This window comes from Methyloversatilis sp. NSM2, assembly GCF_038066675.1.
GTDB lineage: Bacteria > Pseudomonadota > Gammaproteobacteria > Burkholderiales > Rhodocyclaceae > Methyloversatilis > Methyloversatilis discipulorum_A.
The window spans coordinates 859938-917608 of the sequence record NZ_JBBUKV010000001.1; the positions used below are offsets into that span (position 1 = coordinate 859938).

Sequence of the window (57671 nt, forward strand, 5' to 3'; positions counted from 1 at the left end):
CTCAGCGTGCGCGCGCGGCCGTCTTCTGCGTAGACCTCGACTGTCCATGGCGAGGTGATGCGTGCATCGCCCTGCACGCACTCGACACCGAGCGCGCGGTAGCGTTCGACCGAGTCGTGCGGCTCTATCGTACGTACGACGCGCGCGACGCGTTCCATCACGTCGGCAAAATCGAAATCGACCGGCGCCGACTTCATGCCCAGCGACTGCGCCTTCGCCGCGTGCGCGATGAAGCGCGCCGAGCGGATGAGCGCCTTCGACGGCACGCAGCCGGTGTTCAGGCAGTCCCCGCCCATGCGGTGCTTCTCGATCAGCGCGACGCTGGCCTTCACGGCAGCCGCGATGTAGGCGGTGACCAGCCCGGCGCTGCCGCCGCCGATCACCACCACGTTGTGGTCGAAGCGCGCCGGCCGCGGCCAGCGCTTGTAGACGGCGCGGGCGCGCACGATGTCTATCAGCCTGCGCGCAATCAGCGGGAACAGGCCGAGCAGTACGAAGGCGCCGATCAGGCCGGGCGACAGGATGCCGGCGAGCGAGTCGATCTGCGCGAGCTGGGTGCCCGCATTCACGTAGACCGCGGTACCGGCCAGCATGCCGACCTGGCTCACCCAGTAGAAGGTGCGTGCCGGCAGCCGGGTCAGTGCCATCGCCAGGTTGATGACGAAGAAGGGGAAGGCCGGCACCAGACGCAAGGTGAACAGGTAGAGGGCGCCGTCACGCTCGATGCCGCGGTTGATCGCGTCGAGCGACTTGCCGACCCGGGTCTGCACCCAGTCGCGCAGCAGGAAACGCGCGATCAGGAAGGCGAGCAGGGCGCCCAGGCTGGAGGCGAAGGACACCAGCGCAAGCGCCACCCAGAAGCCGAACAGCGCGCCGCCGGCCAGCGTCATCACCGCGGCGCCGGGCAGGGACAGCGCGGTAACGGCGACATAGACCACGAAGTAGATCGCTGCCGCCGCCCACGGCGCAGCGGCGACGCGCTCGTTCAGCATCTGCTGTTGCGCCTTGAACCAGGCGAGATCGAAAAAGCGGCCGAGGTCGAACACGAAGAAGGCGCCGACCAGCGCGAGCAGGATCAGCAGCAGCGCCAGCTTGCGGGCATTCATGGCGCCGCCTCGCGCAGCGTCCATGCTGGACCGTGCAGGATGCGCTCACGGTAGTTCAGTGCGGCTGGCGAGCCGGCCGGCCACTGGCTGTCGAATTCGTCCAGCCAGCGTGCGCTGTCGTAATGCAGCGGAAGGGCGTCGACATGCACACCGCGGAGGCGGGTACCGTAAAGAGGGCTGTGCGGCGACGGCGCTACGGCGATGCGCGATACGACGCCATGCAGCGCGTCGCGAAAATTGGGCATGCCGGCGGCGCCATTGTTGATCACGACGCCTTCGTTGAAGCGTGCCAGCGCGGGCAGGCAGGTGTGGCTGCTGGCGAACACGTCGCAGCGGGCGGCGGCGAAGGCCGCTTCGTGCGCCGTACGCTGGGCCGGGTCGTGCAGCGCGCGTGCGTCGAAGGTCCAGCCAGCCAGTGCCTCGGCGTCGCCATGCACCACCCCGACACGTACCTCGCCGACGCGCACCGCGCGCCAGTAGTCGAGCGCCGCCAGTTCGCCGCGCCACATCGGATCGTGACGCACGGTCTGCGACAGCCGGGCGTGGATCAGATTCGAGCGGGTGACCACCGCTTCCGGCACTTCGTCCGGGTAGGCGCAGCCGCAACCGGCGTCGCCTGCGTCGTCGGCCAGTTCGGCTTCGACATTGCCGGCGATCGCATCGAAGGCGAGCACGCGGCGCTGCACGTCGGCAAAGTGGGCGGCGTCAATGTCGAACCAGTGGAAGTCGCCGTTGAACAGCACGCGCACCGGGCCGCGCTCCGCCTCCACTAAACGGGCGAGCGCGTCGAGCGCGGGACGGTTGCCGTACAGGCCACCGACCACGTACAGCGTGTCGGCCGCGAGGTCGTGCGCGGTACTGGCGAGTGCGCCGGCGCCGTAACGATAGTGCAGCGGGCAGCTGCGACCGGGCCTGCCGTGCGCGATGTCGTCGTCCATATTCATGTCACCCGTCGTGTCAGCAGGGCGGGCAGCAGGTAGCCTGCCGTGCACAGCAGCAGCCCGTAAAGATTGACGCCGAGCAGCTTGGCGTACTTGCCGCTGCCGATGGCCCAGCTGTCCGGTATCAGGCCGGCGGCGAGCAGCACGCCGAGCACCATGCCGGTCCAGAAGGCGAGATGGAAGGACCACGCGGCGGCGCGTGTGCCGGGCTGCGTGAAACCGGCCAGCAGGAAGATGGGCGCCAGGCCGATCACCATGGTGCCGCTGATCGTCGTCGCCTTCAGGATGTCGGTGCCAGCGATCATCGGAATGTTGCCGAGCAGCGCGATCGCCGCCATCGCCAGCATGCCGACGCCGATGGCGCGCGCCGGCTCCGGGCGGCCGGCCAGCTGCGGCAGTTCCTGCGCGACGTGGCGGGCAACCGAAGAGAAGGTCGAGTCCAGCGTCGAACCGGCGGCCGCCACCATCACGATGGTCATCACGAACAGCGCAGCCGGCCCCATGCTGCGGGCGAGCGCGGCCGGCACGTTGTCGCCGCCGGCGATGTCTTCCAGCCGCGCGTGCACACCCACCAGCGAAAACAGCAGGATGCAGGCGAAGCCGAGCAGGCCGGCCCAGACGAAGGCGCGCAGCATGCGGCGCTCGTCGGTGATGAAGCCGCGATCGGTCAGCACCGGATCGTGGAAGGGATAGGACAGTACCTGTAGCGCGGCCACCAGCAACAGGTCGACGCCCGTGTCGAAGCGCCAGTCGCCGGTCGACAGCAGCGTCGCCGGTCCGTGCGTGGGCAGCACCATCAGCATGACCACGGCGAAGAAACCGACGAACAGCACGGTCTGCAGCACGTCGGTGTAGATGGACGAGCGCAGTCCGCCCTTCAGGCTGTAGAACAGCGTGGCCGCGGTGAACAGCAGCGCTGCGCCGATGAAGCCGGCCGAACCCGCTTCGCCGTAGTAACCGCCGACCACCGAGGTGTTGCTCCACACCTCGTTGAACAGTCGCACCAGAATGGCCAGCGAAAAGGCCAGCGCGGCGAGGCGGCCGTGACGGGTGATCAGGAAGGACAGCAGACCGGTCGCCGCATACCGGCGACGCAGCCGCAGGATGGCCCAGCCGGCGAGCGGGATGGACAGCCAGTAGGTGGCGTAGGCGAGGCCGCCGACGATGCCGTAGGTGGCGCCGAGGTTCGCCGCGTTAGTGATGGACTTGGCGAATATCCACGAAATGAAGATGCTGGCGCCGAGCGCCCATGTGGCGGCCGGACGGCCCGCTTCGTCGTGGCCGCGGAAGAAGCCGGCGTGTCCGACCGCGCGCGGCGACAGCGCGTACATGCCGGCGCCGTACAGGATCAGGAAGCCCCAGAAGGCGGCGCCGAACAGCAGAGGGTCGTTCATCGCGGCGCGTTCAGTTCAGTGCGCCGCCACAGGACGAACCCTGTCCGGCGGTACAGCCATAGCAGTGATCGGCCACCACCACCGGATTGCCATCGAGATCGCGCCCCAGCAGTTGCGACAGATGGGTGCGCGGCCGTCCCTCGATGCGCAGCGGCAACCCCAGCATCTGGTTGAAGTCGCAGTCGTACACGTGGCCCTGCCAGTCCACGCTCAACTGGTTGCGGCACATCACGTTCTGCAGGTTGTCGTCACGGTGGGCGCCGCGCAGCAATTCCATGTAGCCGGAGAACAGACCCTTGGACACCAGCGTCGAACCGAAGCGCTGGATCGGCATGTTGGCCAGCGTCAGCAGGCGGGTAAACACGATGCCGTATGCGCGCCCGAGGTGCTCGCGATACGCCCCTTCCAGCTGGGCCTGCGGCGGTGGCAGTGCGGGGCCCTGCGGGTTGAACACCAGATTCAGTTCGAGACCGCCGTCCGCCCGGCCGTAGCCGAGCGCATTCAGTTGCTTCAGTCCGGCGATGCTGCGTGCGAACACGCCGCTGCCGCGCTGCCGGTCGACGTTGTCCTCCAGGTAGCAGGGCAGCGACGCGGTCACCTGCACGCTCTGCTCGGCCAGGAAGGCCGCCAATCCCTCGTGGCCCGGTTCGGACAGGATGGTGAGGTTGCAGCGGTCCATCACCGACACGCCGAGCGCGCGCGCCTCGACCACCAGCGCGCGGAAGTGCGGATTCATTTCCGGTGCGCCGCCGGTCAGATCGAGCTGACGAACGTCGCTGGCGCGGATGAAGTCGAGCACGGCGCGGATGTTCTCGGCGCTCATCTGTTCGGTGCGCGTCGGGCCTGCATTCACGTGGCAGTGCAGGCAGCTCTGGTTGCAGGTGTAGCCCAGATTGACCTGCAGCACTTCGGTGCGATGGCGGCGCAGTGGCGGGAAGTCGGTGCGGGACAGCAGCGGCAGGGTGGCGTGCATGCGGAGAAGTCCTCGATGTCTGTGCGGCAGCAGACCGCCTGCGGGCGGAAAACCTTACGGCCGGGCTGCAGTATGCTTCGCCGGCAGCGGGACACGTCATCGACGCTCCCGGGCTAACGACCGGAGGAAAGAAAGAATGTTCAAGGGCATATTGCTGGAGCAGGGCGAGGGCGGCAAGACGATCGCCAGCTTGAAGGATATCGACGACGCAGCGCTGCCCGAAGGCGATGTGCGCGTCGCCGTCAGCTGGTCCAGCCTCAATTACAAGGACGCGCTGGCCATCACCGGGCGCAGCCCCATCGTGCGCAAGTGGCCCATGGTGCCGGGCATCGATTTCGCCGGCACGGTGGAACAGAGCAGTCACCCGCTGTGGAAGGTGGGCGACCCGGTCGTGCTGACCGGCTTCGGCGTCGGCGAAGGTCACTGGGGCGGTCTGGCACAGCGCGCTCAGGTGAAGGGCGACTGGCTGGTCGGCCTGCCGGCGGGGCTGGATGCGAAGCATGCGATGGCGGTCGGCACCGCCGGTTTTACCGCCATGTTGTGCGTGATGGCGCTGGAACGTCACGGCCTGCAGCCGGGTGATGGCGAGGTGCTGGTGACGGGCGCCAGCGGCGGCGTCGGCTCGGTTGCCGTGGCGCTGCTCGCCAGGCTCGGTTACCGCGTGGTGGCCAGCACCGGCCGGCTGGAGGAGACCGATTACCTGAAATCGCTGGGCGCCGAATCGGTGATCGACCGCGCCACGCTGTCGGCGCCCGGCCGGCCGCTGGCGAAGGAGCGCTGGGCGGGCGTCGTCGACAGCGTCGGCTCGCACACGCTGGTCAATGCCTGCGCGGCGACGCGCGAGAACGGTGCGGTGGCGGCCTGTGGGTTGGCGCAGGGCATGGATTTCCCGGCCACGGTGGCGCCCTTCATCCTGCGCGGCGTCACGCTGTACGGCATCAACAGCGTCACCGTCGCTCGCGCCCCGCGCGAGGCGGCCTGGGCACGCATCGTGCGCGACATGCCGATGGACCTGCTGGACCGCATCACGCAGGTGGTGCCGCTGGCCGATGTGATCACCGTGGCCCCGCGATTCATCGATGGTCAGGTGCGCGGCCGTCTCGTGGTCGACACTTCGGTGGTCTGAGGAGCACCGGCGGCGCGGTTGCCAAGCACTGTTGCGGCGCACTAATTTTGACGCTCATCAAGTACTTGGCTAAACTGCGCCGCGATTTTGCAGGAATCCACTTCAACCCATAAGAAGAGAGACTCGATGAGCGCCAGGACCCTTCTTGCTGTCGTAGCCGTCTGCGCCAGCCCGCTCGCCTTCGCTGCCGAGGGCAATGCCGACGCAGCCAAGGACAAGATTTCGATGTGCGTCGGCTGTCACGGCATTCCGGGCTACCAGACCGCATTCCCGAAGACCTACAAGGTGCCCCGCATCGGCGGTCAGTACCCGGAGTACATCGTTGCCGCGCTGCAGGCCTACAAGAACGGTGACCGCAAGCACCCGACGATGACCGGTATCGCTGCCAGCCTGACCGAGCAGGACATGGCCGACCTCGCTGCCTACTACGGCGCCCAGAAATAAGGAACGCAGGCCATGATGAAGAAATTCGCATTCGTTGCGCTCGCCGCCATGGTGGGCATGTCCGTCGCCCACGCTGGCGATGCCGCAAAGGGCAAGGAAAAGTCGGCTGCCTGCGCCGCCTGTCATGGTGCCGACGGCAACAGCCCGGCACCGGCGTTCCCGCGCATCGGCGGTCAGCACGAGGACTACCTGCTGCAGGCGCTGCAGCAGTACAAGAAGGGCACGCGCAAGAACGCCATCATGGCGGCTCAGGTCGGTGCGCTGAGTGATCAGGACATGGCCGATCTGGCCGCCTACTTCGCGTCGCAGGCCGGTCCGCTGGTCACCCGTCGCTGAGTTTGCGTCTCTGCTCCAACAAAAAAGCCGGCATTGCCGGCTTTTTTGTTGCCCGCCGGCCGTGCGGCGCCGTTCAGAGCTTGAGGCGTCCGCCCGGGCAGTAACCGGCCTTTTCGAGCCGGCTCAAGGTCGGTGCGAGATTCAGCGTGGTCTGCGCGCGCAGCTGGCGCGCACGCTCGCGCAAGGTGTCGAGCGACAGGTCGATCACCTCGGTGCCGCCGGCGACGCAGATCGCATTGCCTTCATCCAGTGACGGCAGCACCAGCGCACGCCCGTCGTGGGCGTCGATCAGGCGCTGCGCACTGGCGCGGAAGCCGCGCGTGCGACCGAACATGTTCAGACTGACGCGCCCGTCGGCGGCAAGGTGCGCGCGGCAGTGCTGGTGAAAGGCGGCGGTATCGAGCGCATTGGCGCGTGCCCGGTGGTCATAGCCATCGACCAGGATGAAGTCCCATTCCGACTCGGTTTCGGCGACAAACTTCGCGCCGTCGCCGATGACGATGCGCAGACGCTCATCCTCGGCCGGCAACCGGAAATGCATCGCCGCGACGGCCGGCATGCGCGGATCGATCTCGACCACGGTGATGTCCGACTGCGGGCAGTAACGATGCAGGAACTTGGTGACCGAGCCAGCACCCAGCCCGATCACCAGCACGCGCGCAGGCCATGCGTCGTGCGGCGCGAACAGCAGCGGCAGCATCATTTCGCGCGTGTACTCGAGCTCGAGCGCGAACGGGCGCGCGACGCGCATGGCGCCCTGCACCCATTCGGAACCGAAGTGCAGGTAGCGCACGCCGGCCGCCTCGGACACGTCTATCGAGTTGCGCGGTGTCTTCGTGCGGCCGCTGCCCAACAGCGACGCGAGGTTCAATTGCGCTGCTCGGGCAGCACGATGTTGACTTCGAGTACCTCGTAGTTGTCCTGCTTTTCGAGCTGGACCTTGATGTCTTCCGGGTTCACGCGCACGTATTTCGAAATCACCGCGACCAGTTCCTGCTGCAGCGCCGGCAGGAAGTCGGGCGCCGAGTTCGATCCGCGCTCGCGCGCGATGATGAGCTGCAGGCGTTCCTTCGCGATCGAGGCGGTCTTCTGCTTCTGGCCGAAGATCAGGGAAAGCAGGGACATGCTTACTTCCCTCCGAACAGGCGCTTGAGCAGGCCGGGCTTTTCGTAGTCGACGAAGCGCAGCGGGCGCTCTTCGCCGAGGAAGCGCGCAACCACGTCCTCATACGCCTGGGCGACGTCGCTGCCTTCCATGTGGATGGCCGGCGTGCCCTGGTTCGAGGCCTGCAGCACGATTTCCGATTCCGGGATCACGCCCAGCACCGGGATGCGCAGGATTTCCTGCACGTCGACGTGGCTCAGCATTTCGCCTTCGACGGCGCGCTTGGGCGAGTAGCGGGTGACCACCAGATGTTCCTTCACCGGCTCGCGGCCGTCGCGCGCGCGGCGCGATTTCGACTGCAGGATGCCAAGTATGCGGTCCGAGTCGCGCACCGAACTGACTTCCGGATTGGTCACGATGACCGCCTCATCGGCGAAGGTGAGCGCCATCACCGCGCCGTGCTCGATGCCGGCCGGCGAGTCGCACACGATGTAGTCGAAACCCATGTCGGCGAGGTCCTTCAGCACCTTCTCGACGCCTTCTTCGGTCAGCGCGTCCTTGTCGCGCGTCTGCGAGGCGGGCAGCACGAACAGGTTTTCGCAGTGCTTGTCCTTGATCAGCGCCTGGGTCAGGTTGGCTTCGCCGTGGATCACGTTCACGAAGTCATACACCACGCGGCGTTCGCAGCCCATGATGAGGTCGAGATTGCGCAGGCCGACGTCGAAATCGATCACCGCGGTCTTCTTGCCGCGCAGTGCGAGGCCGGACGAAAACGCGGCGCTGGTCGTGGTCTTGCCCACGCCGCCCTTGCCGGATGTGACGACTACGATACGGGTCACTGTGTTCTCCCTCTTGTGATTCAGGTGGTCGCCAAAGCGGCGACGGTCAATACCTGTTTGTCCGAATGGTCTTCCAGGCGCACGTGCGCCGGTCGGCGCAGCAGTTCGCCGCTGGCCGTGTGTTCGAAGGTCCTGTACACGCCGGCGATCGACACCAGTTCCGCCTCGAAGCAGGTGGTGAAGATGCGCGCCTGCGTGTCGCCCGAGGCGCCGGCCAGCGCGCGGCCGCGCAGCGGCGCGTAGACGTGGATGTTGCCGTCGGCGATCACTTCGGCGCCGGCGCTGACCATGGCCAGCACCACCAGATCGCAGCCACGCGCGTAGATGCGCTGACCGGAGCGCAAGGGCTTGTCGATGATTTCGGTGCGCCGCTGGGCCTGCGTGACCACGGCTTCCGGCGCGCTTGCGACCACGGGCTCGGGTGCAGGTGCAGGTGCAGGTGCCGGGGCCGGCGTTTCGGGCGCGGATTCCGGTGTGGGTGCCGGTACGGCGCGCGGCGCGCTCTCGGCTGCCAGCACGGCCATGCCGAGCGCGCGCGCTTCGTCGGCCGCCTCATCGCACGCGGCCTGCACGGCCACGGCGGTCAGCGCGTGCCGGCCAAGTGCGTCGCGGATGGCTGGCAGGTCGGGGCGGGCGTCGGCCGGCAGTTCGCTGCAGTCGATCACCACCGGTTCGCCGGAGAAGAAGCCGGGCATGTTGCCGAGCCGTGCGTCGAGCGCCGCGGCGATGGCCGAGCTTTCATCGCTGCGCAGCACGGCACGCATCGCTTCGAGCGTGGCGCTTTTGAGTTCTATGGCCGAAGTATCGGGCTTGCGCGCCATGGGGAGTCCGCGGGAAATGTCGAAAGTCTACTCAGTGCCCGACCTGCGGGCAACACGGCTCTTCAATGCACTGCAGCCGGCGGATCGCCGAACAGGCGGGCGATGTCGGCCGCGCTGAAGCGGTAGTCGTGATTGCACATGTCGTCATGGATGTGCAGCTCGCCCTTCTCGGCGAGGATGGATTCGACCTCGGCGCGGCCCAGCGACAGCACCAGCCGACGGACCTTTTCCTCGTCGCGCGGGCAGTGATGGCGGGGCGTCTGTGCTTCGAACACGCGGATGCCGCCTGCCTGTATCTCCTCGTGGAACAGTCGTCCGAGCAGCGTTTCGCTGTCCAGCGTCTTCAGTTCGTTCGGCGTCACCGTGGCGGCCAGATGGCACACCCGCGCCCAGCCGTCGGGATCGCGCTGGTCGGCGCCCGGGAGTTTCTGCAGGAACAGTCCGCTCGCCGTATCGCCGTCGGCAGCCAGCCACAGTGCGGTGGGCTGCTGTTCGGACTGTTCGAGGAAATGTTCGAACACCTCGGCCACCGTCGCGCCTTCGAGTGGTACCACGCTTTGGTAGGGCGTAGGCGCGCTTTCCGGCTGCATGGTCATGACCAGATGGCCGTCGCCCAGCAGTTCGGGCAGCGGTGCTTCGACCAGATCGGCCGGCGCACTCGCCATGCCGCGGATGCGCAATTGCTGGTCGCAATCGACCACCAGCATGCTCACCGCGCCATTGCCGCGCACCTGAACGGTCAGCCGGCCCGGCTGCTTGAGCTGGCCGCCCACCATCAGCGACACCACGGTCACCTCGCCGAGCAGGCGCGTCACGACGGGCCCGTAGCCGCGGCCACGCAGCATGGACTGCCAGCCTTCAGACAGGCGTACGCGGGCGCCGCGTATGTCCAGACCTTCGAACATGAAGCGCTGGATCAGGTCAGTCGCGCTCATCCGAGCACCTCCGCCCAGCGTTGCGGATCGAAACCGATCAGCAGTTCGCCGCCGTGATCGACGATGGGCCGGCGGATGGCCGACGGGTTGGCGCTGAGCAGCGCGAACGCGCGATCGGCGTCGAGGTCGGTGGTCTGGTCGGGCGGCAGCTTGCGGAAGGTGGTGCCACGCGTATTGACGACGGCCTGCCAGCCGGCGCGGCGTATCCAGTCGGCCAGGGCGTCTGCCGGCACGCCGTCCTTCTTGTAGTCATGCAGCTGGAAATCGATGTGCCGGTCGGCAAGCCAGGCGAAGGCGCGCGACATCGTGTCGCAGCGCTTGATACCGAAGACGCGAAGCATGGGGCGTACAGGGGTGAAATCCGCAGAGCGCGCATTGTACGTCGCACGGCCCGCCGCTGCTGCGGGTGACAATTGCCCTCCCGGGGCTGGCGTCATCGTGCTGCAATGGTTAAGATTTGGAAAATTTATCCGAAACAACAAACTGGCACGCGAAATTGATCGGCTTTTTAAGATCGTTCGCGGCATCAACAGTGGGAGACGTGCATGATGTTTCGACGCCCGGGCCTCTATGCCCTGACGCTGGTTTTCGGATTTTCGATGTTTGCCGCCGATGTCGCGCTTGCCGCGCGTTCGGTCGCCAGCGGCAAGCAGGTCAAGTCGGCGGTCCGCCCTGCGGCCAAGATCGCCTCCAAGAAACGTGTTTCGCCCACCGTGCAGGCCGCGGCCAAGCGCTCGGCGCCGCTTGCTGTCGCGGTGCCGGCCTTCCGCCCGCCGAAGCCGCCGGCGCAGCGTCACTATGCGGTGGATGGCAGCACCTTCTACGCCGATGGCGTACGGGTGCGCGCCGCCGGTCTGGAGGGGATTGAAATGGCGGGTGCCTCAGGCATGGCCAAGCAGCGTTTGCAGCAACTGCTCGATTCCGGTCGAGTCAGCATCGAACCGCTGGGCATGGACGGAGGTGACGTGACGCTGGCCCGGGTAAGGGTCGACGGACGCGATGTGAGCGAACTGGTCAGCACGCGCTGAGTCGTTCCAAAGAAAAAAGGCCCGGTAGTCACCGGGCCTTTTTTCTTTGTCCTGTCGTCCGAGGATCAGCCTGCGGTCAGCGCCGGGTTCCGGCTGCCGTGTGTTTCCTTCGCGGCCGGTGCCTCGTCCACCACTGCCTCGTCGGCGACCGTTTCGGCGTCGACCGGCTTCAGCTTGCGGGCGTTTTTCGGGTTGACCGTCGGCAGCACGACCTCGATCTTGTTCTGCGTCATGTAGTCGTTCATCTCGCGCCAACCGGCGAAGATGGCGGCCTTCGACGCCTTCGGGTTCAAGGCGTAACAGTCCTCGAGTGCGCGGCCAGCGTGGCGGCAGGCGCCGCCGACGGCCTTGGCCTCCAGTTCCTTCTGCGCCGCGGCGCGATTGGGATCGGGAATGGGCAACTTGTCGCACCCAGTCACGAGGACTGCGCACGCGATCAGCACGATGGAGGGGACAGCTTTCACCTTGGAAGCGCTTCCGGAAACTGGGCACACACCCGGTTTACGGCAGCGCACGCCGCTGCTTGAGCGCGCCGCCCGACTCAGAGTGCGCCGCGCGAGTACTCGGCCAGCAGCGTGTCCTGCGCACAATGCCGCGCGGCGCGCGATACCCGGCGCCGGTAGCGGCCATCCGGTTCCATTTCCCAGGACTGACTGTTGTCCAGCAGATACGGGCGCAGGCCTTCCTTCATGATGCGTCGCTTCAGCTTCGGATCGAGCACCGGGAAAGCCACCTCGATGCGGCGGAAGAAGTTGCGCTCCATCCAGTCGGCGCTGGCGAGGTAGAGCTTTTCCTCGCCGTCGGCGTGGAAGTGATAGATGCGCGAATGTTCGAGGAAGCGGCCGACCACCGAGCGTACGGTGATCTTGTCCGACAGGCCGGGTACGCCCGGGCGCAGCGCGCAGACGCCACGCACGATGAGGTCGATGTCCACGCCGGCCTGACTGGCCGCGTAAAGCGCTTCGATGGTTTCGTCCTCGACCAGTGAATTCATCTTGGCGATGATGCGGCCCTTGCGGCCGGCGCGCGCGTTTTCCGCTTCCTGCCCGATGGCGGCGATCACATTGCTGTGCAGCGTGAAGGGCGCCTGCCACAGGTGCGTCAGCGTGCCGGCGTGGCCGAGGCCAGTCAGCTGCTTGAACACTTCGTTCACGTCCTCGCCGATCTGCTCGTTCGCGGTCATCAGGCCGAAATCGGTGTAGAAGCGGGCGGTGCGCGGGTGGTAGTTGCCGGTACCGAGGTGCACGAAGCGGCGGAAGCGGTGCACGCCATCCACCTGCTCGCGCCGCACCACCATCAGCAACTTGGCGTGCGTCTTGTAGCCGAACACGCCATAGACGACATGTGCGCCGGCCTCTTCAAGGCGCGACGCCCAGTTGATGTTCGCTTCCTCGTCGAAGCGCGCCATCAGCTCGACCACGACGGTGACTTCCTTGCCCTTCAGTGCGGCGCGCACCAGCGCTTCCATCAGCACCGAGTCGGTGCCGGTGCGGTACACCGTCATCTTGATCGCGACGACCTCAGGGTCGTCGACCGCCTGCTGCACCAGGTCGATCACCGGCTTGAAGGACTGGAAGGGGTGATGCAGCAGCAGGTCCTGCTTGCGGATCATGGCAAAGATGTCGTAGCGCTTTTCCATCGTGCGCGGTACCTGCGGTACGAAGGGCGGGTATTTCAGATCGGGGCGCTCGACCCAGTCCGGCACCTGCATCAGGCGCACGAGGTTCACGATGCCCGGTGCGCGGTAGAGGTCGTCGCGCGTCAGGTTGAACTGCTGCAGCAGGAAATCCGCCATGTGCTCGGAACAGTTGTCCGCGACTTCCAGCCGTACGGCGTCGCCGTAATGGCGTTGCGGCAGTTCGCCCTGCAGCGCCTGGCGCAGGTTCTTCACCTCTTCCTCGTCGAGAAAGAGGTCGGAATTGCGGGTGACGCGGAACTGGTAGCAGCCGAGCACGTTCATGCCTTCGAACAGGTCGCCGACATTCATGTGCATGGCCGACGACAGGAACACGAAGCCGTGGTCAACGCCGGTCAGTTCCTTCGGCAGCTTGATCACGCGTGGCAGCGCGCGCGGCGCCTGCACGATGGCGTAGCGCGAACTGCGGCCGAAGGCGTCGCGGCCTTCCAGCTCGACGGCGAAGTTCAGACTCTTGTTCAGCACGCGCGGGAAGGGGTGCGAGGGGTCGAGCCCGATCGGCGTCAGCACCGGCATCAGTTCGCGCATGAAGTAGTCGCGCACCCAGTCGCGTTGCGCTTCGGTCCAGTCGCCGCGGCGCAGGAACACGATGCCTTCCTTTTCCAGCAGCGGCAGGATGACGTCGTTGAGCAGCGAATACTGTTCGGCGATCAGCTGATGCGCTTCGGCAGCGATCAGGCGCAGTGCTTCCTGCGCGGAGCGGCCATCCGAGGTGACGCCACGGGCGCCCATGCGGATGTGTTCGCGCAGACCGCCGATGCGGACCTCGAAGAACTCGTCGAGGTTGCTCGACACGATGCACAGGAATTTCAACCGTTCGAGCAGCGGTACGCGCTCGTCCGCCGCCTGCGCCAGTACGCGCCGGTTGAAGGCGATCAGCGACAGTTCGCGGTTGATGAAGTGATCGGGTGCGTAGCGCGGCACCGGCAGGATGGACGGCATGATCGGTTTCTGTCTCTAAAGTTGTTGTTATGCGACCCGGTATTTTGTGACACAAGTGCTATGGAATTATTACAGCGTCCGGGCGCCTCGTGCTTGACGGCGCGCGGCTTGCGCGCTGCTACACTCCGCGCTGATCTCTTTTATTGCGCCGCCGCATGAGCTACGAACTTCTCGCCGCCGTCGACCTCGGGTCCAACAGTTTCCGGCTCCAGGTGGCGCGGGTGATCGATGACCAGATCTACCCGCTGGACGGCGTGAAGGAAACCGTCCGCCTCGCGGCCGGTCTGGGGCACGGCAAGTTGCTCGACGGGGCGTCGCAGCTCAGGGGCCTGGAGGCGCTGTCACGTTTCAACGAACGTCTGCGCGGCTTCGCGCCTGACCAGGTGCGCGCGGTGGCCACCAACACGCTGCGGGTGGCGAAGAACGCGCCGCAGTTCCTGCCGCAGGCCGAGGCGGCGCTCGGCTTCCCGATCGAGGTGATCGCCGGGCGCGAGGAGGCGCGACTGATCTACGTCGGCGTTGCCCACACGCTTCCCAATCCATCCAGCCAGCAACTGGTGGTCGATATCGGCGGCGGCTCTACCGAGTTCATCATCGGTCGCAGCTTCGAGCCGATGGCGCTCGAATCGCTCTACATGGGCTGCGTCGCCTTCAGCCTGCGCTACTTTCCCGACGGTCGCATGGACAAGAAGTCGCTGCGCGAAGCCGAACTGGCGGCGCGGCGCGAACTGGAAACCATAGAGCAGGACTACCGTTCGCTCGGTTGGGACGAGGCGGTGGGTTCCAGCGGCACTGCGCGCGCGCTGCTCGACATCATGGAACTGAACGGCTGGTGCCAGGGCGCGCTGACGCGTGAAGGCATGGACAAGCTGCGTTCGCTGCTGCTGCGCGTCGGTGACGTGAACCGTCTTGGCGTCGCCGGGCTCCGTCCTGACCGCCTGCCGGTGCTGGCCGGCGGCTTTGCCATCATGTCGGCGGTGTTCGACGCCTTCCGACTCGAACGCATGAGTTTCTCCGAGGGGGCGCTGCGGCTGGGCGTGCTGTACGACCTGCTCGGGCGCTATCACCATCGTGACCTGCGCGATGCGACGGTGCTGCAGTTCGTACGCCGCTATCAGGTGGACCAGCGGCAGGCCGATCGTGTCCACGCCACCGCGCTCAAGCTCTACCGGCAGCTTGAGCCGGACGCCAGCGACGATCATCCGGATCTGCACCTGCTGAGCTGGGCGGCGCGCCTGCACGAACTGGGCATTTCGGTGGCGCACGCCGGCTATCACAAGCACAGCGCTTACATCGTCGGCAACGCCGACATGCCGGGCTTCTCGCGCATGGACCAGGCGCGACTCGCGCGGCTGGTGCTGGCGCACCGCGGCAAGCTGGAGAAGGTGAATTCAGCCGCCGCCGACCTGCGCGACTGGCCGCTCATCCTCTGTCTGCGGCTGGCCGTGCTGCTGCATCGCAGCCGCGACGACTACGACGAACTGCCGCTGCGCCTCGACCGCAGTGGCGCGGGCTACGTCATGTCGGCTCGCGCCGAGTGGCTGTCGGCGTCACCGCTGACCGCAGCCAGCCTGCACGACGAACAGCGCCTGTGGGCGGCCATAGGCATCGAGCTGCGGCTGCGGCCGCAGCGCGGCAAAGGCCAGTCGGCCGCCTGAACGCAAGCATGGGCGTCCCGACGATCGCGTTCGAGATGTCGGGGCCGTTGCGCATTGCCGTGCTTGCCGGCGACTGGACGCTGACAGGACTGGAAGGGCGCCTCGACGCCTTGCGTGCGCAACTTGCCGCGGCCGAAGCAGGTGAGATCGAGAGCTGGAATCTCGCCGCCGTGAGCCGTCTCGATTCGCTCGGCGCCAGCGTGCTGTGGCGCGGCTGGGGCGACCGGCTGCCTGAGCGGCTGGAGGCTGATCCGCGCACGCGCAGGATGCTGGAATCGGCGGCGACGCTCGGAGTACGCCGCCGTGCCAGCGCACCGCAATCACGTTTCGGCGATTCGGTTGTCGCGCTCGGTCGCGTCGGCATCGCGCTGTGGCGGCAGCTGATCGGCATGATTGCGCTGACCGGCCAGATGCTGTTCGATCTCGCCGCCGCAGTGCGTCGCCCGCACGACGCGCCGCTGCGCGAGCTGTCGGCCAATCTGTACAAGACCGGCGTGACGGCGCTGCCGATCACCGCGCTGGTGGGCTTCCTGATCGGCGTCGTGCTGTCCTACCTGTCGGCGCTGCAACTGAAGACCTTCGGCGCCGACGTGTTCATCATCAACATCCTTGGCATCGGCATCGTGCGCGAACTGGGGCCGGTGCTGGTGGCGGTGCTGGTGGCCGGACGCTCCGGCTCGGCGATGACGGCGCAGCTCGGCGTGATGCGGGTGACCGAAGAGATTGACGCGCTGACCACGATGGGCGTGCCGGCCACGCTGCGGCTGGTGCTGCCCAAGGTGCTGGCGCTGCTCGCGGCGATGCCGCTGCTGGTGCTGTGGACCTCGTCGTCGGCGCTGTTCGGCGGCATGGTGGCGGCGTCGATACAGCTGGACATCAGCTACGGTTTCTTTCTCGAAACGCTGCCGCGCGTAGTGCCGATCGCCAATCTCTACATCGGCCTGGGCAAGGGCCTCGCTTTCGGGCTGGTGATTGCGCTGGTCGCCTGCCACTTCGGACTGACGGTCAAGCCGAACACCGAGAGTCTGTCGGCCAACACGACGCGTTCGGTGGTCAGTGCGATCACCTGCGTCATCCTGGTCGACGCGGTGTTCGCCATTGCCACGCGCCATATCGGCATGCCGACATGAACGACGCGGTCATCGACATCCGCGGGCTGGTCACGCGCTTCGGCAGCAATGTCGTGCATGACGGACTGGATCTCGCGCTGCCGGCCGGCGAGGTGCTCGCGCTGGTCGGCGGTTCGGGCAGCGGCAAGACCACGCTGCTGCGCCAGGTGATCGGCCTGCTGCGGCCGCAGCAGGGACAGATAAGGGTGTTCGGTCAGCCGCTCTTTTCCGGCGATGCGCTGGCCGACCGCCAGTTGCGGCGTCGTTTCGGCGTGCTGTTCCAGCAGGGTGCGCTGTTTTCCGCACTCAACGTGCTGGAGAACATCGCCTTTCCGCTGCGCGAGCTGCGCTGGCTCGATCGCGATGCCATCAACGATCTGGTCATGATCAAGCTGGCCATGGTCGAACTGGAACCGCAGCATGCCTGGCTGATGCCGGCCGAACTGTCGGGCGGCATGATCAAGCGGGTTGCACTGGCGCGCGCGCTGGCGCTCGAACCGGAGCTGCTGCTGCTCGACGAGCCGACAGCCGGCCTCGATCCGGACCGCTCGGAGGCTTTTGTCGCGCTGATCCGCCGCTTGCGTGATCAGCTTGGTCTGACCGTGGTGCTGGTGACCCACGATCTCGACACACTGGCTGCGCTGGCGACACAGGTCGCTGTGCTCGGCGAGCGACGTATACTCGCCTACGGTCCACTTGATCACGTCATGAAACACGATCATCCCTTCATCCGCAGTTTCTTCTGCGCCGAACGCATGTCGCGCGTGCTCGCGCGCAGCGGGAGCTGATCATGGAGAGCCGCGCCCACGCACTGGCTGCAGGTCTTTTCCTGCTGCTGATGAGCGTCGCCGTCGGGCTGGCGATCTGGTATCTGTCGAGCGGGGACGACGCCGGACAGGAGTACCTGCTGGTGACCACGGCCGATGTCGGTGGCCTGAGTCCTCAGGCACAGGTGCGCTACCGCGGCATCCGTGTCGGCAAGGTGAGAGATATTTCCATCAACCCGGACGACCCGCGCGAAATCCATGTCCGCATCTCGATTCCGGCGCGCTATCCGGTGACCGCAGGCACGCGCGCCGAACTTGGCTATCTCGGCGTGACCGGTCTGGCGCTGATCGAGATGACGGACGATGGCTCCGACCCGACGCCGCTGTCGCCGGCCGACGCGCGCATCCCGCTGCGCGGTTCGCAGTTCGGCGGACTGGGCAACAAGGCCAGCGACACGATGGACGTGATGCGTCAGGTGCTGTTGCGGCTGCATGTGCTGCTCGACGACCGCAATCTCGAACGCATAGGTGCGACGTTGGGCAGCCTGCAGTCGGCGACTGCGCACCTGGACCGGACGCTGGTCCATCTGCCGGGGGTCGCCGGCGATCTGCGTGAAACGCTGCAGCGTGCGCAGGCATTGCTGTCGGCTGAAAATCTCGAACGTAGCGGGCGCATTCTCAGTCAGCTGGAAGCAGTCAGCGCCCAGGGTGAGCCGCTGGCGCAGGAACTGCGAATCGCGCTGGCATCGATGCAGCAGCTGTCATCGCGGCTCGACGCGCTGGCTGCCAGCATGGGGCAGCAGATCAACGGCGACACCTTGCCGCGGCTGCAGACCCTGCTCGACGAGGCGAACCGCGACGCCCGCCAGTTGCGCCGTGTGCTGGGCGAACTCGAGTCTTCGCCACAGATGCTGCTGCTCGGGCGCGAGACGCAACAGCCGGGGCCCGGCGAGCCCGGTTTCGAACCCGCCGCCGGCAGAGCGCGCGACTGAGGAGCATCGGAGATGAAAGCACTTTGGGCAAGCGCGCTGCTGTCGATCACGCTGGCCGCTTGCGGGCCGCTGCTGCCGCGTTCGCCGACGCCGGAACTTCACGATCTGGGCAGCCAGCGCGCCGCGCGCCCGTTGGCGCGCGTGCCGGTGCTGACCGATGTGCGTGCGCCGAACTGGCTGGACGGCACTGCCATCCACTATCGCCTTGCGTACGAGAGCGAAACGCGCCGGCGCAGTTACGCATTGAGCCGCTGGGCGGCACCACCGGCCGAACTGCTGTCAGTCGCGCTGCGACGCATGCTGGACAGCCCGGGGGCGTCGTCGACCTGTCGTCTGGTGGTCGAGCTGGACGAGTTCATACAGGTGTTCGAGCAGCCGCAGGAGTCGGCCGCGCTGATATCCGGGGTCGCCACACTGGTCGGCGCCAACGGCAGGACCATCGTCGACCGCATCCGCTTCTCGCTGACCGAGAAGGCGACCGGTGCCGATGCGCCGTCCGGCGTTGCTGCGCTGTCGCGGGGCGTCGATGCGCTCGGTGTGCGGATCGCCGACTGGCTTGATCGGGCGGAGGCTGAAGGGCTGAGCAGGAGGTGTGAATCATGAATCCGGGAAATGCAGCGCCACGCGACAACGGTCTGCTGCAGGCGGCATTGGATCAGGTCGCCGAGACGTGCTGGGCGCGCCTGCCATGCGAGCGCGTCACCATCATGCTGGCCGACGGCGAGGGGCACGACGCAGTGCTGGGCATCGCGGCCTGGCGTGGCGAACTGGCGCAGGAAGTGGTCAATGCGCGGGTGAGCAGCGGCAGTTCGGTGGCCGGTGAGGTGTTCGCCAGCGGCCGGGCGCGGCGTGTCATCGACGCCGACGCGCCGCAGGCGGGCGGCCGGGCGCGCGGCGAGGGCGGCAGCTTCATCTGCACGCCGCTGCCGCTCGACGGACGCATACTGGGCGTGATCAACGTGCGACGCGGTCGCGGTCAGCCGGCGTTCACGGAGGAGGAGGAGGGCATGCTGGACTGCCTCGCGCTGTTCGGCGGCAAGTCGGTGCAGACCGCGCAACTTGCCTTCCTGGTCAAATCGGAGTTCGCGCAGCGGGCGCTGCAGGGCGAGGAGGTGACGGCGCTGGCGGAAGCCTTCTCGCAAGGGGCGGCCCAGCCGGCGCAGGTGGCGCGCATGCTGGCGAAATCCTTCTATCGGGAAATGAAGGCGGCCGGTTTCGGCAACAACCAGATTGTCGGCGCGGCGGGCGAGATCATCGACCAGCTGTCTGCCAGTCTGCGCAAGCACGGCCAGCGCATGGAGCGCGGCCGGCAGTGAATCATCGGCGCCGGGGCTGGCCGGCGCCGCGTCGCGTCAGCCGAGCGAGGCGCTGTAGGCGTCGGCGCTCAGCAGCTCGTCCAGTTCGGCCGCATTGTCCGGCTTGATGACGAACATCCAGGCGCCGTAGGGATCCTGATTGACCGATTCAGGCTGGTCGGCGACCGGGGCATTGACCGCGGTGACCGTCCCCGACACCGGGGCGTGGATGTCGGAGGCCGACTTGACCGATTCGATCACCGCCATCGCCTCGGTACGGGCGACGGTGCGGCCGACATCGGGCAGCTGCAGAAAGACCACATCTCCGAGGGCATCCTGCGCGTGGTCGGTGATGCCGACCGTCACGGTGCCATCCTGTTCGACCCTGACCCATTCGTGTGTGTCGGTGTAGCGAAGATTGTCCGGATGATTCATTGCTGTTTCCTGGTGGGTTTGACCGGGCAAGATTGTAGCCGCGCAGGACCGTCAGCGGCCGCCTGCTAGAATCCCAAAGTTATGAATGCCGATCTGCACTGTCACTCCTGCCACTCCGACGGCGTACTGTCGCCGGCCGCGCTCGCCGCGCGCGCCGCGGCCAATGGCGTCGAACTGTGGTCGCTCACCGATCACGACAACCTCGGCGGACTCGACGAAGCGCGCGAGCAGGCGCGTGTGCTGGGCATGCGTTTCATTAATGGCGTCGAGATTTCCGTCACCTGGCACGGCACCACCATCCACATCGTCGGGCTCGGCATCGATCCGCGCCACGCGCCGCTGGAGCAGGGACTGGCCAGCGTGCGCAGCGGCCGCGACGAGCGCGCATTGCGCATGGCCGAGGCGCTGGAAGCGCTGGGCGTGCGCGACGCCTACGCCAACGCGATGCGCCATGCCGGCAATCCGTCGCTCGTCGGTCGGTCACACTTCGCACGCGTGCTGGTCGAGCAGGGCTATGCACCGGACGTGCATGCGGTGTTCCACGACTATCTGGTGCGCGGTCGTCCCGGCTACATCGAACACCAATGGACGGCGCTGGAGCAGGCGGTGGCGTGGATACGCGGCGCCGGCGGCGTCGCCGTGGTCGCCCATCCGGGCCGCTATCGCATCTCCGGCGATCAGTTGCTGCGCCTGCTGGGCGACTTCCGCGATGCCGGAGGGCAGGCCATCGAAGTGGTGTCCGGCTCGCACGGCGAGGCCGAGGTCAGGCAATTCGCCCGGCTGGCCCGCGATTTCGGTTTCTACGCTTCCCGCGCATCCGACTTCCATGCGCCGGACGAAAGTCCGATCGATCTCGGACGAGGCGCGCATCTGCCGGCCGGTGTCGAACCGGTGTGGCATGCGCCTGAGCTCGGTTCGCGTGTCGCCTGCCTGGCCTGACGCCGCTTTTCCACACCCTCTGACGAATACATCCACGTGGCACAGCTTTTCACCGTACATCCCGACAATCCGCAACCCCGTCTGATACGACAAGCCGCCGACATCCTCCGGGATGGCGGGCTGGCGGCCATTCCGACCGACTGCGCCTGGTCGCTGGTCGGTCACGTGGGCGACGCCCGTGTGCTCGAACGCATCCGTCGCATCCGTGACGTGGACGTGCATCACCACTTCACGATGATGTGCCGTGATCTTTCGGACATCGCCAACCTCGCCAAGGTCGATAACGCTCAGTTCCGGCTTCTGAAGAGTGCGACGCCGGGACCCTACACCTTCATTCTCGAGGCGACGCGGGAGCTGCCGCGGCGCATTCTGCATCCGAAGCGCAAGACGATCGGCCTGCGGGTGCCGGACCATCCGGTCGTGTCGGCACTGCTGGAGGCGCTGGGCGAACCGCTGCTTGGCTCGACCTTGCTGCTGCCGGGCGAGGAGCTTCCGCTGACCGACGCCGAGGACATCCGCGAGCGCCTGCAGCACGAGCTCGATCTGGTGATCGACGCCGGTCACTGCGGAACGCAACCGACCTCGGTGATCGACCTGTCGTCGGGCACGCCCGAACTGGTACGCGCCGGCGCGGGCGACGTCGCGCGCTTCGGCCTGGACTGACGTGCCGGCCGCGTTCTGCTAGCATCCGCCCGCCTATGGACGAAAGCATTGCACGCTTGGCGGTCATCGTGCTGCCGGTCGTGCTTGCCATTACGCTGCACGAGGCGGCCCACGGATACGCCGCACTGATGAAGGGGGACCCGACCGCGCATCTGGCCGGCCGGATCACCGCCAACCCGTTGAAGCACATCGATCCGGTCGGCACGATACTGGTGCCGCTGGTCATGTACTTCGTTGGTGCGATGACGGGTCACGAGGGCCTGCTGTTCGGCTGGGCCAAGCCGGTGCCGGTCGATTTCTCGCGGCTGCGCCGTCCTAAACAGGATATGTTCTGGGTGGCTGCGGCCGGCCCTGCCGCCAATCTGGTGATGGCATTGGGCTGGGGGCTGGCAATGAAGCTGGCGCTCGGCATGCCCGGTCACTACTTTGCCGAGCCGCTGCTGCTGATGGCCAAGGCCGGCATACTGATCAATCTGGTGCTGATGGTGCTGAACCTTCTGCCCATACCGCCGCTCGACGGCGGACGCATCATGGTGAGCCTGCTGCCGCGCGGTCTGTCCATGGTGTTCGCGCGCATCGAGCCTTACGGCATGTTCATCCTGATCGCGCTGCTGGTGTCGCACGTACTCGACGACATCCTGCGTCCGCTGCTCGTGCTGGCGAACGCGCTGCTGATGTCCCTGCTTTTCTGAACCGGATGAATCGATAACATGTACGCAGAACGCGTTCTTTCCGGCATGCGCCCCACCGGTCGCCTGCATCTTGGTCACTACCACGGCGTGCTGAAGAACTGGGTCAAGCTGCAGCACGAATACCCCTGTCTGTTCTTCGTCGCCGACTGGCACGCGCTGACCACCAATTACGAAGACACGCAGGTGATCGAGCGCAGCGTGTGGGACATGCTGATCGACTGGCTGGCTGCTGGTGTCGATCCCAACCAGGCGACGCTGTTCATCCAGTCGCGGGTACCGGAGCACGCCGAGCTGCATCTGCTGCTGTCGATGATGTGTCCGCTCGGCTGGCTTGAGCGGGTGCCGACCTACAAGGACCAGCAGGAAAAGCTGGCGGACAAGGACCTGGCGACCTACGGCTTCCTCGGCTATCCGCTGCTGCAGTCGGCTGACATCCTGATCTACCGTGCCAATCTGGTCCCGGTGGGCGAGGACCAGGTGCCGCATGTCGAACTGACACGCGAAGTGGCGCGTCGCTTCAACCATCTGTATGGGCGCGAGCCTGGTTTCGAGGACAAGGCGCGTGAGGCGGTGAAGAAGCTGGGCGGCAAGCGCGGCAAGCTGTACGAGGAACTGCGCCGCCTGTACCAGCAGGACGGCAAGGAAGACGCGCTGGCGCAGGGCAAGGCCCTGCTCGAAGAGGCGCAGAGCCTGAGTCTGGGCGACCGCGAGCGTCTGTACGGCTATCTGGAAGGCGGCGGCAAGATGATCCTGGCCGAGCCGGGCGCACTGCTGACCGAGGCGGCCCGCATGCCGGGTCTGGACGGGCAGAAGATGTCCAAGTCCTACAACAACACGCTGATGCTGCGTGAAGAACCCGAGGTCGTCACGAAGAAGATCCGCGGCATGATGACCGACACCCAGCGGGTACGCCGTACCGATCCGGGCGATCCGGACCGCTGCCCGGTGTGGCAGTTCCACGTGATCTACTCGGACGACTCCGTCAAGCAGTGGGTGCAGGAAGGTTGCCGCTCGGCCGGCATCGGCTGCCTGGAGTGCAAGCAGCCCGTGATCGACGCGGTGCTGAAGGAACAGGCGCCGATCCACGAGCGCGCGAAGCAGTACGAGGAAGATCCGATGCTGTTGCGCAACATCGTCGCCGATGGCTGCGAACGCGCGCGCAAGCTGGCGTCGGAAACGATGCGCGACGTGCGCGAGGCCATGGGCCTGAACTACGCCTGATGTCCGGCGAGGCGCTCATGGCTGAACCGGTGCCGGCCGAAACGGCTGCGCCACCGGCGCGCCTGTATGGCGAGGCGCTGGAAAAACTTCCGCTCGACCTGTACATTCCGCCCGACGCGCTCGAAGTGTTCCTGGACGCGTTCCAGGGGCCGCTCGATCTGCTGCTCTACCTGATACGCAAGGCCAACGTCGATATTCTCGACATTCCGATGGCGCCGCTGACCGCGCAATACCTCGTCTACGTCGAGGCGATGCGCTCGCAGCGCCTGGAACTGGCGGCGGAATACCTGCTGATGGCCGCCATGCTGCTCGAGATCAAGTCGCGCATGCTGTTGCCGCGGCCGCCGCGCGAAGCGGCAGACGAGGGCGAGGATCCGCGCGCTGAACTGGTACGCAGGCTGATCGAGTACGAACAGATGAAGGCGGCCGCGCTGGCGCTGGACGCGATTCCGCGCATTCAGCGTGAGCACGAGTGGGTCGGCGTGCAGGTGGCCGAACGGCTGGTCGAGATCCAGCCGAACGTGAGTGCGACCGATCTGCAGCTGGCTTGGCTGGCGCTGATGCGCCGTGCCGACATGACCCGCCATCACAAGGTGACGCGTGAGGCGCTGTCGGTGCGTGAGTTCATGTCCGGCATCCTGCGCCGGCTGCACGAAGAAGGTGATCTGCGCTTCGACCAGTTGTTCGAGGTTGGCGCGCCGGCCGCCCAGATGGTGGTGAATTTTCTCGCGATGCTCGAACTGGCCCGCGAGAACCTGATTGAACTGCTTCAGCTCGAAGCCTTTGCGCCGATTTATGTCCGAACTGCCCGAACAGCCGCAGTCGCCGAGCCCGTCTGAGGTCAAGCGCGTACTCGAAGCCGCGCTGCTCGCCAGCCAGGACGCGATGAGCACCGGCGAACTGCGCAAGTTGTTCGAACAGGAGCTCGACCACGCGTTGATCCGTCGTCTGCTCGACGAGCTGCGCGAGGACTGGGCGGGGCGGGGCATCGAACTGGTCCAGGTGTCGTCCGGCTGGCGTTTCCGCACCACCGCGGACGTTCAGCCCTACCTGGATCGACTGAAGAATGAAAAGCCCGCGAAGTATTCCAGAGCGGTGCTGGAAACGCTGGCGATCATTGCGTACCGCCAGCCGGTGACGCGCGGCGACATCGAGGACATCCGCGGTGTGGCGGTGTCGCCGGGCATCATCAAGGCGCTCGAAGGGCGCGGCTGGATAGACAGCGTGGGTTACCGCGAAGTCCCCGGCCGGCCGGCGCTGTATGCAACGACACGACGTTTTCTCGACGATCTGGGCCTGCGCACGCTCGCTGAGCTGCCGCCGTTGGCCGAACTACAGAAGGTGATGGAATTCAATGATGCAAGGTAGACGCAGACCGGGCGCCGGCGGCGAGGTCAATGGCAATGTGGCCAACTATCGCTCGCAGGACAGCAAACCCAAGCGGCGCGGCCCGGTGGTGTTCAACGAGCCGCAGAAGCTGCACAAGATGCTGGCCGACATGGGCCTGGGTTCTCGCCGCGAGCTGGAAGACTGGATCGTCGCTGGCCGTATCAGCGTCAATTCGCTGCCGGCGCACGTGGGTCAGCGCGTCGGGCCGGAGGACAAGGTCCGCGTCAATGGCAAGCTGATCCACATCCACTTCGCCCAGCGTGCCCCGCGCGTGCTGATCTATCACAAGCCGGAAGGCGAAATCGTGTCGCGCGACGACCCGGAAGGCCGGCCGTCGGTGTTCGACAAGCTGCCCAAGGTGGGTGGTGGCCGCTGGATCGCGGTCGGTCGCCTCGACTTCAATACTTCGGGCCTGCTGGTCTTCACCACCAGCGGTGAGCTGGCCAACAAGCTGATGCATCCGAGCTACGAGCTCGAACGTGAGTACGCGGTGCGGCTGATCGGGGAGCTGACGCCGGAACAGGCGAAGAAGCTGACCGACGGCATCGAGCTCGAGGACGGCATCGCCAAGTTCAATTCGCTGGCCGACGGCGGTGGCGAGGGTTCGAACCACTGGTACCGCGTCACGCTGTCCGAAGGCCGCAACCGCGAGGTGCGCCGCATGTTCGAGGCGATCGGTCTGACGGTGAGCCGCCTGATGCGTGTGCGCTATGGCCCGTTCGAGCTGCCGCGACGTCTGGCACGCGGCAAGTCGGAAGAACTCAAGGCGGATCAGGTCGAGAAGCTGTTGTCGGTGGTGCCCGCCAAGGGCAAGCAGCGCAAGGGCCCGGCGGAAGACGCCCGGCCGCCGGTCGACGGCGAGACGCCGGCATCGCCCAAGCGCGGCCGTCGCCGCGGCCCGCGCAAGCCGCGTGAAGCCGGTGAGGGGGGTAACCGCGCCGCGCCGCAACAGGGCGCGCCGCAACAGGGCGCGCCGTCGCCGAAGGGCGGCGAGGGCGACGCCCCGGCGCGCAAGCGCGCACCGCGCCGCCGTCGCCGCTCGTCGGCCAAGCCAGCGGCAGGCGGCGGCGAGGCCTGACGACATACCACCGTTGGGCGGGGCCGTCCATCCTTGCAGCTTGAGGGGATGGATGGCCTCTGTTACACTCCTCGGCTTGTTGCGCTGGCCCGGCCGGCGTTTTTCGATGGGCGGTCAGCCCATTTTTTATTTGTACATCCGGAAGTGTGTTGCTGGGATGAGTGTTGCGGAACTGATCGAGCAGGCGGTAACTGGGCTCGGCTACGAATTCGTCGATCTTGAAACTTCGCCAAGAGGCCGTCTGCTGCGTGTCTTCATCGACACCGACAAGGGCATCATGGTGGATGACTGCGTGACGGTGAGCAATCACCTGACCCGTCTTTTCATGGTCGAAAACGTCGATTACGACCGTCTTGAAGTGTCCTCCCCGGGGCTTGACCGCCCGCTGCGCAAGACCGCCGATTTCGTTCGCTTCACCGGACAGGAGGCGCAGCTGCGTCTGCGCGTGCCGGTGGGCAATCAACGCAATTTCACCGGTCGACTGGCCGGCGTGGCCGACGACCGGCTCACCCTCGAGATCAAGGGCGAAGCCCACGAGTTCGAACTGTCGCAGATCGAACGTGCCCGCCTGGTGCCGGACTTTGAACGCAAGCAGGAGTTGAAACGATGAGTCGCGAGATTCTGTTGCTGGTCGATGCACTGGCACGCGAAAAGAATGTGTCCCGCGAAGTGGTTTTCGGCGCTCTCGAAACCGCACTGGCTTCGGCCACCAAGAAGCGCACCCATGACGACGCCGATGTGCGCGTGTCGATCGACCGCGAAACCGGCGAGTACGAAGCCTTCCGTCGCTGGCATGTGCTGCCGGACGAACTGGTCGAGAACGACGAGGCCGAGATTGGCCTGATCGACGCACGCGAGCAGATCGCCGACATCCAGGTCGACGACTACATCGAAGAAGCCCTGGAGCCGGTCGATTTCGGCCGCATTGGTGCGCAGGCCGCCAAGCAGGTCATCCTGCAGCGCATCCGCGACGCCGAGCGCGAACAGATCCTGAACGACTTCCTTGAACGCAAGGACCATCTGGTCACCGGCACCATCAAGCGCATCGAGCGCGGCAATGCCATCGTCGAAGTGGGTCGCCTGGAGGCGCTGCTGCCGCGCGAACACATCATTGCCCGCGAGAACCTGCGTGTCGGCGACCGTGTCAAGGCCGTGCTGCTGCGTGTCGATCGCCAGGCACGTGGCCCGCAGATCATCCTGTCGCGTACCGCGCCCGAGTTCATCATGAAGCTGTTCGAGCTCGAAGTGCCGGAGATCGAGGACGGCCTCATCGAGATCAAGGGCGCCGCCCGTGACCCCGGCATCCGCGCCAAGATCGCTGTCAAGTCGAACGATCCGCGCGTCGATCCGCAAGGCACCTGCATCGGCATGCGCGGTTCGCGCGTGCAGGCGGTCACCAATGAACTGGGCGGCGAGCGCGTCGACATCATCCTGTGGTCGCCTGATCCGGCGCAGTTCGTCATCGGCGCGCTGGCGCCGGCCGAAGTCGCCTCCATCGTGGTGGATGAGGACGCGCACAGCATGGACGTGGTGGTCAGCGAAGACAACCTCGCGATCGCCATCGGTCGCAGCGGCCAGAACGTGCGCCTCGCGTCCGAGCTGACCGGCTGGAAGATCAACCTGATGACGGTCGAGCAGTCGGCCGCCAAGTCCGATGCGGAGAACGCCGCCATCCGCCTGCTGTTCATGGCCAAGCTGGACGTGGATGAGGAAGTGGCGGACATCCTGATCGAGGAAGGCTTCTCGACGCTGGAGGAAGTGGCTTACGTGCCGCTGGCCGAAATGCTCGAGATCGAGGCGTTCGACGAAGATACGGTGAACGAACTGCGTACCCGCGCACGTAACGTGCTGCTGACCGAAGCCATCGTCGACGAAGAGCAGCTGGAGCAGGTCGATGATGCCCTGCTGGCGCTGGACGGCATGGACAAGCAGCTGGCGGCGCAGCTGGCGCGCGCCAATGTGCGCACGCGCGATGATCTGGCTGATCTCGCTGTTGATGAACTGGTCGAGATCGCCGGCATCGATGCTGCGCGCGCGACATCGCTGATCACCACTGCGCGCGCGCACTGGTTTGAATAATTGAGGACGGTATGGCGTTGATGAGTGTTTCCCAGTTTGCGACCGAGCTGAAAATCCCCGCGGCCGCGCTGCTTGAGCAGCTGAAGCAGGCCGGTGTGGACAAGAAGAGCGAAGGCGATTCGCTGACCGAGCAGGACAAGACGCGCCTGCTCGACTACTTGCGGCGTCAGCACGGCGATACGGCGGGAAAGACCAAGATCACGCTGACCCGTCGTCAGACCACCGAGATCAAGGCGACCAATTCGTCCGGTCAGGCGCGTACCGTGCAGGTCGAAGTGCGCAAGAAGCGTGTGCTGGTCAAGCGCGATCCGGCCGAGCTGCTCGCCGAAGAAGCTGCGCAGGCGGCGGCGACCGAAGAGGTAACGGCAGACGTCGTGGCGGAGGAGGCGACTTTTGCCCCCGAGCCCGAGCCGACGCCGGTGGTGCCGGAACCGGTGCTCGAAGTGGCGCCGGAACCTGAGCCCGAACCCGAGCCGGAACCTGAGCCCGAACCCGAACCCGCGCCGGTTGAGACGCCCGAGCCGGTGGCTGAAAGCGCGCCGGAAGCCGTGGCCGAGGCCGCTGCGCCGACCGAGCCGCGTCCGCTGACCGCGCGCGAACGCGAAGCCAAGCGCCACTCCGAACTGCTCGCCCATCAGGCGCGCGAGCTCAAGGAGAAGCAGGAGCGCGAAATCCGCATGCGCCAGGAGACGGAAGCCCGTCTGGTGCGTGCGCAAGCTGAAGCCGAAGCCAAGGCCAAAGCCGAGGAAGAGGCCAAGGCGGCGGCAGCGAAGGCCCCTGCCGGAACGCTGCACAAACCGGCCAAGCCGGACGACAAGGCAGCCAAGAGCAAGCCCGCAGCGCCCGCTGCAGCCAAGGCAAAGCCGGGTTCAAACTGGAAGGACGACGCCGCCAAGCGTCGTCAGATCAAGACGCGCGGCGACGCCGGTACCGGTGGCTGGCGTGGTGGCCCGAAGGGCCGCAATCATCGCGACCACGATCAGGGCCAGCAGCAGGCGCCGATCGAGGCCGTCGTGCGTGAAGTGCTGGTGCCGGAAACGATTTCCGTCGCGGACCTCGCCCACAAGATGGCGATCAAGGCGACCGAACTGATCAAGGTGCTGATGAAGCTCGGTCAGATGGTCACGATCAACCAGGTGCTGGACCAGGAAACCGCAATGATCCTGGTCGAGGAGATGGGCCACGTCGCCAAGCCGGCCAAGCTGGACGATCCGGAAGCCTTCCTCGGCGAAGCCGACGAGGAGCACAAGGATGTCGAACTGCTGCCGCGCGCACCGGTCGTCACCGTCATGGGTCACGTCGATCACGGCAAGACCTCGCTGCTCGACTACATCCGCCGTGCCCGTGTGGCGGCCGGCGAAGCGGGCGGCATTACGCAGCACATCGGCGCCTATCACGTCGATACGCCGCGCGGCATGATCACCTTCCTCGACACCCCGGGTCACGAGGCCTTCACGGCGATGCGTGCCCGCGGTGCGAAGGCGACCGACCTGGTCATCCTGGTGGTCGCCGCCGACGACGGCGTGATGCCGCAGACGCGCGAAGCCATCCATCATGCAAAGGCTGCCGGCGTGCCGATGGTTGTCGCGATCAACAAGATCGACAAGCCGGAAGCCAATCCGGACCGCGTCAAGCAGGAACTGGTGGCCGAAGGTGTGGTGCCGGAAGAATACGGCGGCGACTCGCCCTTCATCCCGGTGTCGGCGAAGAAGGGTACGGGCATCGACGAACTGCTCGAGAACGTGCTGCTGCAGGCCGAGGTGCTGGAGCTGAAGGCGCCGAAGGATGCGCCGGCGCGCGGTCTGGTGATCGAAGCGCGTCTCGACAAGGGCAAGGGTCCGGTCGCGTCCGTGCTGGTGCAGTCCGGTACGCTGAAGCGCGGCGACATCCTGCTGTGTGGTCAGGTATTCGGCCGTGTGCGCGCCATGCTGGACGAGTCCGGCAAGGCGATCAGCGAAGCGGGGCCGTCGATCCCGGTGGAAATCCAGGGTCTGTCCGACGTGCCGGCCGCCGGTGACGAGGCGATGGTGCTGGCCGACGAACGCAAGGCGCGAGAAATTGCACTGTTCCGTCAGGGCAAGTTCCGCGACGTGAAGCTGGCGAAGCAACAGGCCGCCAAGCTGGAGTCGATGTTCGAGCAGATGGGCGAGGGCGAAGTCCGCGTGCTGCCGCTCATCATCAAGGCTGACGTTCAGGGTTCGCAGGAAGCGCTGGTGCAGTCGCTGATGAAGCTGTCCACCGACGAAGTGCGCGTGCAGGTGATTCACGCCGCGGTCGGTGCGATCTCGGAAACCGACGTGAACCTGGCGCAGGCTTCCAAGGGCGTCATCATCGGCTTCAACGTCCGCGCCGATGTCGGTGCGCGCAAGCTGGCCGAGAACTTCGGTGTCGATCTGCGTTACTACACCATCATCTACGAAGCGGTCGATGAGGTGAAGGCTGCGCTGTCGGGCATGCTGGCGCCGGAAAAGCGCGAACACGTGCTCGGTACGGTGGAGATCCGCCAGGTGTTCCGCGGTACCAAGATCGGCACGATTGCCGGTTGTATGGTGCTTTCGGGTCTGGTCAAGCGTGGCGCCAGCGCCCGCCTGCTGCGCAACAACGTGGTGGTGTGGACCGGCGAGCTCGATTCGCTCAAGCGTTTCAAGGACGACGTCAAGGAAGTCAAGGAAGGTTACGAGTGCGGCTTGTCGCTGCGCGGTTACAACGAGATCGAAGAAGGCGACCAGCTCGAGGTCTTCGAAATCCAGGAAATCGCGCGCAAGCTCGCCTGAGCCTGACGCCCACACGCAATGGCCGAACGTTATGCACGCAGTGACCGAGTGTCGGAAGCGATCCGCCGAGAACTGGCTCAGCTGATCGCGACCGAACTGAAGGACCCGCGCGTCGGCATGGTGTCGCTGACCGCGGTCGAACTGACGCCGGACTATGCGCACGCCAAGATCTACTACAGCACGCTGGCCGAAGGTGATGCGCAGAAGCTGATACACGAAGGTCTGGTGCGCGCGTCCGGCTTCCTGCGCCGGGAGATCGGTCGCCGCGTGCGCATACACACCACGCCGCAGCTGCACTTCGTGCATGACCAGACGATGGAGCGTGCCGACCAGTTGTCGCGCCTGATCGACAAGGCCCTGCATTCCGGCCCCTCCACCGGCGAGGATTGAGTTGCAGCCACGCTCGCGCTGGAAGGCGATCAACGGTGTGCTGTTGCTCGACAAACCCATAGGTCTCAGTTCAAACGACGCGCTGCAGAAGGCGCGTCGTCTGTTTCAGGCCGCCCGCGCCGGACACACCGGTACGCTCGATCCGCTGGCCAGTGGTCTGCTGCCGGTCTGCTTCGGCGAGGCGACCCGCTTTGCCGGGCTGATGCTGGATGCCGACAAGGAGTATGTCGCCCAGGTACGGCTCGGTGTGCGGACGACGACCGGAGATGCCGAAGGCGACGTGCTCGAAATCCGCGAGGTCGCGATCGACGAAGCTGCGCTGCGCGGCGCGCTCGTTGCGCATACCGGTGACATCGAGCAGATTCCGCCGATGCACTCGGCGCTCAAGCACGCCGGCAAGCCGCTCTATGAATACGCCCGTGCAGGGGAGACCATAGAGCGCGCGGTGCGTCATGTACGCATACACGAGATCGAACTGCTCGATGTCACGCTGCCGTCATTCTCTATGCGCGTGCTGTGCAGCAAAGGCACTTACATCCGTACGCTGGCTGAAGACATTGGCGCGATGCTGGGCTGTGGTGCCCACCTGACCGGACTGCGCCGCACTCGCACCGGGCCCCTGCGACTCGATCGTGCGGTGACGCTTGAGCAGATCGCCGAGCTCGACGAGGACGCGCGCGCGTCGCTGCTGAACCCCGCCGACATCCTGTTGCAGGACATGCCGCTCTGCCGGATTGCCGACGCGGATGCGCAGCGCCTGATCAACGGTCAGTCGGTGCCGCTTTCAGCGGTCGACACGGACATTGCGTTGCAAGAAGAAGGCGTGTTGCGCGCCTATGCCGGACCGGTTTTTCTCGGTCTGGTCGTTGTACGCGGCGCCCGCTTGCGGGTGAAGCGTCTGTTGCCACAGGAAAGTGCGCAAAAGCCTTGAAATAGGCTTGAGATTGCGCAACTGTGGCGTATAATTTTGGGTTTTCCAAACGAGAGAGTTTAGATCAATGGCTATCGTTTCCGCCGACAAAGCCCGCATCGTGGCCGACTTCCAGCGCGCGGCCGGCGATACGGGGTCGCCCGAAGTTCAAGTCGCCCTGCTGACCGCACGCATCAACGACCTGACCGGTCACTTCAAGGAACACGTCAAGGACCACCACTCGCGTCGTGGTCTGCTCAAGATGGTGAGCCAGCGCCGCAAGCTGCTGGACTACCTGAAGCGCACCAATGCCGACAGCTATCGTTCGCTGATCGGTCGCCTCGGTCTGCGCAAGTAATTGCATCCGCAGGCAATGTCCAGGCCTCCTGAGGCTTGACACCACATACCGGCGTGAGTCCTTGGCGGCTCCGCCGGTTTGTTTTTTCTGGCGGGCGGACGATGCCCGTCACTTATCGAATCGAAAGGAATCGACTTGCTTAACGCTACCCGCAAGGAATTCATGTTCGGCACCCAGAAAGTGGTGCTGGAAACCGGCGAGATCGCGCGTCAATCGAGCGGCGCCGTCATCGTAAACGTCGAAGAAACCGTCGTGCTGGCGACCGTCGTGGCCCAGAAGTCGGCAAAGGCCGGCCAGGATTTCTTCCCGCTCACCGTTGATTACGCAGAAAAGTTCTATGCCGCCGGCCGTATCCCCGGTGGTTTCTTCAAGCGCGAAGGCCGCCCGACCGAGAAGGAAACGCTGACCTCGCGTCTGATCGATCGCCCGATCCGCCCGCTGTTTCCCGAAGGCTTCTACAACGAAGTCCAGGTCATCGTTCAGGTGCTGTCGCTGAATCCGGAAGTCGATGCCGACATCCCAGCCATGATCGGTGCATCCGCCGCACTGGCGATCTCCGGCATTCCGTTCAGCGGCCCGATCGGCGCCGCTCGCGTGGGCTATATCGACGGTCAGTACATCGTGAACCCGACCGCCTCGCAGCTGAAGGACAGCAAGCTGAACCTGGTCGTCGCGGGCACCGAAGCAGCCGTGCTGATGGTCGAGTCGGAAGCGATGGAGCTGTCGGAAGAAGTCATGCTGGGCGCTGTCGTCTATGGCCACGAGCAGATGCAGGCCGCGATCAACGCGATCAATGAACTGGTCGAAGTCGCCGGCAAGCCGGAGTGGGACTGGCAGGCGCCGGCCCGCGACGAGGCGCTGTGGAACCGCATTTCCGAGCTGGCCGAAGCCAAGCTGCAGGATGCCTACCGCATCACCCAGAAGCAGGTGCGCAGCCAGAGCGTGAACGCGCTGCGCGACGAAGTGATCGCCGCGCTGACCGCCGACGCCGCCACGGCGCCGGACGTGAACACGATCAAGAACTACTTCTTCGACATGGAAGCGCGCATCGTGCGCAGCCGCATCCTGAACGGTGAGCCGCGCATCGACGGTCGCGACACGCGCACCGTGCGTCCGATCGCCATTCGCAACAGCGTGATGCCGCGCACCCACGGTTCGGCGCTGTTCACGCGCGGCGAGACGCAGGCGCTGGTCATCGCTACGCTGGGCACCGGCCGCGACGAGCAGATCATCGACGCGCTGGGCGGCGAGTACCGCGACCGCTTCATGCTTCACTACAACATGCCGCCGTTCGCCACCGGTGAAACCGGCCGCTTCGGCGCACCGAAGCGCCGCGAGATCGGCCACGGCCGTCTGGCCAAGCGCGCGCTGCTCGCCGTGCTGCCGTCGCCGGAAGAGTTCAGCTACTCGATGCGCGTGGTGTCGGAAATTACCGAATCGAACGGTTCGTCGTCGATGGCTTCGGTGTGCGGCGGTTCGCTCGCACTGATGGACGCCGGCGTGCCGCTGAAGGCGCATGTCGCCGGCATCGCGATGGGCCTGATCAAGGACGGCAACCGTTTTGCCGTGCTGACCGACATCCTCGGCGACGAAGATCACCTCGGCGACATGGACTTCAAGGTGGCCGGTACCGACAGCGGCATTACCGCGCTGCAGATGGACATCAAGATCCAGGGCATCACCAAGGAAATCATGCAGGTTGCGCTGGCCCAGGCCCACGAAGCGCGCAAGCACATTCTCGGCATCATGCAGCAGTCGATGTCGGGCGCCCGTGAGGGCGTGTCGACCTATGCACCGCGCCTGCTGACGATGAAGATCAATCCGGAAAAGATCCGCGACGTGATCGGCAAGGGTGGTGCAGTGATCCGCGCGCTGACCGAAGAGACCGGTGCAACGATCGACATCGGCGACGACGGCACCATCACCATCGCATCGGTGAATTCGGAAGCGGCCGAGCACGCCAAGCGCCGCATCGAGGCCATCACGGCCGAAGTGGAAGTGGGCAAGGTCTATGACGGCACGGTGCTGCGTCTGCTGGACTTCGGTGCCATCGTCAGCGTGCTGCCGGGCAAGGATGGTCTGCTGCACATTTCGCAGATCGCCAACGAGCGCATCGCCAACGTTGCCGATCACCTGAAGGAAGGTCAGCAGGTGAAGGTGAAGGTGCTCGAGACCGACGAGAAGGGCCGCATCCGCCTGTCGATGAAGGCACTGCTGGCTGCGCCGGAGGCAAACGGCGAGCAGGGCTGATGTACTGCGGGGCGTCCGGCGAATTTCTTTGAAGAAATTTCGCTGAAACGCTCTGCAGGCATTGACCGCACCCCGGTCGGCCGGTAATATCTCGGCCTCTCGGGGTGTAGCGCAGCCCGGTAGCGCGCTTGCTTTGGGAGCAAGATGTCGGGGGTTCGAATCCCTCCACCCCGACCATAATCGGTCCGCAACACCGTTCTTAGTACCTGCCCGTAGCTCAACTGGATAGAGCAACGGCCTTCTAAGCCGTAGGTTGCGGGTTCGATTCCTGCCGGGCAGGCCAGCAAAGGCCTGAGAGAGTTTCAAAGCGGTTGCCGTTTGGCAGTCGTCCCAGTGGTGGCTGTAGCTCAGTTGGTAGAGTCCTGGATTGTGATTCCAGTTGTCGTGGGTTCGAGTCCCATCAGCCACCCCACCAAATTCCCTTGTTGTTGAGTGTGCGAGTCCTTCGCGCCGGCATTCGCCGCGCGCGATGCGCTCGTCGTCATGGCATGTGCCGAGGCATCGCATCGTGCGGCGATGGCGGAGCGCACTCCCCGGCCATCGCCGCCGTCGGCGTTCAGCCCGCAGCGCTCTGCAGGTAGTTCTGCTCGCCCATCAGCTTGATCAGACGCAGCTGCTGTTCCAGCCAGTGCGCGTGGTCCTCTTCGGTGTCCTTCAGCATCGGCAGCAGCAGATCGCGGGTGACGTAGTCCTGCTCCTTCTCGGTCAGCGCCATCACTTCGCGCAGGTGCTTCACGACGGAGATCTCGACCGCCAGATCGTTCTCGAAAATGCTGACGACGTCGTGTCCGACGTTCAGTGGGGCGGGCTTCATGTCGGGCGTACCGCTCAGCATCAGGATGCGGCGTATCAGCGCGTCGGCGTGGCCGGTCTCGTCATCCATTTCATGCGCGATGCGCGCGGCCGCCTTGCTGAAGCCCCATTCGTCGAGCATGCGCGAATGAATGAAGTACTGGTCGCGTGCGGCCAGTTCGTAGACCAAGAGCGCGTTCAGCGCGTCGAGGATGACCTGCTTTCCTTGCATGGCTTATCTCACTTCCCGGATGTCCGGCGCATATGAAGATTGTTCGATGATGCGCCCATTCTGGCTTCTGTGCTGGGTTTGATGGCAACCGGCGAAATCGTGGCGCAAACCGTTTCCATTCGCAGTCGCCATGTCGGTCGTGCTTCGCGGCGGTGCACTCAGTTCGACGCGACGCCGCCCAGCGCTTCTTCGAGGTGATCGATCAGGCGGCTGACTTCGCCGGTCATCAGCGCGAAATCGGTGTCGAAGCGCTCCGCTTCGTCGCCGCTGCCGTCGTCGTTTTCGGTCAGCACGTCCAGCGGGGCCACACGCTTCACCGCGAGGTTCTCGGTCAGTGTGAAGGACACGCGGTCCATCCAGCTCAGCGCCAGACGGGTGCACTGCTTGCCGGCTTCGATGTGACGGCGCAGGTCGTCCGCTTCCAGCGCATGGCGCACGTAGCGCACGGTGGCTTTGGACTGCGTGCTGGAGCGCAGTTCTGTGTCCTGATCGATGCTGAAGCCGGCGGGCGCCTCGTCGGCGGCCAGCCAGGACGTCATCGCCGACACCGGTGACAGTGCGGTCTGCAGCGGGCGTGCGCCCAGCTGTTCGACGCACTCGTTCAGCAGCTGCATCACCTCGTCGCCCTTGGCGCTGGCGGCCGCGTCGACGACGATGCGGCCCTTGACCGGATCGATCCATACCTGAGTATCGCGCCAGATGGCGAAGGCGCGCGGCAGCAGTTCGTTGGTCACGCTGTCCTTCAGTTCGCGCATTTCCTTGCGGCCGGGTTTGTAGCCCTGCTTTTCCTCGATTTCCTGGGCGCGGGCCTTGGCGACCTGATTGATGACGGTGGCCGGCAGCAGCTTCTTTTCGGTGCGCAGCGTGATCAGCATCTGGCCGCCGACCGCATGCACCAACGTGCCGTTGTCGCGCGGCGACATCCAGCCCATGCGCTGCATCTCCACGCTGCTGCCGGGCTGGAAAGCCTTGGCGGCGAGCTTTTCGTCGAGTTGTTCAGGGGCGAGCGTGAAGGGGGCGGTGAGGCGGTAGATCTGCAGGTTCTTGAACCACATGGCGTCGGGCAAAAAGGGACGCAGTGTATATGAGTGCGGAGGGGCGGCAGGCGCTGCCGCGTCGGCGGGCGCATGTCAATATCGACGGCCGCGCCCCTCTCCGTGCACACTAGCGGCCTTCCGCGCGGCGCGTGCCGCGCTTCCGTTCCGCTGATTCATTCCGATGACGACTCCCAGCTACAACGCCGCTGAAATCCAGGTGCTCGAAGGCATCGCGCCGATCCAGAAGCGGCCGGACATGTACACCCGGACCGAAAGTCCGAACCACATCATCCAGGAAATGATCGACAACGCCTGCGACGAGGCGCAGGGCGGCTTCGCCGACGGGATCCGTGTAGTGATGCACGGCGACGGCTCGGTGTCGGTCGAGGACAACGGTCGCGGCATTCCGGTCGATATCCACCCGACCAAGAAGGTGCCGGCGATCGAGGTCATCTTTACCATCCCGCACTCGGGCGGCAAGTTCGAGGGCAAGGCCTACAAGATCGCCGGCGGCCTGCACGGCGTCGGGGTGACGGTGACCAATGCGCTGTCGACGCGGCTGGAGGCGACGGTCAAGCGCGGTGGCAAGGAACATTCGATCACCTTCGATCACGGCATTTCGCAGGGGCTGACCGAGGTCGGCAGCTGCCCGAAGTCGCATACCGGCACACGCGTGCGCGCCTGGCCGGACCCGAAGTACTTCGCCAGTTCGAAGGTGAAGCGTGCCGACATCGAGCACCTGCTGCGCGCGCGCAGCGCGATGCTGCCCGGCGTGCGCATCCGCTTCGAGGACGAGGAAAGCGGCGTCGTGCAGGAGTGGCAGTACGCCAACGGACTCGAAGGCTATCTGCGCGAGGAGATCGGCGACGCGAAGTGCGAGCTGTTCTGCGGCGCGCGCACCGCGATTGCCGGCTACGACGAAGGCGAGGGCGCTGAATGGGCGATCGCCTTCCCCGAGGGCGTGTCGGTGCGCGAGTCCTTCGTGAACCTGATTCCGACGCCGGGCGGCGGCATGCACGAATCGGGCATGCGGCAGGCGCTGTTCGAATCGGTGAAGGACTACGCCACCCACCACGGCCTGATGCCGGCCAAGCTCGCGCTGCAGTCTGAAGACGTGTCGCAGCATGCGAGCTATGTGCTCAGCGCCAAGGTGCTTGAGCCGCGCTTCCAGGGTCAGACCAAGGACAAGCTGAACAACCGCGAGGCGGTGAAGCTGGTGTACGAGGCGATCAAGGACACGCTGGACCGCTGGCTCAATGATCACGCAACCGAAGCGCAGCGCATCGCTGGCCTGGCGATCAAGAGCGCGCAGACGCGCGCGCGCGCCGGCAAGGTGGTGGAGAAGCGCGCTGGTTCCGGCGTGACGCTGCTGCCGGGCAAGCTCACCGACGCCACCGGCACGTCGCCGGAGCAGAACGAAATCTTCCTGGTCGAGGGCGACTCGGCCGGTGGCAGCGCCAAGCAGGCGCGGGATCGCCAGTTCCAGGCGGTGCTGCCGCTGCGCGGCAAGGTACTGAACACCTTCGAGATCGACTCGTCGGAAATCTTCGCCAACAACGAGGTGCACGACATCGCGGTGGCGCTGGGTATAGACCCGCACAAGCCGGATGCGCCGGACGCGGTGCTGGACGGCCTGCGCTACCACAAGATCATCATCCTGTCGGACGCCGACGTCGACGGTGCGCACATCCAGACGCTGCAGCTGACGCTCTTCCTGCGTCACTTCCCGAAGCTGATCGAGCGTGGCCACGTGTTCATCGGTCAACCGCCGCTGTACTGCGTGAAGATCGCGCCGACCAAGACGCGACCGGCGCGCCGCCTTTACGCACTGGACGAGGCCGAGCGCGACACCATACTGGCCAACCTGATCGCCGACGGCATCAGTGAGAGCGCGCTGACGGTGAGCCGCTTCAAGGGCCTGGGCGAAATGAACCCGGACGAGCTGAAGGAAACCGCGATGAACCCGGAAACGCGGCGGCTCATCCGCATCACCCAGGGTGCCGACCCCGATCTGGTGCTGAACACCTTCACCATGCTGATGGGCAAGAAAGAAGCTGAACGCCGCCGCCGCTGGATGGAACTGGAAGGCGACAAGGTGGTGCCGGATGCGTGAGGGCAGGGGCTAGGCCCTAGCCCCTAGCCCCTAGCCCCTAGTCCCTAGCCCCTCATCCCCAGCCCCTTCACAGACAAACAACGAAACACCCGGAGCACTCCGTTGACTGACAACCTGTTCGAACCCGACATCGCCGACATTCCGGTCGATGCGCACGCCGCGCAGGCCTATCTGACCTATGCGATGTCGGTGGTGACCTCGCGCGCGCTGCCTGGGCTGGAAGACGGCATGAAGCCGGTGCAGCGTCGCATCCTGTACGCGATGGACGGCTTCGCCCGGCCCGATGCCGCGCACAAGAAATCGGCGCGTGTGGTCGGCGACGTGATCGGCAAGTACCACCCGCACGGCGATTCGTCGGTGTACGAAGCCATGGTGCGGCTGGCCCAGCCCTTCACGCTGCGCTATCCGCTGATCGACGGCCAGGGCAATTTCGGTTCGATGGACGGCGACAACGCGGCCGCGATGCGCTACACCGAATGCCGCCTGACGCCGTTCGCGCGCCACGTGCTGCTGTCCGAACTGAACGCCGGCGTGATCGAGTTCCAGCCCAACTACGACGGCACGCAGCAGGAGCCGTCGCTGCTGCCGGCGCGGCTGCCGGTGGTGCTGGCCAATGGCGCGTCCGGCATCGCGGTCGGCATGGCCTGCGAGATCCCGCCGCACAATCTGCGCGAGATCGGTGACGCGACCTGCAAGCTGCTGATCGATCCGCGCATGCCGGACGACGACGTGATCGACTGCTTCCAGGGGCCGGACTTCCCGAACGGGGCTACGCTCATTTCGTCGCGCGAGAGCATCGTCGCCGCCTACAAGGAAGGGCGTGGCTCATTCCGCATGCGGGCCAATTACGAGGTCGAGGCGCTGGCGCGCGGCCAGTGGCAGATCGTCGTCACGGCGCTGCCGCCAGGCGTGAGCACCGGCGGCGTGATGAGCCGCATCGACGACCTCGCCAACCCCAAGCCCAAGGGCGACAAGAAGAAGATCAGCGACGACCAGGCGCGCACCAAGACGCTGGCCACGTCGCTGATCGATTCGGTGCGCGACGAATCGGACGCGCGTCACCCGGTGCGCCTGGTGATCGAGCCGAAGTCGCGCGCGGTGAGCCAGGAAGACCTGCTGGCCTTCCTGTTCGCCTATACCGATCTCGAGTGCAATGCGAGCCTGAACCTGACGCTGCTCGACACCCATCGCCGCCCCGGTCAGATCGGTCTGCCGGCGGTGCTGCGCCAGTGGTGCGACTACCGTCTCGGTGCCGTGTCGCGACGGCTCACGCAGCGCATCGCCGACATCGACGAGCGCATGCACATCCTCGATGGCCGGCTGGCCATCCTGCTCGACATCGACCGCGCGATCGCCATCATTCGCGCCGCCGACGATCCGAAGGCCGACCTGATGGCCGGCTTCGGCATCACCGAGCGTCAGGCCGAGGACGTGCTGGAAATCCGGCTGCGCCAGCTGGCCAAGCTGGAGGCCATCAAGCTGCAGGGCGAGCGCGACGCGCTCGATGCCGAACGCACCGGCCTGCTCAAGATCCTCGGCAGCGATGCCGCACTGCGCACTTTCGTGCGCGACGAAGTGCGCGCCGACGTCGAGCGTTTCGGCGACGAGCGCCGAACGCTGATCAATGCCGATGCGCAGGCGACCCGCACGCGCGAAGTGCCGCAGATCGACGAGGCGGTCACCGTCATCGTGTCACGCGGTGGTTTCGGCCGGCTGCGCTCCGGCCACGATGTCGACGAGGCCGCGCTGACCTGGAAGGCCGGTGACGGTCCGCTCGCGGTGCTGAAGTGCCGCACCGTGTGGCCGGTCGTGCTGATCGACGGCGATGGGCGCAGCTACACCATCAAGCCGACCGACCTGCCCAGCGGCAAGGGCGACGGCGTACCGGTGTCCTCGCTGGCCGATCTGGCCGGCAAGAAGCTGGTGGCCGTGCTGACGGGCGAGCCGGGCAGCCGATTCCTGGTGGCGTCCGACGGTGGCTACGGCTTCGTCTGCGCGATCGAGGACATGGTGAGCCGCCAGCGCGCCGGCAAGGCTTTCCTGAACACCGATGGCGCGACTGCGCTGCCGCCGGTGAAGCTGCGGCCGGGCGACAAGTGGGTGGTGGCGCAAGGTGGCGACCGCCTGCTCGCCTTCCCGCTGGACGAGATGAAGGAACTGTCGGGCGGCAAGGGCGTGAAGATCATGACCTTGCCCGATGGGGCGTCGCTACAACTGCTCGACGTGTTCCGCGAACGTCTCGCGCTCACGGTACCCGGCTCGCGCGGCCGGCCGAAGACGCTGAACATCGACGAGGCGTCGCTGATGAACTGGCGCGGTGTGCGCGCGACCAAGGGCAGGAAGCTCGAAGGCTGAACGGCACGCAGCGTCTGCGGGCTCCCGTGGGAGCGAGCTTGCTCGCGATTGCAGCGGTTGATGAAGGGGCGCTCTGTAGATGCAGCATCGCTGGCGGCGTCAGTCACCCGCGCGGCGCCGCCCCCGCGCGCGGCACCGTAACGGTGAACGTGCTGCCGTGACCGGGGCGCGAGCGCACCTCGAGTGCGTGGCCCAGCGCGTCGGCCTGACCGCGCGCCAGCGCCAGGCCGAGGCCTTGGCCTTCGTCGTGACGGGCGCTGCGATCATCGAAGCGGCGGTAGGGAACGAAGATGAGCGGCAGATGTTCGGCGGCGATGCCGGGGCCGGTGTCCCATACCTGCAGTTCCACCTCGCTGCCGCGCGGCCGGGCGGCGATCAGGACGCGGCCGCGCTCGGTATAGCGCACCGCGTTCGACACCAGGTTGTCGAGAATGGACTGCAGCATCATGGCATCGCTGTCCACCACCCGCGCGGTTGGACGGAAGCGCAGCTCCAACCCCTTTTCCTGCGCCAGCGGCACGAACTGCGCGGCGCAGGCCGCCCACACCTCGGACAGTGGCACCGCCCGCCGCAGCACACGGGCCTCGCCCGCTTCCAGGCGCGACAGTTCGAGCAAGCGCGTCAGTTGCCGGCTCATGGCACGCACCGCCGCGTCCATGCCGCCGCAGACTTCGTTCAGCGCATCGCGGCTGAGACCGGTGGGGTCCTGCGAGCGCAGGTAGCGCACATGCAGCCCGACCGCATGGACCGGCTGGCGCAGGTCGTGCGTGACGCCAGCCAGAAAAAGGTTCTTGGCGCGCATCGCCGCCTGCACGGCGTCGCGTTCCTGCCGCAGATCGTCGGCCAGCCGGGCATTCTGGCGCGTCAGCATCAGCGCGTTACGCATTGTGCCGTGCGCGTTGCGGCCGAAGGACACCAGTACCAGCAGGTAGAACAGGAAGGTGAGGCCGCCGCCGATGTTGATCAGCCCGCCCATCAGCCATGACTTGACGATGAAGGGCAGCAGCGCACAGACGAGGTAGAGGTTGAGCGCGCGCGGCAGGGCGGTGGTGGCGGTGACCGCGCCGCCGGCCATGCCGGCCAGCATGGCGACGCTGAAGAAGTCCATGAAAGGGTCGCGCCCCTCGTAGCCCAGCCAGGGCAGCAGGCCCCAGGCCAGGCCGGTGAGCCCGGCAACCGCCGTGTAGGCGCTTTCGGCACGGTCAAGACCCGGCCGCTCCAGCGTGGTCAGCTGCGGCCGCAACTGGCGCACCAGCGCGTAGCGCAGGCCGACCAGCAGCCAGATCGCGGCCAGCCAGACCCAGACGATGCCATGACCCTGGGCGCTGACCAGTACCGCGGACGCGGTCAGCGACACCGCCAGATTGCCGGCGGCGATGGTGGGCGTGTGACCGAAAAGCACGCCCAGCAGGTCGCGCCGGACGGCGTCCGTATCGCCGGGCGACGTGGCGTCGTCGAGCGTGGCGGATGTTCCGGTCATGGTAGTTTCCGCAATCATGGACGCCCGCGAGATTAGCATCGTCGTTGCCGAAGACCACGCGCTGGTGCGCCAGGGCTTGCGTCTGATGCTGTCGGCCGAGCCGCGCGTGCGCTGGCTGGGCGACTGTGGCGACGGCGAACGGGCGCTCGAACTGGTGCGCAGTCTGTCGCCCGACGTGCTGCTGCTTGATCTCGGCCTGCCCGGTCTGGACGGCCTCGGCGTGATGCAGGCCATCGCTGCCGCCGGTCTGACGACGCGGGTGCTGGTGGTGACCGCGCGCCAGGACGCCGCCTCCTTCCACGCGGCGCTGGCCTTCGGCGCCCAGGGCTACATGCTGAAGACGGACGACGCCGAGGCGCTGGTCGGCGCGATGATGACGGTGTCCGACGGTGGCTATTACGTGAGTCCGGAACTGGCGACCCTGTTCGGTCACGGCATGGCCGACACGCACGAGGGTCTGACCTCGCGCGAAATGGACATTGCCGGGCGTGTCGGGCGCGGTCTGTCGAGCAAGCAGATCGGCGCCGAACTGGGCATTTCCGAACACACCGTACGCAAGCACCGCGAGAACATCGCGCGCAAGCTCGGCCTGCGCAACGCAGCCGAACTGGTGGCCTGGGCCGTGCGGCACAGGCTGCCAGAAGCGTGAGCAATTCCCTGTCCGGACGCTGATTGCCAGCGCGCTACGCGCTTGTGCGTATTTACCCCCGCAGGGCGGACGCGCTTCAATGCCGCATGGATTTTCCCGGCGCCTGGGCGCATTCCTCATCCCGCAGCCTCGTGCAGGCAGTGGACAGCGCTGCCGGACGCACAGTGCGACGGCGGTGACGGCGAGAGCCGCGGCCGGGTCACTTACAAGACCAATACAAGAGGGTTTCAGATGACCAACCGTTTCCCGGCGGCGGCGGCGCTCGCCTTCAGCCTCTGCGCGGGCGCCGCGCAGGCGGTGCCGATCAGCTTCAGCACCACCGGTTCGCCGGTGCAGACCTACTTCCAGTCCACCCCCGCCGTCTCTGCCACCGTGCAGTTCGCGGGTGTGAGCGGGGCTCTGGACCTGACCCCGGACGTCGGCCAGCAGGCCCGGTTCTTCACCTTCTTCGCCGGTACCGGGCCGGCCGATCCCGGAATGACCGGCATCGAGTACCAGCCCTACTCGGTCGGCCTGACGGTTCTGGGGATCACGAAGTACTTCGAATTCGATCTGGGCGTGCAGGAAATCGCCAACGACCAGTATCAGATCCACGCCTTCGCCATGCCGTCGCTCACCTTCGACCTCGGCGCCACCGGCACGCTGACGGTAACGCCGAATGCGTTCTACACGCAGGCTGTGCAGTTGCCCGCCAATACGCCGGCCTATCACCTGCGCGACCTGTACGCGACCTTCCAGCTCACCGGCACCACGGTGACGCCGGTCCCGGAGCCGGGTTCGCTTGCACTGGCGATGCTGGCGATCGGCGCGCTGTCGGTGAGTCGGCGATGCCGCGGCTTGCATCGCGACCGTGACGGATGGCGCGGAAGGTTGACGGAAGTCAAATAAAGCGGGTGGATCCGGTGGGCCGGGGCGGAAGCAGTGCACATCACTTCCTACACATCGGCTTACACTTATGTAAGAAATATTCCTACACGCGGACAGCATCCGCGGGCGGTGCAGCACTCAGGAGTCAGGTCATGAAAGCCACACAACGTCGCCGCAGCCAGCCCCGGTTGCGCACCCTGGTTGCCAATCTGCGCAACGGGCACGGACTGATGGTCGGAGTGGCAAGCCTGCCGCTGCTGATGTCGCCAGCGGCCTGGGCGCAGGCGATCCAGGCCGACGGCAGAACCCTGACCACGGTGACGACGGCCGGCGCGGTGACCGATGTGCGCACCGCAACGGTGTCCGGCAACACCGGTTTCAACTCCTTCAAGAGCTTCAGCGTCAACGCCGGCCACACGGCCAACCTGCACGTGCCCGGTGGCGCACTGAACCTGGTCAACATCGTGCGCGACACGCGCACCGACATCCACGGCACGCTGAACGCGATCCGCGACGGGCGCATCGGCGGCAACGTCTATTTCGCCAATCCGCATGGCTTCGTGGTCGGTGCAGGCGGCATCGTGAATGTCGGCGCGCTGTCGATGAGCACGCCGACGCAGGGCTTCGTCGACCGCTTCTTCACCGCGCCGGGCGTGGTCGACGCCGGCGCGCTGGCGCAGTTGCTGAACGGCACGGCACCGCTGTCGTCGGCGGCCATCCGCATCGACGGCCGCATCAACGCGATCGATGCGGTCGAACTGGCGGCCGGCACGGTAAGCGTCAAGGGGGCCGTGCTGACCGGCGCCCGCTTCGAAGGCCAGGCGCCCGATTTCACCGACGTGGTCAATGCGCAAGGGTTGGCGATCGGCAGCCGGGTGGTCGAGCGCTCCGGCCGCATATATATAGCGGCGGCGGACGACATCGAGATCGCCGGCACGCTGGACGCCCGTGGCGGCGCCGGCACCGACGGCGGCGACATCCGCCTGCGCGCCGGCCGCGACATCGTGGCCGACATCGACGCCATGGTGACGGCGGCCGGTGACGGTGAGGACTCAGACGGCGGCCGCATCGATTCGCTGGCGCAGCGCAATGCGGTCATCCGCAGCGGTGCGGTGATGGACGCCAGTGCGGGCACGCGCGGCGACGGCGGCTTCGTCGAGTTTTCGGCGAAGGACACGGTCGAGCTGGCCGGCGGTCAGTTCTATGCCGACGGCCGCGGCGGCGGTACGGCCGGCCTGGTGCTGATCGACCCGCTGAACATCGTACTGAGCCAGAACCTATTGCGCGGCGCCGCTGCCTACAGTGGTGTGCCGGGTGGCGCCGACAGTGGCGTCACCGTCAATGGTGCCAACCTGCTGCTGCAGGCGACCCACAGCATCACCGTCAACGACAACATCGTCGTGTCCAGCCGTCTGGTCGGCAGCGACCACGTGAATGGGGTGTCGACCGGACACTCCGGCAACATCACCTTCGAGGCACCGAACATCCTGCTCAAGTCGGGCAGCAAGGTGCTGGCGCACGGCGGCGGCAACTTCAACGGCGGCGACGTCACCTTCACCGCACACAAGGTGTCGTCGGTGAGCATCCTGGGCTACCGCGAAGCCAGCGCGTCGATCGAGCTGGACAACGCGACGGTGAAGGGCCGCAACGTGTCGATGACCGCGTCGACCGACGTGCAGAACCGCTGGGTCTTCGATGAAGGAAGTTTCGAGCAGAACGCCGCCAACTTCGCCACCGAAGGCGCCACCGGCCTGCTGGGCATCGGCGCCACGCTGCTCGGCCTGAACATCGTGCATTCGCAGGCGGTCGGCACCTCGACCATCACGCTGAAGGCCGGCTCGGTGGTCGAGGCGACGCAGGACCTCACGCTGCTCGTCGACAACCTCACCTCAGCAGGGGCGGCGCCCGACACCGGCATCAGTGGCCCGGGCACCCAGGTGAACACGCCGCTGGGTCTGGGCGCGCTGTATGCGCGCAACAGTTCCACCGCGACCGTGGACGTGAAGTCCGGCGCCACCGTGCGCGCCGCCAATCTCAGTGTGCGTGCCAACAACGACGCCACGCTGGAAGCGTCGGTCGAAGCGGCAGACCCGGGCGAGGATGCCAGCTCGCAGATGAGCTTTGCACTCGGCCTGACCTTTGCCGACGTGCGCGCGAACGCGACGGTCGAAGCCGGCGCCACCGTGCAGGTATCGGGCGACGTGACGGTGGCAGCGACCAACCGCAACACCTTCGCCAATTCGGTCACCGCCTCGCTCGGCAACGAAGGCAAGGCGGCCGCCGCGATCGCGGTCAGCCAGTTGTCGTCGGAGGCGAACGCCTCGCTGAATGCCAACGTGGCTGACGCGACCAAGGTGCAGGTGCTGGCGATCAACGACAACACCTCGAACGCCACCACGGCCGAGGCCAAGGTAGGCACCTCGCTGAACGACGCCATCCTCGACGCGGCGAAGGAGAAGGCCAAGCCGATCACCGACACCGGCGGCTTCATCGAGGAAAAACTGTGGGAGAAGCTGCTCGCCGGCGCCGAGACCGACCAGAAGGCGCAGAAGCCGCAATCGACCTCGCTGCGCGTCGGTGGCGCCATCGCCTGGGTGGACAGCGACGCTTCGGCCTCCGCGAGCATCGGCCCCAACGCCAACGTGCATGCGAGTGATCGCGCCGTCGTCGCCGCACGCACGCTGGGCTCGGACATCCAGGTGATGGCGGAGGCCTCCGCCATTTCGCAATCGAAGGACCGTGCCACCGGCAACACCGCTCGCAACACCTTCTCCGCCGGCATCGCCATCGGCAACTTCAGTCACGACGCGCTGGCCACCATAGGCCGCAGCGCCACGGTTACCGCACCGCGCATCGCGGTGGCGTCCGACGTCATCATCCCGGTGCGGGAATCGCTGATCACCGGCGGCAGCTTCACGCGCTGGGACGGCCTGTCCACGGTGAAGGACTGGTTCAATGACCTCACCGGCATCCTCGATGTGTTCAACGGCGCTTCGGCCGCCAAGTCGACGTCGGACAACTCGAACAACGCGATCTCGCTGTCGGGCTCGTTCAGCCTGCTGCAGTTCGATCATTCGGCGAAGACTGAGGTGCAGGAATCGGCGAAGCTGAACCTGACCGGCAACGCCAGCGGCGCCTGGACCGCAAGTTACGAAACCGTGGCCGACGACAGCTCGACCTCGGAAGACGAACAGGTACTGCAGGACTGGTCCTTCGGAGCGCCGGCCGACGTCAGCGCCAAGCGCGACGTGACGCTGCTCTTCCACGGCGGCCACTTCCTGCCTGGCGGCACCGGTGGCGGCAGCGGCAGCAAAGGCCTGGGCATGGCCTACACGCAGGAAATCCTGAATGGCGACAGCCTCGTGTTCGTGCGCGAAGGCGCCGCCATCCAGGGGGTGACCGAGAGCGTCAGCGGCAGCACCGCTGGCCAGCGCAGCTACACGGTCACCGGCACGCGCGCCACCGACGAGGTGAGCATTGCCGCCGAGGGCAAGGATCTGGTCATTTCGCTGGCGACGATCGCCGGCTACGGATCGAGCTTCGGCATCAACGGCTCGGTGTCCATCGTCGAGGTGACGAACAACACGCGGGCACTGGTCGACGATGAAGCCACGCTGCGCGCCGGCACGCTGTCGATCACCGCGCTCGACGAGCCGGTGCTGTGGTCCATCGCCGGTGGCTTCAACAAGTCGGAATCGGCCGGTGTCGGCCTGGGCATCGCCTACAACGGCGTCACCGGCACCACCGAGGCGCTGGTCGGCAACAACGACGGCGAAGCGCTGAACGAGGGCGACACGCGCAGCAGCCAGCGCAGCATCACGAATGCCGTCATCCAGTCTGGCGACGTGACGGTGGAGGCGCGCGCCAGTGGTCGCATGGAGGCGATCGCGGTGACCGGCGCGGTGGCGGTCAGCGGCAGCAGCAGCGAAAGCAGTTCGCAGGGCGGCTTCTTCGGCAGCATCAAGAGCAAGTACGAAGAGGTGCAGACCAAGATCGCCGGCATGGTCGAACTGAAGCCGACCTCGACCTCGAAGCAGGGCAATACCAGTAGCCAAGGCACGCAGTCCAAGCCCAGCTTCGGTCTGTCTGCCGCCGGCAGCGCTGCGGTCAACGACGTGACGCTGGTGACGCGCGCGAAGCTGTCCGGCGTGACGGTCGATCAGGCGGACGGGGGCAGCGCGGCCAAGCTGACCGTGCTCGGCGTGTCCGACCTCGACATCGTCACCGCCTCCGGTGCAGCCGCTTTCACCCGTGCCAACAACCCGAGTCAGAACAAGTCGGCCGCGGTCACCGGCAGCGTGTCGGTGAACATGATCGACAACACGGTCGAAGGCCTGGTCGAGAACGCCGACCTGAACGACACGCAGGACGTGACGGTGCAGGCGCTGGCCGGCGGCGAGCAGCTGTCGATCGCCATCGGTGTCGCGGCCAACGCGAGCAGCAACCAGAACCAGAGTTCGTACTCGCTGACCGGCTCGCTGTCGCTGTCCATCATCGACAACACGATACGTGCGGCGCTGAATTCGACCGATCTGACCGGCGCCGCCGGCAGCGGTCGCGCGCTCGACGTGACCGCCTACAACCGCATGTTCATCGGCACCGGCGGCGGCACGCTGGCGCTGGGTGGCAAGACCGGTGCGGGCGGCGCGGTCACCTATTCCGACGTCGCCAACGTCGTCACTGCCGAGATCGCCGGCGGCTCGGCGGTGAGCGGCGTCGACAGCGCGGCTGTGCGCGCCTTCAACGCCACCGAGATCGGCGCCGGCGCCGCGCACGGTCAGGCCTCGGCGTCGAACAACGCGAACTCGATAGGCGGCGCGGTCGTCATCACCGAGATCGACAACGACACGACGGCGCAGATCGTCGGCCTGTCCTCGGTCACCGCGACCGGCGCGGTCGATGTACTGGCGCAGGACCGCGGCGCCGATGCCGCACTCGAAGACACGATAGAGCCGGGCAATCAGCGCGAGAACACGGTCAAGGGCCTCGACTACTGCGGCCGCAGTGGCGCCGGCGCCACGCCCAGCGGCAACTGCATCACCTCGGTGGCCGGCATCCTGCAGGTCAACATCGGCAGCAACAGCAATGCGGTCGGCGCCTCGTTCAACTGGAGTTCGATCGACAACGATCTGACCGCCAAGGTCGAGGATTCGAAGGTCGACGTTACCGGCCCCGCCGGCCGGTTGAACGTGAAGGCGGAATCCGACGTGCTGATCACCTCGATCGCGGTCGGCGTAGGCGCGTCGAGCAAGGTGTCGGGTGTGGGCTCGGTGTCGGTCAATTTCATTGACAACGATCTGCTCGCGAACGTCAGCGCGCCGCAGGGCAACACCGCCTTCGACGACGTGTCGGCCGCCAGCGTCACGATAGAGGCCAAGGACCGCTCGCGCATCGACACGCTGGCCGGCGGTTTCTCGGCCAGCATGAACAGCGTGGCCATCGGCGCCTCGGTCGCCTATTCGGAGATCTTCAACACGGTGCAGGCGCAGATCGACCGCGCCCATGTCGACGCGGCCGGCACCCTGAGCCTGACCTCACTGTCGGACGCGCGCATCCGCAGCCTGTCGGTGGCCGGCGGGCTGGCGCTGGGCAGTTCGCCAGCGGTCAGCGCGTCGATTTCGGTGAATTTCATCGGCAACCGGACCGAATCGACGGTCGATGACGCGCTGCTGGAAGACAGCGGCGACGGCAACACCGTCACCGTCAGCGCGACCGACAGTTCGACCCTGCGGTCACTGGCCGGTGCGGTCGCCGTCGGCATCGGTGGCAGCGCGGTCGGCGGTGCCTTCGGCTACAACAAGATCGGCAATACGACGCTGGCCTCGATCGATGGCGCGACCGTGCGCAATGCGTCGGCGCTGAGCCTGACCGCGCTGGAAACGGCCACCATCGAAACGCTGGCGCTGGCCGCCGGCGGCGCGCAGGGCGTGGCGCTGTCCGGTTCGATCACGCTCAACCACATCGGCATGTATTCCGGCGACACCAATGCCGGTGGCGAAGGCGGCAACGTCACCACCGCCGAAATCGTCGGCAGCACGCTGGAGAACGTCGACAACGACTCGGCCATCACGCTGCAGGCCTCCGACACATCGACCATCAAGTCGCTGGCCGGTGCGGCCGCCTTCTCGGGCAACGCAGCGGTGGGCGGTGCGGTCGGCGACAACTGGGTGCGCAACACGGCGAAGGCGCGCGTACATGACAGCACCATCGGCGGCGCGGCGTCGCTGACGCTGACCGGCAGCAACACGGCGCTGATCGAATCCGGATCGGTCGCCGGCGCTGGCGCGGCCACCGGTGCCTTCGCCGGCTCGGCATCGAGCAATCGCACCGACAACAAGACGGTCGCCGAGATCACCGGCTCCGACATCAGCGGCGGCACCGCTGCGGTGTCGGTCAACGCGGTCGACAGCGCGCGCATCAATGCACTGGCCGGCGCGGTCGGCATCAGTGGCTCGGCCGGCGTCGGCGCCGCCATCGCGGTGAACAAGATCGCCAATTCGACGCACGCCACGGTGTCCGGCCTGAAGAGCAGCGGCTTCGACGTGACCAATCTGATCCTCAACGCCGATTCTCTGGCGACCATCAAGACCGCGGCAGTCGGCATTGGCGGTGGCGTCGATGTCGGCGTCGGCGGGTCGGTGGCGGTCAACCTGATCAACTCGGACACGCGTGCGGTGATCAAGGAGGGCGCCGACATCGAGGCGCGTGACAACGTCGCGGTGCTGGCCGAGTCGGACGACAAGATCACGGTGCTCGCCGGCGCGGCCGGTATCGGCATCACCGCTGCCGGCGTCGGCGCGTCGGCCACGGTGAACGAGATCGGCGGCGCGACCGAGGCGGCCATCCGCGGCAGTTCGGTGGCGGCGCGCGCGAAGCAGGGCAGCGGCGTCAGCGTGAATACCGGCGAGATCGGCGGCGTCAATCTGCGCGCCAGCATCGACCGGATGAACCAGAGCGGTGGCGGCTATTCTTCGTCCAACCCCTTCGTCGCCCCCGACCTCGTCGCGTCGCGCACACGCGAGAACGTGCGCGGCATCGCGGTCAATGCGACCTCGACCCACCAGACGACGACGGCGGTCGCCAACGTCGCGGGCGGCAGTTTCGCCGGCGTCGCGGCCACCGTGAGCATGAACATCATCGGCGGCGCAACCACCGCCACGGTGACCGACTCGGTACTCAATGGCGGCGACAACAGCGCGGCCAGCAACGCGCAGGCGGTCAGCATCAAGGCGGCCGACCATGCCTACGGCAACACCTTCATCGGTTCGATCGCGGTCGGCCTGGCCGGCGTCGGTGCTTCGGCTGACGTGAACGTGTTCGATCGCGACACGCGCGCCGGCGTCAGCGGCAGCACCAGTTCGGTCACTGCCAAGGGCGCGGCGACGGTGAAGGCGCGCTCCAGCCAGGGCGTGTCGTCCATCGTCGTCGGCGCCGCCGGCGGTGCGGTGGCGGTGGTCGGCAGCGGCTCGGTCGCCAAGTTCACCAGCACCACCGAAGCCTATTCGGACGACGCCGTCTGGCGCGTCGGCGCGCTCGACATCCGCGCCGACCACGACTCCGTTTTCCTGGTGGCCGGTGGCGGCCTCGCTGCAGGCGGTGTAGCCGGATCCGGCACCTTCGCGGTGGGCCTCGATACCAGCACGACCGAAGCGCGCGTCGACGGCGGCGGTATCGATGCTGACGGTCAGGTCAATGTGATGGCCGACAGCTCGACCGAAATGCGTACCTGGGCCATCGGCGGCGCCGGTGGCGGCGGGGCCGGCATTGCCGGTGCGGTGGCGGTCGGCATCATCGACAGCACGACCAGCGCCAAGGTGGTCGATAGCCGGGTCGGCAGCGCAGCGGACCGCAGCGGCGGACTGGCGGTGCAGGCGACCGACAGCGTGGTGACCGAAAGCCGCGCCGGCGTGGCCGCGGTCGGCGGCATCGGCGGTGCGGGTGCGGGTGCCTCGGTGACCAAGGTGGACAACACGACGACGGCCACCATCCAGGACAGCAATGTCCACGTCGACAACGACATCGCGGTCACCGCGCGCGCCGAGCGCAATCTGTCGAATGCGGCGGTCGCCGCGGCGGCCGGCGGCACCGTCGGCATCGGCGGTGCGGTCGCGGTCACGGTGATGAACGCCGGCCTGAGCGGCGATGCGTCGGGCGAGGCGGACAAGGACAACAATGGCACGCTGAGCAAGGCCAACGCCTTCTCCAGCGGTGACCAGCTCAAGACCGGCGATGACGACGGGAACATCAGCACGGGCAGCAACTTCTCGCAGTCGGACATCACGCGCATCAATGCCAGCGGCAAGGTCGCGGCCAAGGCCGACGTCAATGCCGCGCCGGATGGCTCGACCCGTGCGACGGTGGTCGACACGGCGAACACCGCCGCAAACACGCTGCGCGCCGGCGGCAATATCCGCATCACGGCGTCCGAGAAGGACAAGGTGGACGTGCTGGTCGGTGGCGGGGCGCTGGGCGGCATCGCCGGCGTCGGTGCAGCGGTCGGCGTGCTGAATGTGCGCCACGACGTGCGCGCGACCACCGACGGCGCGATCACGCTGCGTGCCGATACGGGCGACATCGAGCTCGACGCCAGCACCGGACGGCTGGAGGCGGGTACGGCGGCCGTGAACGTGAAGAGCTATCAGGCGGCAGGTGGCCTTGTCGGCGTCGGCGCCGCGGTCGCGACGGCCGATCTGGCCAATACCGTCGTCGCCAAGCTGGGTGATGGCACCCAGGCGACGGTCGGCAGCGCGGCCGGTGACGTGCGCGTGCTCGCAGGTGACGCGATGGACGCCAGCGCGCACGCCGAGGGCTACGCGGTGGGCGTGGTCGCGGCCGGCATCGTCATCGCGCGTGCCGATAAGGCAGGTAGCAGTACGGCGCAGATAGGCGAGGCAGACAGCACGACTCAGGCGGCGGCGACCTCGGTCACCTTGGGCGGGGGCGCGCTGGCGGTCGAGTCGACGCGCGGCGACGCCGTCAGTGCCAGTTCGAAAGCCGGCTCCGGTGGCGTGGCAGCCGGTTCCGGATCGGAAGCGACGGCCAGCGCCACCGGTGCAGCGCGGGCGGCCATCGCCGACCGGGTGACGGTCAATGCGCCGGGTTCGGCGATTTCCGTTGCCGCACGCAGCACGCCGAAAGTCAGTGCGGTTTCGCGCGGCTACAACGGCTCGCTGGCGGTGTCGATCGGCGTGTCGCTGGCGGAAGCAACGGCGGCCACCCAGTCCTACGCGACGATGGGACGCAACAACAGCATCACCGCCGGCAGCCTGTCGCTGAACGCCGCGACGCTGTTGCCGACGCTGGGCGAAACGGCCTACTCGTACGCGAACGCCACCGGCGGCTCGCTGCTGGTCGGCGCCAATGGCAGCGACTCCTGGGCCGGCAGTACGTCGCTGGTGAACGCGACGGTGGGTGGCAGCAACAGCTTCGCCATCAGCGGCAGTACCAGCCTGACCGCGTCGAACCAGACGCGCCAGACGGCGGAAACCAGCGGCGTCACGATAGGCGGTCTGCTGGCCATCGGCGCCAACCTGGCGTCGGCGAGTGCCGGCTCGGTCACGCTGGCGTCGATCGACAATGGCAACACGGGCAGCGTCGGTTCGGCACTGTCGGTGCTGGCCACCGGACACGACCAGACCTACGCCGATGCCGAAGCCGGCTCCGGCGGCATCATCGCCGGCGCGGCGGCGGTCGCTTCGACGCGCAACCTGTCCAACACCCAGGCGCTGCTCGGCGGCGGCACCTCGACAACGGCGCTGAGCACCGCAACCAACGGTCGCATGGAGGTGCGCGCCGATCACGTCGCCACCTTCAATTCGCGCGTCGACTCGCTGTCCGCCGGTGTCGTCGGTGCCAGCGGTGCGCAGGCGCGCAACGACATCGACGCGCGCGTGGTGGCCGGCATCAAGGCCGGTGCCAATCTGCGCACCTGGGATCTCGACGTCTATGCGCTGAACCAGACACGCAAGCCCTGGCTCAGCGAGTTCAACGTATTCGCCGGTGCCGGCGGCCTGGCCGGCGGCGCTGCCGGTTCCAGCGAAACGACGGTGGACAACATCACGCTGGTCGAGGTGGGCGACGGCGCTCGCGTGCGCGTGCTCGGCGACGAGGACGCCCCCGGCCGCACCAACTTCAACGCGGTGTCCGACGTGATGCTGCGCGATCGCGCCAAGCTGGAGGCCGGCGGCGCGATCAGCGCCGCCGACGCCGAGGCCAAGGCGTGGCTGAACGCCACGCCGCTGACGCCATCGGCGGACGACATCGGCCGGACCGAAGCGCGCGTCGGCAACAACGTGGTGATCGACACCGTCGGCAACTTCAACCTGGCGGCGCGCGATGTGGCCGACGTCGAGGTGCGCGCCAATTCCAAGACCTGGGGTCTGGCCGCCTATGCCGACGGCTACTCGCTGTCCGACCTGCGTGTCCGTTCGCGGGCCTCTGTCGGCGGCGGCAGCGACATCCGTGCGGATGGCTTCATCAACATTGGCGCCGGGCGTGATGCCAATGGCGCGCGCAACACTTTTTCGACGGTTGCGACCGCCGACCTCTACAACAACGCGGCGGTACCGATCTCCAGTTCGGACTGGGGCGCCGACGCGTTGCTGAACCAGGACAACCAGATCACCATCGCCGGTACGCTGCGCAGTGTGAAGGACGTGAACCTGAGCGCCGACAAGGGCTTCGGTCACCGCGTCGACGGTCAGGGCGTGGCGCGCGACCTGTACAGCCAGGCCGCCAGTGCGATCGCCAGCGGGGTGAGCAATCTGTTCGGCGGCGGCGACGTGTCGATCGAACAGAACAGCGGCCGCAGCATCGAACAGTCGCGTGCCGGCGTGTCGGTGAGCGGTCTGGTCGATGCCGGCATCCAGAACCAGCAGCTGATGACGATCAACGAAAGCGGCAGCGGCGCGCCGACGCTGACGCTCAGTGTGCAGGTGCCGCGCGAGGGACAGGGGGCGGAGTGCCGTACTCCGGGCACCGCCGGCTGCACCTATGACACGGTGACCAAGCAGTACTGGATCACCCGCTCGGACGGCATGGAACTGCCGACGCTGAGCGTGGAGAACCTGCAGGACAACCTGCGCACGCGCATCAACGCGCTGAAGGAGATCCGCGGCAACTACCAGGGCACGACCAGCACCGGCGGCGATGCCAGCAACCCGGAAACGGTGGCTGCACTGACCGCGGAAATCAATTTCCTCGAACAGCAGATGGCCGACCTGTTCCCGGCCGGTGGCGCCAACGCATCGATCGCCAACGCGGCCTTCATCGTGATGCCCGAGGTCGACGCGCGTGGCGGCAACATCAACGTGATCGGCGACAACCTCGCCGGCAACGGTCGCCTCAATGCGCGCGGCGAAGCGAAGATCGAGATCATCAACAACAGTTCGGCCTTCCTGCGGACCGATGAACTGATCATTCCGGAGGACGCGACCGGCCGCCTCACGCTGAACGGCGTCGCCATCCTGAACACGCCGGGCAGCAACCCGACCACCGGGCAGATCAACGCCGCGCTGAACGATCGCAACCAGGGCGGCACGGCCGCCTTCGCCAGCATCGGCATCGCACCAAACTCGCCGGCGCCGTCGATCACGGTGCGCAACACCTATGTTCCGGCCGACGGCGATACGCGCGCACCGGATATCGAGGTGGTGGGCAACATCAGCAACCTGCTCGGATCGGTGACGCTGGAGAGCGAGCGCGGCAGCGTGCTGGTGCAGCCGAAGGACCCGCTGAACCCGCTGACCGCACCCAATATCCAGGCGGCGGACATCAATATCACCGCCGGTCGCGACTTCGTGTTCAGCTCACCGTCGGCCTTCTATCACACGGCCGGCAACCCGCGCGACATGTGGGGCGGCACGCGCACGCCGAGTGGCAACAGCGGCGGTCTGGCCAACAATTTCGAGGACGGCACCGCGTCGTCCGGCTCCAGTACGGAAGCACGCAACGGCACCGGCGGCCCGACCATCGCCGGCAACAACATCTTCATCAGCGCGCGCTACCTGAACATCAACGGCCTGCTGCAGAGCGGGCTGCCGGACCGCAACATCGTCATCGGCGACAGCGCGCGGGTGAACCTGAACATCGGTCCCTACAAGACGGCAACGACGCTGGCAGAGGCAAAATCCAACTACGACGCGCTGGTGGCGGCGGGGATGAAACCGTCCGATCCGCGCTTCCGCATCAGCAACACCGAAGGCAACATCGTGGCCTTCTTCAATGCGGAACTGAACCGCGTCGAGCTGGAACCGGTGAAGGTCGAGGGGGGCAAGCTTGAGCTGCTGGGCGAGATACTGAACACCGGCGGTGGCCGCATCGCGGCGATGGACGGCTACGGCCGCTTCAACATCGACAACCGCAGCGGCTACGACATCGTGATCACTGGCCTCGACACCGGCAACGACATCGAAGGCAAGGTGCGCATCACCGATTACCTGCGTCGCTGGGATCCGCTGGCCAACGGCGGCCAGGGCGCCATCGTCACCAACGCGTCGCAATCCAGCACGCAGACGCTGGCCTATTACAACAGCCTGACGCCGGTGACGCGCGAGGTCACGCGTCTGGGCAACGCCGTCAAGACACGCGACCTCATCACCACCACCGATGCCCAGAACAAGCTGAAGGAGGTCGAGGTCGAGCACTACGACGACGTGGCCGGTCGCAACACGGGATACTCGCCGGTGACCGGACAGACCTATACCTGGGTCACCGGTCAGCGCAACACGACGAACACCTACTCGCGGTACGAGAAGGAAACCAAGTTCTGGTTCTTCCCCGGCAGCTGGTCTCTGGCCGATCGCACCGCCTACCGCACCTGGGACGATCCGACGCCGCTGTCCGAGGGCGAGTACACGAAGATCGACACCGGCATGGGCAGCACGACCTACCGCTACCAGCGGCGCGACGTGACCACCGACTTCCGCTCCTGGGACCGCGAGGATTCCGAGTGCTCGGCCTTCCTCTGCATCTGGAAGTGGCATACCTACGAGGTGTGGACCGAAACCGGCTCCAAGCGCTACAACACGCACACGGTGAAGGCCGATCACTCTATCCCGATCAACTTCATCGGTTACGACAGCGGCCAGGTCGACATCCGCAGCCGCGCCGACATCATCTTCGCCGGCAGCCTGACCAACCGCACCGGTACGACGACGGTGGACGCCACCGCCGGCAACGGTCTGCCGGGGGGCGCCATCACGGCGGAAAGCGTGCGCGGCGTCATCACCGCGCAGAACCTGACCCTGCGTGCCGCCGACGGCATCGGCAACACACTCGCGCCGATGCAGATCGACATGCTGGGTAACGGCGCGGTGACTGCCATCAGCGCGCGCGGCGACATCGGCCTGCGCGAAATGAGTGGCGACATGCGGGTGAGCGAGGTGCGCACCGACAACAGCGGCCGCGTGTTCCTGCAGGCCGACCGCGACATCGTTGCGGCCGGCAGCGGCAACGCGGTACG

Annotated in this window: 45 protein-coding genes and 3 tRNA genes (2 of these 48 cut by a window edge); 32 read left to right on the plus strand and 16 right to left on the minus strand. The window is 66.5% G+C overall.

Features of this window, described 5'->3' with window-relative positions:
- The 4 genes in view from WJU27_RS03920 to arsS are tightly spaced (at most 10 nt apart) and all read right to left on the minus strand, a layout consistent with a single transcriptional unit that may run on beyond the window.
- Positions 1-1106, minus strand: the 5' portion of a protein-coding gene (locus tag WJU27_RS03920; RefSeq protein WP_341421184.1) for an FAD-dependent oxidoreductase. Its footprint begins 1045 nt before the window's first position; 1106 of the gene's 2151 nt are visible here — the first part of the coding sequence; it begins with the start codon at positions 1104-1106; its stop codon lies off the left edge, out of view.
- Positions 1103-2050, minus strand: a complete 948-nt coding sequence (locus tag WJU27_RS03925) for a hypothetical protein (protein WP_341421185.1) — start codon at positions 2048-2050, stop codon at positions 1103-1105. Before WJU27_RS03925 ends, WJU27_RS03920 begins: the two co-directional genes overlap by 4 nt.
- Positions 2047-3441 (minus strand): sodium:solute symporter family transporter, encoded by a 1395-nt coding sequence (locus tag WJU27_RS03930; protein WP_341421186.1) that lies wholly within the window; start codon positions 3439-3441, stop codon positions 2047-2049. Before WJU27_RS03930 ends, WJU27_RS03925 begins: the two co-directional genes overlap by 4 nt.
- Before the next feature lie 10 nt (positions 3442-3451).
- On the minus strand, positions 3452-4414 hold the full coding sequence (gene arsS / locus WJU27_RS03935; RefSeq protein ID WP_020164889.1) for an arsenosugar biosynthesis radical SAM (seleno)protein ArsS: 963 nt from the start codon (positions 4412-4414) through the stop codon (positions 3452-3454).
- A 136-nt stretch (positions 4415-4550) separates the two neighbouring features.
- On the opposite strand from arsS, the gene acuI reads away from it, so the two are divergent.
- From acuI to WJU27_RS03950, 3 genes are all read left to right on the plus strand, one after another.
- Entirely contained in the window at positions 4551-5540 is a 990-nt protein-coding gene (acuI, locus tag WJU27_RS03940; protein ID WP_020164888.1) for an acrylyl-CoA reductase (NADPH), read from the plus strand.
- Between the two features lie 126 nt (positions 5541-5666).
- On the plus strand, positions 5667-5984 hold the full coding sequence (locus WJU27_RS03945) for a c-type cytochrome (RefSeq protein WP_019918046.1): 318 nt from the start codon (positions 5667-5669) through the stop codon (positions 5982-5984).
- A gap of 12 nt (positions 5985-5996) precedes the next feature.
- Positions 5997-6320, plus strand: coding sequence for a c-type cytochrome (locus WJU27_RS03950; RefSeq protein ID WP_019918047.1), 324 nt, complete (start codon positions 5997-5999; stop codon positions 6318-6320).
- A 73-nt stretch (positions 6321-6393) separates the two neighbouring features.
- On the opposite strand, the gene WJU27_RS03955 is transcribed toward WJU27_RS03950, so the two are convergent.
- The 6 genes from WJU27_RS03955 to WJU27_RS03980 all read right to left on the minus strand — a co-directional run bounded on the left by WJU27_RS03955 (position 6394) and on the right by WJU27_RS03980 (position 10360).
- Positions 6394-7191: a fused MFS/spermidine synthase gene (locus tag WJU27_RS03955; protein WP_341421187.1), complete on the minus strand. Its 798-nt coding sequence runs from the start codon at positions 7189-7191 to the stop codon at positions 6394-6396.
- The gene (minE, locus tag WJU27_RS03960) at positions 7188-7445 is read right to left on the minus strand and encodes a cell division topological specificity factor MinE (RefSeq protein WP_019918050.1); all 258 of its coding nucleotides are present in this window, start codon (positions 7443-7445) and stop codon (positions 7188-7190) included. Before minE ends, WJU27_RS03955 begins: the two co-directional genes overlap by 4 nt.
- A gap of 2 nt (positions 7446-7447) precedes the next feature.
- On the minus strand, positions 7448-8263 hold the full coding sequence (minD, locus tag WJU27_RS03965; RefSeq protein ID WP_081629099.1) for a septum site-determining protein MinD: 816 nt from the start codon (positions 8261-8263) through the stop codon (positions 7448-7450).
- Positions 8264-8283: 20 nt separating this feature from the next.
- A complete protein-coding gene (gene minC, locus WJU27_RS03970; RefSeq protein ID WP_341421188.1) occupies positions 8284-9084 on the minus strand; it encodes a septum site-determining protein MinC in 801 nt (266 codons plus the stop codon).
- A 62-nt stretch (positions 9085-9146) separates the two neighbouring features.
- Complete coding sequence (hslO, locus tag WJU27_RS03975) at positions 9147-10019, minus strand: Hsp33 family molecular chaperone HslO (RefSeq protein WP_341421189.1); 873 nt, start codon at positions 10017-10019, stop codon at positions 9147-9149.
- Positions 10016-10360, minus strand: a complete 345-nt coding sequence (locus WJU27_RS03980; protein ID WP_020164883.1) for a Spx/MgsR family RNA polymerase-binding regulatory protein — start codon at positions 10358-10360, stop codon at positions 10016-10018. Before WJU27_RS03980 ends, hslO begins: the two co-directional genes overlap by 4 nt.
- A 204-nt stretch (positions 10361-10564) precedes the next feature.
- Here WJU27_RS03980 and WJU27_RS03985 point away from each other — a divergent pair, with 204 nt between their 5' ends.
- Positions 10565-11047, plus strand: a complete 483-nt coding sequence (locus WJU27_RS03985) for a hypothetical protein (RefSeq protein WP_020164882.1) — start codon at positions 10565-10567, stop codon at positions 11045-11047.
- Positions 11048-11112: 65 nt separating this feature from the next.
- On the opposite strand, the gene WJU27_RS03990 is transcribed toward WJU27_RS03985, so the two are convergent.
- Complete coding sequence (locus WJU27_RS03990) at positions 11113-11511, minus strand: hypothetical protein (RefSeq protein ID WP_232416029.1); 399 nt, start codon at positions 11509-11511, stop codon at positions 11113-11115.
- 77 nt (positions 11512-11588) lie between these two features.
- A complete protein-coding gene (gene ppk1 / locus WJU27_RS03995) occupies positions 11589-13685 on the minus strand; it encodes a polyphosphate kinase 1 (RefSeq protein ID WP_020164880.1) in 2097 nt (698 codons plus the stop codon).
- 155 nt (positions 13686-13840) lie between these two features.
- On the opposite strand from ppk1, the gene ppx reads away from it, so the two are divergent.
- From ppx to WJU27_RS04025, 6 genes are read left to right on the plus strand one after another with little or no spacing between them, the layout of a single operon-like run.
- Complete coding sequence (gene ppx, locus WJU27_RS04000) at positions 13841-15343, plus strand: exopolyphosphatase (protein WP_296811830.1); 1503 nt, start codon at positions 13841-13843, stop codon at positions 15341-15343.
- 8 nt (positions 15344-15351) lie between these two features.
- A complete protein-coding gene (locus WJU27_RS04005; protein WP_341421192.1) occupies positions 15352-16473 on the plus strand; it encodes an MlaE family ABC transporter permease in 1122 nt (373 codons plus the stop codon).
- Positions 16470-17240: an ABC transporter ATP-binding protein gene (locus tag WJU27_RS04010; protein ID WP_020164877.1), complete on the plus strand. Its 771-nt coding sequence runs from the start codon at positions 16470-16472 to the stop codon at positions 17238-17240. Before WJU27_RS04005 ends, WJU27_RS04010 begins: the two co-directional genes overlap by 4 nt.
- Positions 17241-17242: 2 nt before the next feature.
- The gene (locus WJU27_RS04015) at positions 17243-18211 is read left to right on the plus strand and encodes an MlaD family protein (protein ID WP_020164876.1); all 969 of its coding nucleotides are present in this window, start codon (positions 17243-17245) and stop codon (positions 18209-18211) included.
- 12 nt (positions 18212-18223) lie between these two features.
- Positions 18224-18814 (plus strand): ABC-type transport auxiliary lipoprotein family protein, encoded by a 591-nt coding sequence (locus WJU27_RS04020; protein ID WP_296811823.1) that lies wholly within the window; start codon positions 18224-18226, stop codon positions 18812-18814.
- Positions 18811-19527 (plus strand): GAF domain-containing protein, encoded by a 717-nt coding sequence (locus tag WJU27_RS04025; protein ID WP_304003351.1) that lies wholly within the window; start codon positions 18811-18813, stop codon positions 19525-19527. Before WJU27_RS04020 ends, WJU27_RS04025 begins: the two co-directional genes overlap by 4 nt.
- A 36-nt stretch (positions 19528-19563) precedes the next feature.
- Here WJU27_RS04025 and gcvH read toward each other — a convergent pair whose 3' ends face one another.
- Positions 19564-19941 carry a glycine cleavage system protein GcvH gene (gene gcvH, locus WJU27_RS04030; RefSeq protein ID WP_304003352.1) on the minus strand — a complete coding sequence of 126 codons (378 nt, stop codon included), beginning with the start codon at positions 19939-19941 and terminating at the stop codon, positions 19564-19566.
- Between the two features lie 81 nt (positions 19942-20022).
- Here gcvH and WJU27_RS04035 point away from each other — a divergent pair, with 81 nt between their 5' ends.
- The 17 genes from WJU27_RS04035 to WJU27_RS04115 all read left to right on the plus strand — a co-directional run bounded on the left by WJU27_RS04035 (position 20023) and on the right by WJU27_RS04115 (position 35096).
- On the plus strand, positions 20023-20880 hold the full coding sequence (locus WJU27_RS04035) for a 3',5'-nucleoside bisphosphate phosphatase (RefSeq protein WP_341421193.1): 858 nt from the start codon (positions 20023-20025) through the stop codon (positions 20878-20880).
- A 36-nt stretch (positions 20881-20916) separates the two neighbouring features.
- Entirely contained in the window at positions 20917-21543 is a 627-nt protein-coding gene (locus WJU27_RS04040; RefSeq protein ID WP_341421194.1) for an L-threonylcarbamoyladenylate synthase, read from the plus strand.
- Between the two features lie 35 nt (positions 21544-21578).
- On the plus strand, positions 21579-22235 hold the full coding sequence (locus WJU27_RS04045) for a site-2 protease family protein (RefSeq protein WP_341421195.1): 657 nt from the start codon (positions 21579-21581) through the stop codon (positions 22233-22235).
- Positions 22236-22253: 18 nt separating this feature from the next.
- Positions 22254-23456: a tryptophan--tRNA ligase gene (locus WJU27_RS04050; RefSeq protein ID WP_341421196.1), complete on the plus strand. Its 1203-nt coding sequence runs from the start codon at positions 22254-22256 to the stop codon at positions 23454-23456.
- Entirely contained in the window at positions 23456-24295 is an 840-nt protein-coding gene (locus WJU27_RS04055) for a segregation and condensation protein A (RefSeq protein ID WP_341421197.1), read from the plus strand. The genes WJU27_RS04050 and WJU27_RS04055 overlap by 1 nt, the downstream gene beginning before the upstream one ends.
- Positions 24252-24824 (plus strand): SMC-Scp complex subunit ScpB, encoded by a 573-nt coding sequence (scpB, locus tag WJU27_RS04060; protein ID WP_019918072.1) that lies wholly within the window; start codon positions 24252-24254, stop codon positions 24822-24824. The genes WJU27_RS04055 and scpB overlap by 44 nt, the downstream gene beginning before the upstream one ends.
- The gene (gene rluB, locus WJU27_RS04065; protein ID WP_341421200.1) at positions 24814-25923 is read left to right on the plus strand and encodes a 23S rRNA pseudouridine(2605) synthase RluB; all 1110 of its coding nucleotides are present in this window, start codon (positions 24814-24816) and stop codon (positions 25921-25923) included. The genes scpB and rluB overlap by 11 nt, the downstream gene beginning before the upstream one ends.
- A gap of 157 nt (positions 25924-26080) precedes the next feature.
- Entirely contained in the window at positions 26081-26533 is a 453-nt protein-coding gene (gene rimP / locus WJU27_RS04070; RefSeq protein WP_020164866.1) for a ribosome maturation factor RimP, read from the plus strand.
- Positions 26530-28002: a transcription termination factor NusA gene (nusA, locus tag WJU27_RS04075; protein ID WP_019918077.1), complete on the plus strand. Its 1473-nt coding sequence runs from the start codon at positions 26530-26532 to the stop codon at positions 28000-28002. The genes rimP and nusA overlap by 4 nt, the downstream gene beginning before the upstream one ends.
- An 11-nt stretch (positions 28003-28013) precedes the next feature.
- Positions 28014-30776, plus strand: a complete 2763-nt coding sequence (gene infB / locus WJU27_RS04080) for a translation initiation factor IF-2 (protein ID WP_341421201.1) — start codon at positions 28014-28016, stop codon at positions 30774-30776.
- Positions 30777-30794: 18 nt separating this feature from the next.
- Positions 30795-31166 carry a 30S ribosome-binding factor RbfA gene (rbfA, locus tag WJU27_RS04085; RefSeq protein WP_304003363.1) on the plus strand — a complete coding sequence of 124 codons (372 nt, stop codon included), beginning with the start codon at positions 30795-30797 and terminating at the stop codon, positions 31164-31166.
- 1 nt (position 31167) lies between these two features.
- Positions 31168-32097, plus strand: a complete 930-nt coding sequence (gene truB, locus WJU27_RS04090; protein ID WP_341421202.1) for a tRNA pseudouridine(55) synthase TruB — start codon at positions 31168-31170, stop codon at positions 32095-32097.
- A 67-nt stretch (positions 32098-32164) separates the two neighbouring features.
- The gene (gene rpsO, locus WJU27_RS04095; protein WP_020164862.1) at positions 32165-32434 is read left to right on the plus strand and encodes a 30S ribosomal protein S15; all 270 of its coding nucleotides are present in this window, start codon (positions 32165-32167) and stop codon (positions 32432-32434) included.
- Positions 32435-32596: 162 nt separating this feature from the next.
- The gene (gene pnp, locus WJU27_RS04100; RefSeq protein ID WP_304003402.1) at positions 32597-34684 is read left to right on the plus strand and encodes a polyribonucleotide nucleotidyltransferase; all 2088 of its coding nucleotides are present in this window, start codon (positions 32597-32599) and stop codon (positions 34682-34684) included.
- Positions 34685-34784: 100 nt separating this feature from the next.
- A tRNA-Pro gene (locus WJU27_RS04105) sits at positions 34785-34861 on the plus strand.
- A 29-nt stretch (positions 34862-34890) separates the two neighbouring features.
- Positions 34891-34967 (plus strand) — tRNA-Arg (locus WJU27_RS04110).
- A gap of 53 nt (positions 34968-35020) precedes the next feature.
- Positions 35021-35096: transfer RNA gene (locus WJU27_RS04115), tRNA-His, on the plus strand.
- Positions 35097-35240: 144 nt separating this feature from the next.
- Here WJU27_RS04115 and bfr read toward each other — a convergent pair.
- Complete coding sequence (gene bfr, locus WJU27_RS04120) at positions 35241-35708, minus strand: bacterioferritin (protein ID WP_341421203.1); 468 nt, start codon at positions 35706-35708, stop codon at positions 35241-35243.
- Between the two features lie 158 nt (positions 35709-35866).
- Complete coding sequence (locus tag WJU27_RS04125) at positions 35867-36763, minus strand: recombination-associated protein RdgC (protein ID WP_341421204.1); 897 nt, start codon at positions 36761-36763, stop codon at positions 35867-35869.
- Between the two features lie 163 nt (positions 36764-36926).
- Here WJU27_RS04125 and WJU27_RS04130 point away from each other — a divergent pair, with 163 nt between their 5' ends.
- Together WJU27_RS04130 and parC are read left to right on the plus strand one after the other, a co-directional pair.
- Entirely contained in the window at positions 36927-38858 is a 1932-nt protein-coding gene (locus tag WJU27_RS04130; protein WP_020164858.1) for a DNA topoisomerase IV subunit B, read from the plus strand.
- 102 nt (positions 38859-38960) lie between these two features.
- Entirely contained in the window at positions 38961-41213 is a 2253-nt protein-coding gene (gene parC, locus WJU27_RS04135; RefSeq protein WP_341421205.1) for a DNA topoisomerase IV subunit A, read from the plus strand.
- Between the two features lie 103 nt (positions 41214-41316).
- Here the strand turns inward: parC and WJU27_RS04140 are convergent, their stop codons facing one another.
- Positions 41317-42693 carry a sensor histidine kinase gene (locus tag WJU27_RS04140; RefSeq protein WP_341421206.1) on the minus strand — a complete coding sequence of 459 codons (1377 nt, stop codon included), beginning with the start codon at positions 42691-42693 and terminating at the stop codon, positions 41317-41319.
- On the opposite strand from WJU27_RS04140, the gene WJU27_RS04145 reads away from it, so the two are divergent.
- The 3 genes from WJU27_RS04145 to WJU27_RS04155 all read left to right on the plus strand — a co-directional run.
- Entirely contained in the window at positions 42692-43342 is a 651-nt protein-coding gene (locus tag WJU27_RS04145) for a response regulator transcription factor (RefSeq protein WP_341421207.1), read from the plus strand. The genes WJU27_RS04140 and WJU27_RS04145 overlap by 2 nt on opposite strands.
- 231 nt (positions 43343-43573) lie before the next feature.
- Positions 43574-44230, plus strand: a complete 657-nt coding sequence (locus WJU27_RS04150; protein WP_341421208.1) for a PEP-CTERM sorting domain-containing protein — start codon at positions 43574-43576, stop codon at positions 44228-44230.
- A gap of 131 nt (positions 44231-44361) precedes the next feature.
- On the plus strand, positions 44362-57671 hold the 5' portion of the coding sequence (locus WJU27_RS04155; protein ID WP_341421209.1) for a leukotoxin LktA family filamentous adhesin. 2950 nt of this gene lie beyond the right edge of the window; 13310 of the gene's 16260 nt are visible here — the first part of the coding sequence; its start codon is at positions 44362-44364; its stop codon lies beyond the right edge, outside the window.

Coding starts and splice junctions, on each gene's coding strand:
- WJU27_RS03945 (WP_019918046.1), top strand. CDS start 5,667: ATGAGCGCCAGGACCCTTCTTGCTGTCGTAGCCGTCTGCGCCAGCCCG.
- WJU27_RS04145 (WP_341421207.1), top strand. CDS start 42,692: ATGGTAGTTTCCGCAATCATGGACGCCCGCGAGATTAGCATCGTCGTT.
- WJU27_RS04010 (WP_020164877.1), top strand. CDS start 16,470: ATGAACGACGCGGTCATCGACATCCGCGGGCTGGTCACGCGCTTCGGC.
- WJU27_RS04055 (WP_341421197.1), top strand. CDS start 23,456: ATGTCCGGCGAGGCGCTCATGGCTGAACCGGTGCCGGCCGAAACGGCT.
- infB (WP_341421201.1), top strand. CDS start 28,014: ATGGCGTTGATGAGTGTTTCCCAGTTTGCGACCGAGCTGAAAATCCCC.
- WJU27_RS04125 (WP_341421204.1), bottom strand. CDS start 36,763: ATGTGGTTCAAGAACCTGCAGATCTACCGCCTCACCGCCCCCTTCACG.
- WJU27_RS04035 (WP_341421193.1), top strand. CDS start 20,023: ATGAATGCCGATCTGCACTGTCACTCCTGCCACTCCGACGGCGTACTG.
- rluB (WP_341421200.1), top strand. CDS start 24,814: ATGCAAGGTAGACGCAGACCGGGCGCCGGCGGCGAGGTCAATGGCAAT.
- scpB (WP_019918072.1), top strand. CDS start 24,252: ATGTCCGAACTGCCCGAACAGCCGCAGTCGCCGAGCCCGTCTGAGGTC.
- WJU27_RS03980 (WP_020164883.1), bottom strand. CDS start 10,360: ATGCTTCGCGTCTTCGGTATCAAGCGCTGCGACACGATGTCGCGCGCC.
- nusA (WP_019918077.1), top strand. CDS start 26,530: ATGAGTCGCGAGATTCTGTTGCTGGTCGATGCACTGGCACGCGAAAAG.
- WJU27_RS04140 (WP_341421206.1), bottom strand. CDS start 42,693: ATGACCGGAACATCCGCCACGCTCGACGACGCCACGTCGCCCGGCGAT.
- WJU27_RS04130 (WP_020164858.1), top strand. CDS start 36,927: ATGACGACTCCCAGCTACAACGCCGCTGAAATCCAGGTGCTCGAAGGC.
- minC (WP_341421188.1), bottom strand. CDS start 9,084: ATGGCGCGCAAGCCCGATACTTCGGCCATAGAACTCAAAAGCGCCACG.
- pnp (WP_304003402.1), top strand. CDS start 32,597: ATGTTCGGCACCCAGAAAGTGGTGCTGGAAACCGGCGAGATCGCGCGT.
- rbfA (WP_304003363.1), top strand. CDS start 30,795: ATGGCCGAACGTTATGCACGCAGTGACCGAGTGTCGGAAGCGATCCGC.
- rimP (WP_020164866.1), top strand. CDS start 26,081: ATGAGTGTTGCGGAACTGATCGAGCAGGCGGTAACTGGGCTCGGCTAC.
- minE (WP_019918050.1), bottom strand. CDS start 7,445: ATGTCCCTGCTTTCCCTGATCTTCGGCCAGAAGCAGAAGACCGCCTCG.
- acuI (WP_020164888.1), top strand. CDS start 4,551: ATGTTCAAGGGCATATTGCTGGAGCAGGGCGAGGGCGGCAAGACGATC.
- hslO (WP_341421189.1), bottom strand. CDS start 10,019: ATGAGCGCGACTGACCTGATCCAGCGCTTCATGTTCGAAGGTCTGGAC.
- WJU27_RS04045 (WP_341421195.1), top strand. CDS start 21,579: ATGGACGAAAGCATTGCACGCTTGGCGGTCATCGTGCTGCCGGTCGTG.
- WJU27_RS04015 (WP_020164876.1), top strand. CDS start 17,243: ATGGAGAGCCGCGCCCACGCACTGGCTGCAGGTCTTTTCCTGCTGCTG.
- WJU27_RS04025 (WP_304003351.1), top strand. CDS start 18,811: ATGAATCCGGGAAATGCAGCGCCACGCGACAACGGTCTGCTGCAGGCG.
- WJU27_RS03930 (WP_341421186.1), bottom strand. CDS start 3,441: ATGAACGACCCTCTGCTGTTCGGCGCCGCCTTCTGGGGCTTCCTGATC.
- ppx (WP_296811830.1), top strand. CDS start 13,841: ATGAGCTACGAACTTCTCGCCGCCGTCGACCTCGGGTCCAACAGTTTC.
- arsS (WP_020164889.1), bottom strand. CDS start 4,414: ATGCACGCCACCCTGCCGCTGCTGTCCCGCACCGACTTCCCGCCACTG.
- WJU27_RS04005 (WP_341421192.1), top strand. CDS start 15,352: ATGGGCGTCCCGACGATCGCGTTCGAGATGTCGGGGCCGTTGCGCATT.
- WJU27_RS04020 (WP_296811823.1), top strand. CDS start 18,224: ATGAAAGCACTTTGGGCAAGCGCGCTGCTGTCGATCACGCTGGCCGCT.
- bfr (WP_341421203.1), bottom strand. CDS start 35,708: ATGCAAGGAAAGCAGGTCATCCTCGACGCGCTGAACGCGCTCTTGGTC.
- WJU27_RS04050 (WP_341421196.1), top strand. CDS start 22,254: ATGTACGCAGAACGCGTTCTTTCCGGCATGCGCCCCACCGGTCGCCTG.
- rpsO (WP_020164862.1), top strand. CDS start 32,165: ATGGCTATCGTTTCCGCCGACAAAGCCCGCATCGTGGCCGACTTCCAG.
- gcvH (WP_304003352.1), bottom strand. CDS start 19,941: ATGAATCATCCGGACAATCTTCGCTACACCGACACACACGAATGGGTC.
- WJU27_RS03985 (WP_020164882.1), top strand. CDS start 10,565: ATGATGTTTCGACGCCCGGGCCTCTATGCCCTGACGCTGGTTTTCGGA.
- ppk1 (WP_020164880.1), bottom strand. CDS start 13,685: ATGCCGTCCATCCTGCCGGTGCCGCGCTACGCACCCGATCACTTCATC.
- WJU27_RS03950 (WP_019918047.1), top strand. CDS start 5,997: ATGATGAAGAAATTCGCATTCGTTGCGCTCGCCGCCATGGTGGGCATG.
- WJU27_RS04150 (WP_341421208.1), top strand. CDS start 43,574: ATGACCAACCGTTTCCCGGCGGCGGCGGCGCTCGCCTTCAGCCTCTGC.
- WJU27_RS03925 (WP_341421185.1), bottom strand. CDS start 2,050: ATGAATATGGACGACGACATCGCGCACGGCAGGCCCGGTCGCAGCTGC.